A 52173-nucleotide genomic window follows, 5' to 3' on the forward strand; every position below is an offset into this window, starting at 1 on the left:
CCTGTCTCTTTGGTGAACTGCTCCAGCAGGCCCGGCGGCACATACTCGGTCCAGTTGTAGAAATAGAGCGTTTTGCTGTCATCAGCATGCGCAGCGCCCATTCCGAGCACCAGTGCCGCAGCGGCAAGCATTTTTTTCATTTCTGTGTCCCCTGAGATTTTGTTTTATCACGAGCAATAACCTGGCTGGCAATCACCAGAACCAGCGATAACACCAACAGAATAGTCGCCAGCGCGTTCACTTCGGGTGAAACACCGACTTTAACCATTGAGTAGATCTTCAACGGCAGAATTTCATAGCTCGGCCCGGTGACGAAGGAGGACACGACCACGTCGTCCATCGACAGGGTAAAGCTGAGCAGCCATCCTGCTGCCACGGCGGGCATCGCCAGCGGCAGAATGATTTTGCGCAGAATGGTCATCTCGCTGGCACCCAGATCTTTCGCCGCTTCCAGCATGCGTACGTCGAACCCTTTCAGACGCGCGTAGACGGTTACCACCACAAACGGCAGACAGAAGGTGATATGCGAGAACAGCAGCGACCAGAAACCGAGCTGGACGCCCAGCAGCATAAACAGCACCAGCAGTGAAATGGCCATCACGATATCCGGGGACATCATCACCACAAACAGCATACCGCTGACGAACGGCTTACCGCGAAAACGGTAGCGGTACAGCGCCACGGCGGTCAACGAGCCAATCAGCGTCGCGAAGGTGGCAGAGAATACCGCCATCGTCAGCGAGTGCTGAGCGGCCTGTAGCAGGCTGTCATTGTTCATCAGCAGGCCATACCATTTGGTGGTAAACCCTTGCCAGTTAATCCCGAAGCGCGAGCTGTTAAAGGAGTTCACGATCAAAATGATTATCGGTATATAAAGATACGCATAAATGGCGGTCATAAAACCACCGCGAAGCAGTCGACCGATCATTCCAGCTCCACCTTCTTATTCAACAGGCGTGAGGCACGCCAGTAAACCAGCAGCATCAGCCCCATCACCACCGTCAGCGTTATGCTGGTGGCCGAGCCGAACGGCCAGTCGCGAATGTTAAGGAACTGGCTCTTAATCACGTTACCGATCAGCAGGTTTTTCGCCCCGCCCATCAGGTCCGAGACGTAGAACAGCCCCATCGCAGGCAGCATGACCAGCAGACAGCCGGCGATAATACCCGGCATGGTCAGCGGAATAATGATGCGGACAAAGGTTTGTAACTTACTGGCGCCCAGGTCTTTCGCTGCTTCCAGCAGCGGTTTATCGAGCTTTTCAATGCTGGAGTAGAGCGGCATCACCATAAACGGCAGCAGGATATAGACCAGGCCGACAATCACCGCGCCCGGGGTGAACATGATGCGGATCGGCGTCTCGATCACCCCCAGCCACAGCAGAAACTCGTTCAGATAACCTTTGGTGCTGAGGAAGATTTTCAGCCCGTAGATGCGGATTAACGAGTTGGTCCAGAACGGCACAATCAGTAAAAACAGCAGCAGCGGCCGCACTTTTTGCGGCAGGCGGGCCAGGAACCAGGCGAACGGATACCCCAGTACCAGGCAGGCGAGGGTGGCAATCAGCGCCATATTGAGCGAGTGCAGCAGCACGTCAAAATAGAGCGGATCGAGCAGGCGCGCGTAGTTGTCCAGCGTAAAGACCATCGCCACGAAGTTCGCGTCGTCGCGGGTGAGGAAGCTGGTCACGATGATCATCAGGTTGGGAAGAAAGACAAACAACACAAGCCAACCGACGATCGTGGCAATCACCACATTCTGGAACTTACTTGTGTTCTTCATCAGCCAGTACAACCTCCCAGCTTTCTACCCAGTTGATGACCATTTTCTGATCCAGCGAGTGGTCGAAGTCCGGATCGTCCTCGTTAAAGAATTCGCTGACCATCACCATTTTGCCGTTTTCCAGTTCGACCACGGATTCGAGGGTCATCCCTTTGTAGTTACGTTCGCGAACGTAACCGATCAGACCTTCGACGTCAGCCGTGTCGTGGATCTCATCAACGCGGAGATCTTCCGGGCGCAGCAGGACGTTGAGCCTTTGCCCCTTTTCCACGGCAAAGTTAACCGTGATGTTGCATTCGCGGCCTTCCACGTTCGCGCGCACGCGCTGCTCGTCCAGACGCTCAATCACCGTGGCGTTGAAAATATTGATTTCACCAATGAAGCTGGCGACGAACAGGTTTTTCGGCTCTTCGTAAATTTCACGCGGGGTGCCATCCTGCTCAATCTTGCCGTCGCGCATCACCACGATACGGTCTGACATGGTCAGGGCTTCTTCCTGATCGTGCGTGACAAACACGAACGTAATGCCGAGCTTACGCTGAAGCGCTTTCAGCTCGTTCTGCATCTGCTTGCGCAGCTTGTAGTCCAGCGCGGAGAGGGATTCATCCAGCAGGAGCAGGCGAGGTTTGTTGACCACGGCGCGGGCAATGGCCACACGCTGCTGCTGACCACCGGAAAGTTGATGAGGCTTGCGCTGGGCGAATGCCTCCAACTGCACCATGCGCAGGGCTTCGGTAACCCGAGGCGGGATCTCGCTGGCCGGTGTTTTTTGCATCCGCAGGCCAAACGCCACGTTCTCAAACACGGTCATGTGCGGGAACAGGGCATAGCTCTGGAAGACGGTATTGACGTGGCGATCTTCGGCAGGAACCTGGGTAATGTCCTGGTTCTCAAGATGGATATGGCCGTTATCGACGCTTTCCAGCCCGGCGATAAGGCGCAGGACGGTGGTTTTGCCGCAGCCGGAGGGGCCGAGCAGCGTGAGAAACTCACCGTCATCGATGGTCAGATTAAGGTCGGAAATGACATCTTTGCCATCGAAACTTTTACGAATTCGTTCCAGTTGCACCAGCGGTGAAAGGGAACGGGGTTGTGTATTCAATTTTCGCGCTGTCCCATATAGACGCCTCAGGCAGCAGACTGAAGCGGGGTTTGTGTGTAACCACCTTGGTGACTCGTAATGAGGGCGGACATTCTACGGCAAACCCATTGAATCGCCAATCCTTCTCACTTATTCATAAGCTACATTTATTAACGCAGAACGATATAAACGTAAAAAGTTCTCGTTTGCGGGATAAAAGTGACCTGACGCAATATTTGCGTTTTGCTGCTTAATGATAATGTTGTCACAAAAAGTGAGGGTGACTGCATGGATAAACTACTTGAGCGTTTCTTACATTACGTTTCGCTGGATACCCAATCTAAGCCGGGGGTCCGACAGGTGCCAAGCACCGAAGGCCAGTGGAAGCTGCTAAATCTGCTGAAAGAGCAGATGGAGGCTATGGGGTTGGTTGACGTCACGCTCAGCGAAAAAGGGACCGTGATGGGAACGCTGCCGGCGAATATTGACGGCGATATCCCGGCAATTGGCTTTATTTCTCATGTCGATACCTCACCTGATTTTAGCGGTAAACACGTTAATCCGCAGATTGTTGAAAACTACCGCGGCGGTGATATAGCACTGGGCATTGGCGACGAAGTGCTGTCGCCAGTGATGTTCCCGGTACTGCATCAGCTGCTGGGGCAGACGTTAATCACCACCGACGGCAAAACCTTGCTGGGGGCCGATGACAAAGCGGGCATCGCCGAGATCATGACGGCGCTGGCGGTGCTGAAGGGCAAAAATATCCCGCATGGCGATATCCGCGTGGCCTTCACGCCGGATGAAGAGGTTGGAAAAGGCGCGAAACACTTTGACGTTGAGGCGTTTAACGCGCAATGGGCCTACACCGTTGACGGTGGCGGCGTGGGTGAACTTGAGTATGAAAACTTCAACGCGGCATCGGTAACGATCAAAATCGTCGGGAATAACGTGCACCCGGGCTCTGCGAAAGGAGTGATGGTGAATGCACTGTCGCTGGCTGCGCGTATTCATGCGGAAGTGCCCGCCGAAGAGAGCCCGGAGATGACGGAAGGGTATGAGGGTTTTTATCATCTGACCAGCATCAAGGGGACCGTGGACAGCGCGCAGATGCACTATATTGTCCGCGATTTCGACCGCAAAGCCTTTGAAGCGCGCAAGCGTAAGATGATGGAGATCGCGAAAAAAGTCGGCAAGGGGCTACATCCGGATTGCTATATTGAGCTCATCATCGAAGACAGCTATTACAATATGCGCGAGAAGGTGATGGAACATCCGCACATTCTTGATATCGCCCAGCAGGCGATGCGCGATTGTGACATCGAGCCGGTGATGAAACCGATCCGTGGTGGAACCGATGGTTCACAGCTGTCGTTTATGGGCCTGCCGTGCCCGAACCTGTTTACCGGTGGATATAACTACCACGGCAAGCATGAGTTCGTGACGCTGGAAGGGATGGAGAAAGCGGTGCAGGTGATTGTGCGGATAGCGGAGTTAACCGCGAAGCGGTAAGAAAATGCCCGGTGGCGCTTCGCTTACCGGGCCTACAGGTGCAATATGTAGGCCGGGTAAGGCGTAGCCGCCACCCGGCACATGAACAGGGAGTTCAAATGTCAAACTACCGCCGCTACTACATCCCCGGTGGGACTTGGTTTTTCACCGTCAATCTGCAAAACCGCCAGAGCGATTTACTTACTCGCCACATCGACAGCCTGCGTTCCGCTACCGCCACGGTTAAGCGTGCGAAGCCCTTTACCATTAACGCCTGGGTTATCCTGCCTGAACATATGCACTGTATCTGGACCCTGCCGGAAGGGGACAGCGACTTTTCAGCGCGCTGGCGCGACTTCAAAAAAACGTTTAGCCGCAACATTGAGCTGCGCCACGTCTGGCAACCGCGTTTCTGGGAGCACACCATTCGCAATGAGCAGGATTATCGGCGGCATATGGATTACGTCTACATCAATCCGCTGAAGCATGGCTATGTCGGGAAAGTCGTCGACTGGCCCTATTCAACGTTTCATCGGGACGTGCGGGAGGGGTTATATCCGGCAGACTGGGCGGGTGAGATTGAGGATTTTGCGGCGGGGGGGCGGAAGTAAAACAAAGCCGGGTGGCGGCTACGCCTTACCCGGCCTACATTTCGATCGTAGGCCCGGTAAGCGCAGCGCCACCGGGCATTAAAGCGGTTCAGTCCTCAAAAAACCAGTACCCGCTGTTAACCAGCGCGGCCAGCATGGCGAGGAAGGAGGGATCGTCCAGCGCGTCGCCAAAGGTATCCGCAGTCAGCACCATATGGCTGGCAATTGCTTCCAGCGCCGGGCGATGCGGAGAGTCCAGGCGCTCGCCGTTGACGAATACCTCTTCGCCAATGCGCAGTACACGTAATCCGCCCAGACGAACCAGCTTATCGCCCTGCTGGAGCGCATCATAAATTTCATCTGCCTGATAAGGCGGCTCTGGCGGTGCGACGTCCAGTTCGTGACGCGACTGGCTGATAAACTCGCCAAACCAGTGTCTGAAGTGCTCCGGTTCGTTGATCAGATCCAGCATCATCCCGCGCAGCTTATCCAGCTCCTCTGGCAGAATATCCGCCGGATGCTCACGCGCCGGAACGTCCGGATCGCTGTAACGGTAACTGCCCAGCTCACGCTGTAAAACATAGTCAGCAAATCCGCTGATCAACTCGCGCCCGCTTGGCGCGCGGAAACCAACCGAATAGTTCAGCGAGTTTTCCAGGGAATAACCTTCATGCGGGAAGCCCGGTGGGATATAAAGAATGTCACCTGGCTCCAGCTCTTCATCAATGATCCCTTCAAACGGATCAACCTGGAGCAGATCCGGGTGCGGGCAGTGCTGTTTCATTGGCACTTTTTCGCCCACGCGCCAGCGACGGCGACCGGTACCCTGAATGATAAACACGTCGTACTGATCCAGATGCGGACCCACGCCGCCACCGGGAACGGAGAAGGAGATCATCAGATCGTCCATTCGCCAGTCTGGCAGGGCGCGGAAGGGACGCATTAAGGCTGCGGTAGGTTCGTGCCAGTTGTTGACCGCCTGCACCAGTAAAGACCAGTTGTTTTCGCCCAGGTGATCGTAGCTTTCAAAGGGACCGTGGCTGACCTGCCATTTCCCGTCCTGGTGGCTTACCAGACGGCTGTCTACCTCGTTTTCCATCGCCAGACCAGCGAGTTCGTCAGGAGAAATAGGGTCGATAAAATTGCTGATCCCGCGTTTAAGAACGACCGGGCGTTTTTGCCAGTAACGTTCAATAAAGTCGGGCCAGTTAAGCGTTAATTGATAATCCATATTTATGTATTCCGCAGGCTCTTACTGAGTCGGATTATAACGGAAGCCCCGCTCCCTGGCTGCGAGATCCGCGTATTTTTCACATTCCGGGTCAACTATCGTTCGATACGGGATGCTGGCGGCCAAAAATGACTTCCATCCGGGCTCCGCCCAGCAAACTTTCACCGGTTTCAATCTTGCCCTCGTACTGATCGACTATTTCCCTGGCGACGGATAATCCGACGCCCTGGCCTGGCCGCAGCGTATCGGCGCGCTGGCCGCGATCGAACACTACTTCGCGTTTATTACGGGGAATGCCAGGACCATCATCCTCAACGATAATATGCAGTTCGTTATCCGTTACCCGCGCGGAGACCTCGACAAACTCCAGACAATATTTGCAGGCGTTATCGAGCAGGTTTCCCATCACTTCCATAAAGTCATTCTTCTCGCCAACAAAGCTAATTTCCGGTGAGATATCCAGACTGATGTTGACCCCTTTACGCTGGTACACCTTGTTCAGCGCCGAGGTGAGGTTATCCAGCAGCGGGGCTACCGGGTGCAGTTCACGGCTCAACAGGGCGCTTCCGGAGCGCATGCTCGCGCGGTGCAGGTAATAGCCGATCTGCTGTGAAATACGGCTGATTTGTTCCAGCATCACCGGCTCTGCATCATCCACGCTCATTTTCGAACTGCGCATGGAACGCAGGGTACTCTGCATCACCGCCAGCGGGGTTTTCAGGCTGTGCGTAAGGTCGGTGAGCGTCGTGCGATACTTGTCGTAGCGTTCACGTTCGCTTTTCAGCAGGCGGTTGAGGTTGCGCACCAGGCTGGTCAGTTCGCGCGTAGTTTCCGGGTTCAGCTTCTCGCGGTGATGTTCTTCCAGCTCGCGCACCTCTTTGGCAAGGGATTCAATCGGGCGGAGGCTCCACCATGCAGCAACCCACAGGAGAGGGATCACCAGCAGCAGGTTGGCAGCCAGAACATACACAAACCAGTTCCATACCATATATGAGCGTTTCAGCTCAACCGGGATGGTATCGATCACCACAATGGTTAACTGCGGCATGTTCAGGGTGGCGGGATAAAGGTTGATGGCCACAGAGTGGGTCATCTCCGTGTCGTCATCTTCGGCACGGATCTCATTAAGCTTGATCTGTAAGGCGCGATCGTCACGCAGCAGGCTGCTGGTGGAGTTGAGATCGGCTTCTATTTCATGAAAACCGTTGGTTTTCAGCCATTCCGGACGGATGCGCTTTTTCAGCCACGGGACATCGCGCTGGGCCCACAGCAATTTCCCTTTTTCATCGTAGATCAGCGCCAGCGTCGGGCTCTGCTGATTCAGGTTTTCCGGCATCTCGACGGTGATTCGGTTGTTCTCCCACTTCGCCAGGGTATAAAACAGGTTACTTTCGCCGCGAAGCAGGCGGAAGGTGGTTTTATCGAAGCTCACGCTATACCCGACCAGCGCCACCATCCCGTAAGAGAGCGACAGCACCAGCACGACGGCGGCGGTTGCCAGCAAAAAGCGAACCCGCAGCGAAAGGGGTAAAATGTGACGCAAAATCCCTTTCATTTAGCGTAATTCAAACAGGTAGCCCTGACCACGCACGGTGGTGATCACGTCATGCGGGTACTGCGCCTGAATTTTTTTACGCAGGCGGCCCATCAGCACGTCAATGGTGTGGCTTTCGCGCAGTTCGGCATCCGGATAGAGCTGAAGCATCAGGGAATCTTTGCTCACCACTTTACCGTTGTTACGGATCAGCGTTTCCATGATGGTGTATTCGAATGCGGTCAGCTTGATCACTTCATCATTAATAGAAAATTCGCGGCGGGAGAGATCCACCTGGAATGGCGGCAGAGAGATCACCTGCGACGCCAGCCCGCTGTTGCGGCGCAGAAGCGCCTGCATACGCGCGGCGACTTCTTCAATATGGAAGGGTTTGGTCACGTAGTCATCCGCGCCAGCGCTCAGGACTTCAACCTTGTCCTGCCAGCCTTCACGGGCAGTTAGCACCAGCACCGGCAGGGAAACGTCATGGCTACGCCAGCGGCGGATAAGGGACAATCCGTCTTCATCCGGTAGCCCTAAATCGACAATGGCGATGTCCGGCAGGTGTTCATTGAGATAATAATCGGCCTCTTTTGCGTCTTCAGCATCGTCCACCTGATGACCCATCTCCTGAAGTTGAACTTTCAGGTGATGACGTAGCAATGCGTTATCCTCAACAACCAGTACGCGCATCATCACTTCTCCCTTTATAAATGGTATGAATAGTTTAACGCTGATTATTCAGGTTGACACCAGCGCGATGAAATTAAATGATTTTTTTGCATGCTCCAGAACACAGGGGGCATGACGCCAGGCGCGGGTAATATAAACGGACTTGTTTTCGCAAGCTTCTGCAATCCGGATAAAACAGCCATCCGTTTATGAAATGTTGAAGGCGAGTCGCTTTTTTGACAGAAGGGTCACGCCAGTTTTGTAAAGATTGCCCTTTTTTTTGTAAGGATGTTCTCACTATGTCTGCCTTTGTCTACGCTTATTTTATGGTGCGAAATTAGATTTGCATAAGATGTGCCAGAAAAGCAGCATTTTTACACGACAAAACAGCAATATAGCGAGTAAAGAGGGTTTTATGGAATGGAAGGTTGTTGAGACTATTGCGAGCCCGGAAAGCGGAACTATCTTTTGCAAAGTTGAAACACAGTATGGTCTGAATTATATCCTGTGGTTAAAGGGAGATTATTACGTTCGTACAGGTGAAATCATCACCACCTCAAACCAGGGGATCCTGATTAACGATCGACGCCGTAGAGTATGGATAGCGCAGGCAATGCCCTTTACATCCATAGGCTGGATGGGGTTCAAACAGAAAAACGCGTGTCCAGGCAACCGGCAAGAGATGGATCGTCCGTGCACGGCTGAAACCCCGTGCCAGTTCAAACTGTGCCCGTTCGGCTTAAAACGGTATATTCCGGAAAGTTATTCCACGACGAAAATTAACAACCATCCTGACGGCAGGCTTTAATCCCGGCAAAACAGGTAATGTGACGTGAAAACATCAACTCGATGATGTAAAACAGCCCCCTTTCCGGATGGAAAGGGGGAAGGGCGATTACTTTAGCTCGTCAACCATAGTAATGGCGCGGCCAATATAGTTTGCCGGGGTCATCTCTTTCAGGCGCGCTTTTTCTTCTTCTGGCAGCGCCAGACCGTCGATAAACTGTTTCATACCTTCAGCATCAACGCGTTTACCGCGGGTCAGCTCTTTGAGTTTCTCGTACGGTTTTTCAATGCCGTAACGACGCATCACGGTCTGAATCGGCTCCGCCAGCACTTCCCAATTGTGATCCAGCTCGTCCAGCAGACGGTCGCGGTTAACTTCCAGTTTGCTCACACCTTTCAGGGTGGACTGGTAGGCGATCAGCGCGTAGCCAATACCTACGCCCAGGTTACGCAGCACCGTGGAGTCAGTCAGGTCGCGCTGCCAGCGGGATACCGGCAGCTTGCTCGCCATATGCTGCAACACGGCATTCGCCAGACCCAGGTTACCTTCGGAGTTTTCGAAGTCGATTGGGTTCACTTTGTGCGGCATGGTGGACGAACCGATTTCCCCGGCGATGGTTTTCTGCTTGAAGTGGTTCAGGGCGATGTAACCCCATACGTCACGATCGAAGTCGATCAGGATGGTGTTGAAGCGCGCAATGCAGTCAAACAGCTCGGCGATGTAGTCGTGCGGCTCAATCTGGGTGGTGTACGGGTTCCACTGGATCCCCAGAGAGGTCACAAATTCTTCGCTGAACTGGTGCCAGTCCACTTCCGGGTACGCGGCGATGTGGGCGTTGTAGTTACCCACCGCGCCGTTGATTTTGCCGAGGATCTCAACCTGCTCCAGCTGACGATACTGGCGTTCCATGCGGTACGCCACGTTCGCCATTTCTTTACCCATGGTAGATGGGGTTGCTGGCTGGCCGTGAGTACGGGACAGCAGCGGAATGTCGCGGTATTCCACGGACAGCGCTTTCACCGCATCAATGATTTTACGCCAGTAAGGGAGTACCACCTCTTTCCGCGCGGTAGAGAGCATCAGCGCGTGAGACAGGTTGTTAATATCCTCAGACGTACAGGCGAAGTGAATAAATTCAGATACCGCGTGCAGGGCAGGGACGCATGCCACTTTCTCTTTCAGGAAGTATTCAACTGCTTTCACGTCGTGGTTGGTGGTGCGTTCGATGGTTTTAATGCGCGCGGCATCTTCTTCGCTGAACTCAGCAACGATTTTATCAAGGTAATCGTTTGCCTTTGCGTCAAAAGCAGGAACTTCCTTGATTGCTGTCTGGGCGGCCAGCTTTTGCAGCCAGCGTACTTCAACCTGAACACGGAACTTCAGCAGGCCATATTCGCTGAAGATCCCGCGCAGCGCGCTGACTTTATCGCCGTAGCGTCCATCGACAGGGGATACGGCGGTCAGTGAGGATAATTCCATAATTCGCAACTCCGGGAGGTTAACAATGAGCAAGAATTTGTTTTGCCTGAGTCGTCAGGCGATGACGAGAAAACATTAACTGTAGGCGGCCACCGCCGACCTGTTGCCACAGCACGGCGGCACGGATGCCTGCCAGCAGCGAAGCGCGTACCTTCGCCTGTACCTGTGGGCTTTGCAATACGGCAGGCGAACCGGTGACCTGAATACGCGGGCCGAGCGGGCTAATCACGTCAACGTAGATACCGGCCATCGCGCTCAGCAGGGTCTCAGACTGGAGGTCAAAGTGGTCGAGCTGGCGCTGTAGCCCGGCGATGCGATCGCCCAGGGTATTCATTGCGCCTTTTGCCGCGTTCAGCTTACGTTCCAGCACCATCAGGCTTAAGGTGTAGCGGGTCAGTTCCGCATTCAACCCCTGACGGTTACTGGCGTTGAGCACGCCGAGCAGAGTTTCAAGACCGAGACGAAGATTGGTTTCACTGCCGCCAAAGACGCCCAGCGTGGAGCCTGGGTTGAGGTCGATAACGCTGTTAAGTGAAACGTGCAGGGCGTCAGCGTCGCAATGACCCTGATGCGCCAGCTGTTGCACCAGACGGGCTGACTGGCAAATTCCCGCCAGCGCCAGGGTGATGTCGTAATAGTTCTTCGCCACACGGTCTCCTTTATGTGTGCAAACGGTTTAAACAGCAGGCAGCGGCAGGCGCTGTTCAATGATCCCACCGCCGAGGCAAATTTCGCCGCTGTAGAAAACAGCAGACTGGCCAGGGGTAACGGCGGAAACCGGCTCGTCGAAACGCACGTCAATGCGATCGTCATCCAGTGCGGTTACGGTGCAAGGGATGTCCGTCTGGCGGTAGCGCGTTTTCACTGTGCAGCGCAGCGTGCCTTTCAGCGGCTCGCGATCGACCCAGTGCAGCTGTTGCGCGATCAGTCCAACGGACATCAGGCGCGGGTGGTCGTGACCCTGAGCCACAACCAGAATATTGTTTTCGACGTCTTTGTCGACCACGTACCACGGATCTTCGCTGCCCTCTTTGGTGCCGCCGATACCCAGACCTTTACGCTGGCCAAGAGTGTGGTACATCAGTCCCTGGTGCTGACCAATCTCATCACCGTCAACGGTGACGATTTTGCCCGGCTGTGCAGGCAGGTAGCGCCCCAGGAACTCGCGGAATTTACGCTCGCCGATAAAACAAATACCGGTGGAGTCTTTTTTCTTCGCGGTGATCAGATCCAGATCTTCAGCAATCTTACGCACTTCCGGCTTTTCCAGCTCGCCGACCGGGAACAGACTTTGGGCAATCTGTTCGTGGCTCAGCGTATAGAGGAAGTAGCTCTGATCTTTGTTGCCGTCCAGACCACGCAGCAGCTGGCTTTTGCCATTCACATCCGCGCGACGCACGTAGTGGCCGGTCGCAATGTAGTCTGCGCCCAGGTCTTCCGCAGCGAATTCCAGGAAGGCTTTGAATTTGATCTCTTTGTTGCACAGGATATCCGGGTTTGGCGTGCGGCCCGCTTTGTACTCTTCGAGGAAGAGTTCAAAAACATTGTCCCAGTATTCTGCGGCAAAGTTAACGGTGTGCAGTTCGATGCCGAGCTTATCGCACACGGCCTGCGCATCGGCGAGATCCGCAGCGGCAGTGCAGTATTCCTCGCCATCGTCTTCCTCCCAGTTCTTCATGAACAGGCCCTCCACCTTATAGCCCTGTTGCTGCAACAGGTAGGCGGAAACGGAGGAATCGACACCGCCGGACATGCCGACGATTACTTTTTTCTGGCTGTTATCTGACATGGAATACTCACGACATTGAACTTCAAGGCGGCGTATTCTATCACGCCCCCCCACCATTGACACCCTCTGTAAACGGCCAGTTAAATTCTGCAATGACATCCAGCGGCAGGCGCGCCGTAGACTGCCAGCAGCGGATGCTTTCCGCAACCAGTGGCGAGCGCAGGTTTGGCGCGTTCAGGATCTCGTCTGCGGTCACCCACAGGCAGCGATCGATATCGTCGTCGTGCGGTTCAGTGGCGCACGTTTCGTTAAGCTCAACGGCGAATAAAAAGCGCAGGAAAGGTGTCTGGTCAGGCGCTATCCACTGATGCATACGGATAAAGTGCTGCGGTTCGGCGCGGATACCCGTCTCTTCCCAGAGCTCGCGTTTCGCTGCCTGCAATAAGGTTTCATTGGCTTCAAGATGCCCGGCTGGCTGGTTCCACAGCGCTTTGCCGTTAATGGTCTCTTCCACCACCAGGAATTTCCCCTGCGCGTGGACCACGCAGGCGACCGTAACATGAGGTTTAAACATCAGTTCTCCTTAGGGGTAACATCCCGCCATTCCCCGTTTGCCAGCGAGTCCAGCGTATAGCTGCCCATGGCGTAGCGAATGAGTCGCAGGGTAGGGAAGCCTACATGTGCAGTCATGCGCCTGACCTGTCGGTTGCGGCCTTCATAAAGGGTGATTTTAAGCCAGCTGGTAGGAATGGATTTACGCTCACGAATCGGCGGGTTGCGCGGCCACAGCCACTCGGGTTCATTCACACGTTCAATACCAGCCGGCAGGGTGGGACCGTCGTTCAGCGTTACGCCGTTGCGCAGCTTTGCCAGCGACGCGTCGTCCGGCTCGCCTTCAACCTGCACATAGTAAATTTTTCCGGTACGTTTGCCCGGCTGAGTAAGCCTGGCCTGGAGCACGCCGTCATTGGTAAGGACCAGCAGCCCCTCGCTGTCGCGATCCAGACGTCCCGCTGCGTAGACTCCCTGTACGGGGATAAAGTCCTTCAGCGTGCTGCGCCCGGCCTCGTCGGTAAACTGCGGCAATACATCGTAGGGTTTATTGAACAGTATGACCCGCGTTGGCTGGGGTTCTGGCGTTCTTCTGGTGGCTTGTCGTGAGCTGAATCGCTCAACCCGGTGTTTTCTAAAAGAAGTTTTCGTCATGGTATTTTCAGGCGTTATCAATTGCCGCATTATAGCCTAATAACGAAGACCTTTCATGGCGTCGGACAATCAGGTACTATCGGAAGGCTCATTACAATTTATTAACATAAGATCAGTAACAACCAGAAGCGCTCGAAGGAGAGGTTAATGGAAAGCAAAGTAGTTGTTCCGGCGGAAGGTAAAAAGATCACCCTGCAAAACGGCAAGATTAACGTTCCTCACAACCCGATTATCCCGTTCATCGAAGGTGACGGTATCGGTGTAGACGTTACCCCGGCGATGCTGAAAGTGGTTGATGCCGCTGTTGAGAAAGCCTACAAAGGCGAGCGTAAAATTTCCTGGATGGAAATTTACACCGGTGAAAAATCCACTCAAGTTTATGGCCAGGACGTCTGGCTGCCAGCCGAAACGCTGGACCTGATCCGCGACTATCGCGTTGCTATCAAAGGCCCTCTGACCACGCCAGTTGGCGGCGGCATTCGCTCCCTGAACGTGGCGCTGCGTCAGGAACTGGATCTGTATGTGTGTCTGCGTCCGGTGCGTTACTACCAGGGCACCCCAAGCCCGGTTAAGCACCCGGAACTGACCGACATGGTTATCTTCCGTGAAAACTCTGAAGACATCTACGCGGGTATCGAATGGAAAGCGGACTCTGCTGACGCAGAAAAAGTGATTAAATTCCTGCGCGAAGAGATGGGCGTGAAGAAAATTCGCTTCCCTGAGCATTGCGGCATCGGCATCAAGCCGTGCTCCGAAGAAGGGACCAAGCGTCTGGTGCGTGCCGCCATCGAATACGCTATCACCAACGATCGTGACTCTGTGACCCTGGTGCACAAAGGCAATATCATGAAGTTCACCGAAGGCGCGTTCAAAGACTGGGGCTACCAGCTGGCGACCGAAGAGTTCGGCGGTGAACTGATCGACGGCGGCCCATGGCAGAAAATTAAGAACCCGAACACCGGTAAAGAGATCATCATTAAAGATGTGATTGCCGATGCGTTCCTGCAACAGATCCTGCTGCGTCCTGCTGAGTATGACGTGATCGCCTGTATGAACCTGAATGGTGACTACATCTCCGATGCGCTGGCAGCACAGGTGGGTGGTATCGGTATCGCCCCGGGCGCGAACATCGGTGACGAGTGCGCCCTGTTCGAAGCCACTCACGGTACTGCACCGAAATACGCAGGCCAGGATAAAGTCAATCCAGGCTCTATCATTCTGTCCGCAGAGATGATGCTGCGTCATATGGAATGGTTCGAAGCCGCAGACCTGATCGTTAAGGGTATGGAAGGCGCGATTAACGCGAAAACCGTCACCTATGACTTTGAACGTCTGATGGAAGGCGCTAAACTGCTGAAATGCTCAGAGTTTGGCGACGCGATTATCGCGAACATGTAATCCACTCGCTGGGTTAAATGACAACGGGAGCCTGAGGGTTCCCGTTTTTTATGCACACAAGACGGAAACAACGCTATGACCCATGATATCCCGCTCAAGTATTATGACATCGTCGACGAGTATGCGACTGAAACGGCGAAACCGGTAGAAGAGGCAGAGCGTACGCCGCTGGCACACTATTTCCAGCTGCTGCTCACTCGCTTATACAACAATGAGGAAATCAGTGAAGAGGCGCAGCGGGAGATGGCTGTCCAGGCGGAGATAGACGAAGCGCGCATTGACGATATTGCGAACTTCCTGAATCAGTGGGGCAATGAATAACGCGTCATCGCGCTGAGTCTGCCAGCAGCCTGGCAAGGTCGTGCCGGGTTAGCGACTTTGAAAAGTACCAGCCTTGTACGAGGGCATCGGGGTATCTCTGCGCGATGAACTGAAATTGTGTTTCGCTTTCAACCCCTTCAAAAACCAGGGTTTTGTTCAGTTTAGCGAGCGCGTCGCTGAAGATCACCAGGATATCCTGTTTATAGTGCTCGCTGATGCCGTCCACTAACGACTTATCTACCTTGATTTCGTCATATTTGAGATTTGTGAGCCTGGCAAGATTAGAGTTTTGCACGCCAAAATCGTCTATTGAAATTTTGACGCCTGCCGATTTAAGCTCCTCACAAAACTCTTCAAGGATGGCCGAGGTGGAAACGCCATTCTCGGATAACTCAACTTTGATTAACGATAAAGGAATCGTGTTCTCTGAGCATGCATGACGTAATACCGACAGGAATTTGCCGTCTTCAATTTCCGTCCGGCCAACGTTCAGTGAAATCATTAACTGATGTTCAGCGGCCAGCGCGGCAATTTCCGCCAGGGATTTCTTTATCATGTTCTGATAATAAACGTTATACAGGCCAATTTTTTTAATTAACGGGATAAACAGCTCAGGAGAAACCTCTTTGTGATTGTTATCCTGCCATCTTGATAACACTTCAACCCCAACGATTTTCTTATCAGCAACCCGAATAACGGGCTGAAAATGAACGCTGATGGTATTCGCTTTTACCGCTTTGACCAGCGTTCGTTCCAGAGAACGTCGGTCTTCATAAAGTCGAAGAGAAAACAGCGTCAGGGATACCCAGATAAAGTATAAAAACAAGCACAGAAGCACCATCACTACGTGGGAGAGCGAAGCCAGTCCTTCATCATGGTGTGTGACGGTAACGCACAAATCCCAGCGTGTACTGCACTCTGTCACAGCCAGCGTAAATAACAGAGACTGTAAGCGGCTGAAGTTTTCTGATGGCGGCGTAACGGTGAAAAAGGTGCGGCCGAAATCTTTAGTGGAAGAACGAAGCGAATAGTTGGCGGTAACGGGGGCAAATTTATCGTAGGCTGAACGGGAGGTGAAGATAATAAGGTGGTTATAGATTGTCGCATTGCCGACAAAGAAATCTTTCTGCGAAAACTGCGCCAGGCTGAATCCGTTCTGGGTATTATGCAGCTCAGAGGGAAGGGCGATGGGATTTGCCAGCTTGCCCCAAAACGCGGTGCAGGTGATTTTCCCCTTTTCAATAAACCCTACATCGGCGAAATAGAGACTTCGCATCTTTAATTTTCGGTAGACGTTCAGACTGGCGCTATCGCATCCCTGCGCGGAGGTATTTTTAAGCGTACTGGCGATATTTTGCGTTAACTCTTCAGAATAGCTTAAGAGCGTGTGAGAGATCTCCCTCTGCCGGTTCTTTTGCTGCTCAGCGATAATGGCGTTAACCGCATACAGCGACAGGACGACCATAAAGGTTGAGATGATAGCAACGGCAATGGCCTTCTTCATTTTCCTGCTGTCCCGCCACGTCCTGAGGTGCAGGGATCTTATCACAGGTCATAAAAGCTACAAGTATGAGAGTTGAGCCGGCACGGAATCGGAAGGAAATCCACCCTGCCAGGCTCCTTTCAACTCAGAACCACTCAAACCGTGTTGAGAGCAGTAACAGTAGCGTACTGGCAGAAACAAGATTAAGGCAGATGACGAACTTGCTCGATACGTTCATGTTATCAACGCTTTTTGGTTATTCAGAAGCCACAGAGAATAGCGTTTCACCTCCACAGAAAAAACGCCAGATTTTGGTGGGTTGAGGCAAAAAAAAGCCCACTAAAAAGTGGGCAAGAAATACTGGAAGCAATGTGAGCAATGTCGTACTGAATACCTGAGTTATTTGCTCAACTATTCAGTAATGAGAAAGATAATCTTTCTCAGTAGAAGATGCAACCCCAGGATGAGTGTGGATCGACATTTTTTACTGCTCATATTTTACTCAAACGAGCCGTGTGATTCTTATCACAAATTTCCTTTCTCAGATCCTGTGCTATCCTTTTCTGTGTCGTTGATTTAATGACAAAAACCATACAGAGAGGAAAGCTATGGGAATTTTATCCTGGATTATCTTTGGGCTGATTGCGGGGATCCTGGCGAAGTGGATTATGCCGGGCAAAGATGGCGGCGGTTTCATCGTCACGATCATTCTGGGGATTGTGGGTGCAGTCGTCGGCGGCTGGATCAGTACCCTGTTCGGCTTTGGCAGAGTTGATGGCTTCAACTTCGGCAGCTTTGTCGTCGCGGTGATTGGCGCGCTGGTTGTTCTGTTTATCTACAGAAAAATCAAAAGCTAAATCTGACCTGTGTTAAAAAAGGCTGCCTGACGGCGGCCTTTTTACTTTGGGCGTTACCACCAGCCTAACTGCGTACCGGCGACGGCCACGATGGCGACAATCAGCATGATGATGGTCGTTTTTCTCATTTATGCCCCCGGCGCGGCGTAACCGCCAAGGAAAAACCAGCCTAAAAACACCACCGCTGTGATAAAAATAACCACCGGAAAGAGGATCCCTATTCTCATGCCATCACCTGTTTGAGTTTGTATAAGGCCGTAGAGTGTACGGTTTTAATCTAACGCGACAAAGCCTGTTTTGCTTTTTCCTTTTTTATCCTGATACATCGCGAGGTCCGCGGTGCGCAGGGCGCTATCTTCATCCGTGCTGTGAGGATCGACAATAACGACGCCAAGGCTTGCACCGGGATAAAGAATGGTGGCATTGCCTAACCCGTATTCGCCCGCAATAAGACCATTGAGGCGGGTTTTGATTGCGTTGATCTCTGTACTGGCGTCGCCATCATCGCTGTGACTCAGGCTGGCAACCAGAAATTCATCGCCGCCGAGCCGGCCAATAATCTCATCCTGCGTTTGCTCGTGAGTCAGTCGCTTGCCGACCTGTACGAGGAAGCGATCGCCCGCCTCATGCCCGTACTGGTCATTGATTCGCTTGAAATCATCGAGGTCAATAAAGGCAATCATGACGTTGCGGCTAAGATGGCGCGCCAGTGAGAACAGGGTGGTAAGGTTTTCAAAAATGGCGCGACGATTCGGCAGGCCGGTAAGGGCGTCGGTGTAAGAGTGGGCAATGAGCGCCGCATTTGCTTCGCGAAGCTGAAGCACAAGCGACTCTTTCTGAATGTACTGACCAATTAACCCGGCAAAGAGCCTGATCACCTGCTCGCCACGCTCGCTGAACTGTTTCTGTGCGGTGCTGGCAGCGCAAAGCGTGCCGTACAGAGAACCGTCAGCCAGGTGAACCGGCACGCTCATATAGGTTGTAATACCCAGTGCTTTTGCCGCTTCACACTCCGGCCAGCGGTCGGGCACCTCGTTACTGAACAAGGTGTCGCTATCCATGGCGCGCTTACAGAGCGTTTCGTCCCAGGGCACGCTGAACCCTTCCGGGATTTGCATTTGCTTGCTGTTACGGGCATATAAAATGTGCTGCAAACGCGCGTTAATATCGATTTTGGTCAGGTAGGTTGATTCCATATCCGTCACAATTTCCAGCATTTCCAGTAGCTGACGCACCAGACTGTCGAGAGATTGTTCAGTGGAGAGGGTTTCTGAAACACGGGCAAGAATGATATCTGACATGAGGCAGGTTGACTCCCATGCAGAAGACCTCTGTATCTGCATGTTATGCTGAAAATTTAGACTCCGGTCATAGTAAAACATGAACAGGATTAATTTTATAGATTCTTCTAAAAGCGGATGAGGGAGATGCTAAAAAAAAGCCCCGATGTTGAGATCGGGGCAAAACATCTTGATTACGGAATGATGTTCTCTGGTCAGTGTGAGAACAGGTATCACTATAAGGGGGAATCGTGCAGGTTTAATGGAGAAATCATGGAGAAAATGGCGATGACCCGTTACTCTGACGTTTTTACACCCTGAAGGATCATGATAATGAAATATCTTCTCCTGGCGCTTGTTGTACCGCTGGCCGCCTGCTCAACAAAGACCACCCCTTCTGATGCGCCTCAACCGCCGCACGCTATTGGTATGGCAAACCCGGCGTCAGTGTACTGTCTGGAGAAAGGGGGAGAGCAAATCCCTGTTCAAAGCCCGCAGGGTGTACGTACCGAGTGCAAATTACCAGGCGGGGAAGTGATCGATGAATGGGATCTCTACCGCCGCGATCACCCGCAACCAACCAGATGACAAGGGCAATAAAACTGCGATACACTTCTCTTTAGGATTATTCTTAGCCAGTTTCTGGCAGTACGTTTGCGAGAAGAAGTATGTTTCAGTTAAAACCGGGCAGCATGGCGATGATCGTGGGTGCGCGTACGGCGGCAGGCCGTCGAAATATCGGTAAATCCGTGGAGCTGTTTGGCCTTTGTCAGCCGGGCCAGCGTTTTGTAAACCCGGTTAACGGCGTCATGACGCAATTACCTGATACATCAGCACGTGCGCTGTGGCTGGTCACCGGTGATGTTTACGCCTTTGATAACCAGCACGGTTTTGCATTTGTTCGCCCGGAACATTTGATGCCGCTTACTCCCGACGAGATGCCACACAACGTGGATGAGCTGGCGATCGGTTAATCACAGTTTACGTAGCCAGTCCGCCAGTACCCGCGCGTGATTCTGCTCCCTGTTTTTCGCCCCGTAGAGTAGCGTCACGGTCTGCTGTCGGGCGAGGGCCGCCAGGCGTTTGCCTTCATCCTGATGCTGCGCCAGCTCTTTACGATAGGCTTCACTGAACGCAGTGAAATCTATCGTTTCACTGTGAAAAGCTTTTCGCAGTTCGCTGGACGGCGTTAGCGATTTACACCACTCATCACAGGCGAGGTCGGTCTTTTTTATTCCTCGCGGCCAGAGTCTGTCTACCAGCACCCGGTAACCATCGTCTGACGTTGCCTGTTCATATACGCGCTTACATTGAATCATCCGTTTTCCTCCTGCCGTGCGACGTTCGGCAAGAACACTATAGCACCCGGCTTTTATCCACCCAATTTAAGGTATTGTGATAATTGCAAAAGATCGGTAGTCTGAGGCTCCTTATGTTATCTGAAAATCCTCCGGCATAAGGAATCTCTCATGGAACTCTCCCCGGTTAAAACGACGCTGCGCATTGCGCTGGTTGGTGATTTCAATCCTGATGTTATTGCGCACCAGGCGATCCCGCTGGCGATTGACGACGCCGCTGCGGTTCTGGATCTCACCGCTGATTATGACTGGCTCGCCACGCCTGAGCTGACCAGCCCCGAAGACCTCGTCGGGTATGATGCCATCTGGCTGGTACCGGCAAGCCCGTATAAAAACACCGAGGCGGCGTTTATTGCGGCGCGTTACGCGCGTGAGAATAGCATCCCCTTTCTCGGCACCTGCGGCGGGTTCCAGCATGCGCTGATTGAGTATGCGCGTAATGTACTGGGCTGGCACGATGCAGGCCATGCCGAAACCGATACCGAGGGAAGGATGGTGATTGCGCCGCTGACCTGCTCGCTGGTAGAAAAAACCGACGCGATAGAGCTGCGGAATAACACGCTGATTGCCAAAGCGTATGGCAAGCCGGAAATTCAGGAGGGGTATCACTGCAATTACGGTGTCTCGTCTGAGTTTGCCAGCCAGCTTGAGCGGGGCGACATGCGCGTAACGGGCTGGGACGAGCAGGGCGAGATCCGCGCGGCAGAGCTGATAACCCATCCTTTCTTTGTCATCACCCTGTTCCAGCATGAGCGGGCTGCGCTTCAAGGGCGACCTGTCGTGCTGGTACAGGCCATGCTGCGGGCGGCGCAGGGATAAAAAAAGCAGACCGTCAGGTCTGCCTTGAATGTCAGCGGGGTGTGATCTCCCGGTCACGCCCGGCCAGCATGCCGCACAGGGCCATCACTACCGCAGCCAGCGCACAGGCCAGCAGCGGAATGCGCCAGTCTCCGGCGGTATCGTGAATTTTCCCCATCAGCGGTGGGCCACAGGCCGCCAGAAGATAGCCAATCGACTGTGCCATGCCGGAGAGCGCCGCGGCCTGATGTGCCGAGCTGGCCCGCAGTCCGATAAACGTCAGGCCGAGGATCATGGTGGCGCCGGATCCAAAGCCAAACACCAGCGTCCAGACGACGGCCAGCCCCGGCGCGAACCAGAACCCGGCCGCACTGACAGCGCACATCAGAGCGACAAGCCCGGCTATGCCACGCTGATCGTTAAGACGGTGCAGGATCAGCGGAATGGCGAGACCGGGAACAGCGGTTGCCAGCTGGAGAAGCCCGTGCATGGAGCCAGCCTGCGTTTCGCTGTAGCCGTGGCTAAGCAAAATCGCGGGTAACCAGCCGATAATGACATAGTAAATCAGCGAGTTAATGCCCAGAAAAAGTGTCACCTGCCAGGCGAGTGCCGAGCGCCAGATAGCCCGGTTGTGCAACGCGCCCGCGCCGGTCAGGGTGGCGGCCGGCCTCTGGCGCCATTGCGGTAACCACAGCAGCAGCGCCACCAGCGGGAAGAATATCAGCATCAACAGCGCTCCGTGCCAGCCACCACTCCCCAGCGACAGCGGGACGATCAGCGCCGATCCTGCGGCAGCGGCGGCCCCCATCGTCAGCGAATACGCCCCCGTGAGTTTTGCGACATGGCCCGGAAAATCACGTTTGATTAAGCCAGGTAACAGGACATTGCCCAGCGCAATCCCACAGCCCACGATCGACGTACCGATAAACAGCAGCGCGGCCGACGGCAGCGAACGTACGCCAATCCCGATGCAAATCAGCAGCAGAGCGATAAAAAGGCTGCGCTCCATGCCCAGGTGCCGGGCGACGCCTGCGGCAAGGGGAGAGATAAAGGCGAAGGCAAGCAGGGGCAGCGTTGTGAGCAGGCCGGTTTGCGCCGTGCTTAAGCCATAGTCCTGTCGGATGGTGTCGAGCAGGGGGGCGACACCGGTAAAGGTGACGCGCAGCGTCGTGGCGATCATCAGGATGCCTGCAACCAGCAGCGCACCCTGTTTCCCGGAAGGTTGAATAGCAGTAGTCATTATTGTCTCTTACGTTCAGGCGAGCGCATACCATACCGATTTAAGTTGTGGTTGAAATCAGGCTAAAATGACAGTTTATCGCTAATATCGGACAACTTTATGTACGGACTGGGGCTCGACGGCTACGATCCCGATAGCCAGCACGACGCGGCGGTGGCCTTTCGCATCCGCGTGGTGGCACAGGAACAATTTATTCCGCTGCATCAGCACCGCAAAGGGCAGCTGATTATGGCGCTGGGTGGAGCGATCACCTGTGAAGTGGAGAGCGCGATGCTGATGGTGCCGCCCCAGTATGCGGTGTGGATCCCAGGACAAACGCCGCACAGCAACAAGGCGACGCCCGGCGCGCAGCTCTGCCTGCTGTTTATTGAACCCGGTGCGCTCGAATTGCCGACGCGTACCTGTACGCTGAAAATATCGCCCCTGGTGCGGGAGCTGGTGCTGGCGCTTGCGGACAGGTCACGGGAAGAGTTGCCTCTTCCCGCTACCGGAAGGCTGGTAGACGTCCTGTTTGATGAACTGCCCCTGCAACCGCAGGAGCATCTACAGCTGCCGGTATCTCCGCATCCAAAAATTCGCCTGATGAGTGAGACCATGGCAAACGAACCTGCCGCCTGGCAGACGCTGGCGCAGTGGGCAAGCCACTTTGCCATGAGCGAACGCAATCTGGCGCGGCTGGTGGTGAAAGAGACCGGCTTAAGCTTTCGCCGCTGGCGGCACCAGCTCCAGCTGATTGTCGCATTGCAGTTTTTGATCGGCGGGAAGTCGGTCCAGCAGGCGGCGCAGGCGCTGGGGTATGACTCCACCACCGCCTTCATCACCATGTTTAAGAAAGGACTGGGACAGACGCCGGCCCGCTATATCGCCAGCCTGACTACGACTTCCCGATAAACAGCGAAACCAGACCGGCAGCAATCAGCGGACCAACCGGCACGCCACGAAACAGCGCCACGCCTAACACGGTGCCCACCAGCAGCCCGGCCACCAGCGAAGGCTGGCTGCTCATCAGCGTCACGCCGCGACCGCCAAGCCACGAGACAAAAACGCCCACCGCAATCGCCACCAGCGATTTCCAGTTTACAAAGGAGTGCAGCAGCGTTGAGGCCGGTAGCGTTCCGCTGGCAATCGGGGCCATCACGCCGATGGTCAAAATAATGATCCCGATGGTAAGCCCCTGTTTTTCTATCCACGGGAAGAAGGTGTTCAACGGTGTGACGCGAACGATGATCAGGACCAGAATGGAAATCGCGACGGTGGTGTTGTGGCTGACAAAACCCAGTGCAGCCAGGGCCAGAAGTATGAGCAGTGTAGGGTCGAACATGACGGGATCCTTGCCAAAAATAGTAAGCCTGCTTACTTTACGCGCAAACGCGTCGGCAGGCAGGCTTTACTGAAAAAATTGTCTATTTTTGGGCACTTGCCTGACGTCAGTCCACCAGCTGCTGGATAAGCGGACTCCCTTCGCGGATAAACACCGGGATGGTTTCCAGCGCCGCAGGCACCCGGATATGCTCCCCACCGGCGTAGCGCTCACCGTTGAGAGCGACCCAGCTATTGCCCGTCGGCAACCAGACATCGCGCTCACGCTGGCCGGCCTGCATAACCGGTGCCACCAGAAGATCTTCGCCAAACAGATACTGATCTTCACACGCCCAGCTCTGCTTGTCCTGCGGATAGTGCCAGAACAGCGGACGCATGAGCGGGTCTCCGTGCAGATGAGCCTGCTGGTACAACGCGTCAATATACGGGCGCAGGGTTTCGCGCACGGTAAGCCAGTGCTGCATGATGGCGTAATTCTCTTCTCCGTAACTCCACAGCTCATTAGGCGAACCGCTGTTACACTGAGGAATGCCGTCACGGTAGCGCTCCGGAGGCTGGATCTGCGGTTCGCGATAGCCGTGCATGCGCAGAACCGGTGTAAACACCGCCCACTGGAACCAACGGATCAGTAATTCGTGGAACGCCGGGTCGTTAACGTTCCCTCCCTGGAAGCCGCCGATATCGGTCGTCCACCATGGGATCCCCGCCAGCCCCATATTCAGTCCCGCGGCGAGTTGATTGCGAAAAGCATGGAATGAGGAGTGGACATCACCCGACCACGCCAGCACGCCGAATCGCTGGCTGCCTGCCCAGGCGCAGCGTACAAGGTTAACAATGTCGGTTTCACCGTTTGCCTGGAGCCCATCGTAAAAGCCCTGCGCAAAATCACGCGGGTAGCGATTGCCCACTTCCAGTACCGGACCGGCGTGGTAGCGATAGTTGTCAAAATCATAGGCGCGGTATTCCGGTTCCGCTTCGTCCAGCCAGAACAGCTTAATGCCCATGTCGTAGTAATTTTTCTTCACCGTATCCCAGACGAATTTCCGCGCCTCAGGATGGGTCGCATCAAAGAAGGTGGTATTGCCCATAAAGTCGAGGTTGACCTGCACGCCACGTTCACTGCTGACCAGCCAGCCTTTGGCTTTCATCAGCGGATAGAGAGGGCTGCGCGCCTCTACCGTTGGCCACACCGACACCATCAGCGCAATACCCATTTCGCGTAGCTCGTCGACCATCCCTTCAGGGTCGGGCCAGTCTACGGGGTCGAAGCACCAGGTGCCCTGATTCGGCCAGTGGAAAAAGTCGATGACCATTACCGACAGCGGCAGATTACGGCGGCGATACTCCCGCGCAACCTCAAGCACCTCCTGCTGGGTGCGGTAGCGTAATTTGCACTGCCACAGCCCGCTGATAAACGCCGGGGCGGCGGGCGGAGTTCCGGTGGCTTTTACATACTGGCGGGTGATATCCGCCACCGTGTCAGCGGCGGTGATCCAGTAGTCCATTTCTCCCGTCACGCGGGCGCGCCATTCCGTCTGATTTTTTGCAAAGCTGGCTTCACCAATCGCCGGATTGTTCCACAGCAGGCCATAGCCAAGGCTGGACTGCATAAAGGGCACGCTGGCCTGGGAGTTGCGCTGCGCCAGTTCCAGCGTACAGCCTTTCAGATCCAGCCACGGCTGTTGATACTGACCCATGCCATAGATGCGTTCATCCGGACGCGATTCAAACCGGACGGTGAGCTGATATTTTCCCCCCATTAGCGGCTTAAATTCACGGCCATCCAGCTTCAGGGCGCTGACATATTTATCCTGACTCTTCTCGCTGGCACCGATACCCACCGTTGAACGCTGGAGCCACATCTCTTCCAGCAGCAGTTCGCCGCGCTGATTGTAGAAGGCCAGCTGACCTTTAAGGTTCAGCGTCGCGGTAATATTGCCGTTGCGCAGCGTCAGGCTTTCCGCTTCGGCGATAATCTCAGCCTGGCAAGGGGCGGCGGGCAACAGTGCCTGTAAGGCGTCCTCAAAAGCCGGGGAGCAGGTGGCCCTGACGCGCAGGCTGTTTTCTCCCCACGGTTCAATACGCAGGATCTGGCGTTCAAAACGCCATTCGATGCTGTTGGAATGTTGAATCAGCTCACTCATGGATAACGCGTCCTTCTAAACAGGGTGTTTGGCGAGATGGATGGATTGCATTGTGCTGTCGTCGAGCTTATACCAGCGCAGCGTGGCAAACGCGCAGAGTGACAAGACGCCAGGCACGACGGTGAAGAGGGCGATGATGCAGTACATGGCCGTGTTGGTCTGCTCCGGGGCATTGGCAACATAACCGCTTAAGCCCAGCGTCCAGCCAACAATCGCGCCGCTGATCGCCATCCCCAACTTGAGTACGGCGAGGAAAGTGGAGAAGATCACGCCGTCCATGCGTTTGCCCTGTTTCCATTCGCCGTAATCGGCGACGTCCGCCATCATTACCCACATCAGCGTGGTGGTGGCCTGGTAAAGGGTGGAGACGATAAACGTCATGGGCACCAGAATAAGCACCGACTTAGGCGCAAAGAACAGAGCGATGCTGAGTACCCCCGCCAGTACGGAACAGTATCCAAACATCTGCACTTTGCTGACGTTCTGCGTCAGACGTTTGGCCAGCGCGCTGCCTGCGGCTTTCCCGAGAATATGCGCCCCGAGCATCCACATAAAATAGCTTGCGCTACCGAGATAATAAGTGACGAAATACATCATTGCGCCAAGGCGAATAACGCCAAAACCAATGTTGGTTAATACCAGGACGGCGACAATCCGCCATTGGTCGTTTCGTAATAAATCCCGCAGTTCCGCAAGATAATTATTGTGGGTAGCGGGAGCCTTAATACGTTCACGCGTATTGGCGAAGCAGATCCAGAACATGACGACCGCGACGGTCGCCATAATGGCCATTGCCCAGCGGTAGCCCAGTAATTTATCGTCGCCACCTAAAAACTCTGCCAGCGGCATCATAAAGAATGTCGACAGCGCGCCACCCAAAGTGGCAAGGAAAAAGCGATAAGACTGGAGGGAAATTCGCGCATCGTTGTCGGGCGTAATCACCGCGCCCATGGAACAATAGGGAATATTGATTGCGGTATACATCAGCATCATCAGGGTATAACTGACGGTAGCGAAAATCATTTTACCGTGCAGATCGAGGGACGCCGGCACGGCGTAGGTCAGCAGACAACTTGCGCCAAAGGGCAGCGCCAGCCACAGCATCCAGGGACGGAATTTGCCCCAGCGCGTGCGCGTCCTGTCAGCGATATAGCCCATCGCCGGGTCTATTATGGCATCGGCGGTTCTCGCCAGAAGAAACATGGTGCCCACGAATGCGGCAGGTAGCCCCACCACGTCCGTATAGTAAAACGTCAGAAAAATAATGACGTTATCCAGCCCAATATGGCTCGCCATATCGCCTAACCCATAACTGATCTTTTCTTTACGGGTAATTATCTCGGTCATTGTATTCACCTTGCCAGTGTAAGGTTTATTTTTGAGGTGCTCCGTAAACAGGGTTAACCAGGATGAAAAGGTTAACAATTGCGAGATCTGGCATCGGGGTTACGTAAATTTCTTTTCGTGATACCGGTAACAAATAAAGTATTTAAACAGTGACTTTATACGGAGGAGGATAGTTAACAGCGAATCGTTTCAGCGAAAAAATCGTCTTTTAGCGGACGCGTCATTGTCATTTAGCTGTCATTGTGGGGGAGTAAAAAAGAGGTAAATGGGCAAAGCAGAGGGCATCATGAACGATCCTGTGTTTGTCGAAACGCTAATTATTTCCTCATCATTTTTTATCATCGCGATTATTTTGATTGCTTCCGTGCTGCTGCTGGAAAACGGCTGACCGTTAGCCAGCCGCTGTATTTATTGTTTACGGAACGTCACCAGTTCAGGACGGGCGATACGCAGATAGTCCTGGGTATCCATTATCACCGATTTTTCCAGCAGGCCGGCGTTAAAGGCGATTTCATCGAAGCGCTCAAACAGCAGCGGATCGGCGACCAGCGTCAGATCCGGATGAAAGCTGAAGGGGGGAATGGCGCCGAAAACGCAGCCGGTAAGCGCATCCACTTCTGCCGGACTGGCGAGAGAGGCCTTTAGCCCACCGAAATGGCTGGCCAGCAGGCTCAGATCGGCCTGCCGATCGGCGGCAAGGATTGCCAGAATATGTTTCTTAACGCCGTTGCCTTTTACCTTGCAGACCAGTGCTTTTGCACCCTGCCGGAGATCGGTCCCGCGAATTTCACTGACCGCTTCGCATTTCCCAACGGCCTCATGCGCCACCACGCGAAAGCGCGCCTCCTGCTCGGTTAATAAGCTGATTAGGCGCTGATGGGTCGTCGTCCCGGTCACGTCATCAGACATAACGATTTCACCTGTGATTTGCCAATACGTAGCTTGCTACATTAGCACGGGACGGAGAGGGCTGAAAGAAAACAGCCAGCGGGAGCGCTGGCTGTTGGGTCATGCGTTGCTGGTGGATGACTGTTTCTGGAGCAATTCGCTAAAATCTAAGTGACTGAATTTAATTCGTAAAACTCTTTCCCCAAAACATCCCCAAAATAATTCCCCAAAACTCCCTGTTTAAATCACAACTTTTTTCCATTCTAGACCACGATCATCTCCATACATTACGCTCATTGCTTCGGTTTTATGCCCTAAAAGAGTTTTGACATCTATACCCTGAGCTTTGTATGTTCTTGATGAAAGCGAGCGCTGTTCATGAAATGGCGGGAGGGCTGTGCAATCCTTAGGCCAGGTAATATTTGCTTTATCTCTTGCCTCCTTAAAATATCTTGATATTGTTTTTTCGGGAACGTGAGATCCCGCTTTACCGTATGCGTGATGCTTAACATGGTGGATCAGGTAAGGGCTCACTACTCTATCGCGACACTTACTAATAACATCAGCCAGAGACAACCCGATTGCATCGCACTTTAAATTTAAGGGGATAGCTAACTTCATTCCGGTTTTATTTTGGGTAACATGAAGGTGATTATCCCAAATGTCACTAAACTTCATCTCGACTATGTCACCTATCCTTTGCCCGGTGACTAAAGCCAAAAGCATAGAATTTTGAGCGCAAGGCGGCAAAGAGCCTGCGCTTTCAAAAATCAATTTCCATTGTTCAATGCTAAGCCTGCTTCGTTTCACTTTGGCTATTGGATTTTTTACAGCCAAAGCTGGGTTGTAGCCAGGATCAACCTCGCCAGCATGCTGCGCCTCTTTAAACACGTCGTTTAGCACGCTTCTTATCAGTTGGCCCATTCTGTGCTTTCCCTCTGCCTTATATTCATCAATAATTTTTGCAATGAGTCTTGTATCAACATCCTTCAGGCGAAGGTTTGGCACTCTATCTGCGAGAATCTGAGAACATAATCGTCTGGATTTTACAGTAGGGTTTTTTATCTCACCGTCACGCAACCTTTCCATCTGAATTTCGATGTATTTTTTAATCCACTCAGAAACACGTATACCTTGATCCTTTTTCCCTGAGCTCTTCATTGCCATATCAATCAGAGCATAAGATTGCTGAGTTTCTTGTTCTGCGGTTATACGGTTCATCTCGATTGCAGCAGCTTTTGCCGCTTCATCATCTGTTCCGAATCCAATAAATGAACCTGTTACAGGGTGGCGATATTGCCAATAAATTTTTGAGGTACGCTTATCTAACTTACAGTAAAGGTTGGGTATTTTGACATTATGTTTTCTGGGGCGAGCTGCCATTTATTGCTTTCTCCACTAACTGGCGGGCCTTGTCTGATAATGATGACGAAATATCAACACTGCCAACCATGCCAACAAAACGAGCATCTTCATCTATAACCCAGCGTCGACCTTGCTTTAAAGCTGGCGGATAAGTCTGTTTGGTCTTTGCTATTTTGTTTAATGCTGAGTTGCTTAATGGATATTTGAATCCATTAGGACCAGATGCCCACTCATGAAGTGTTACTAACTGCCCCATGCGTTTCTCTCCACTTAACCGGCTGCACCCGGTGTTTATTTCTGCAATTTATCCTTTGAAGTGGTCAACAAAAACTGGCCACCGCGTTAGAGTTTTTCCAGTATCGGTTTTCTGATTCGTTTGGCGTTAACCCACCATTATATTCGTGCGGTCTTAGTGCGCTGTAATATCCAACGATATAGTCCGTTATTGCGTGAGCTGCATCGCTGAAGCTTACATAGCCCGTCGCCGGCACCCATTCGTTCTTCAGACTCCTGAAGAAGCGCTCCATTGGGCTGTTATCCCAGCAGTTTCCACGCCGACTCATACTCTGCCTGATCCGGTATCGCCACAGTAACTGCCGGAACTGCCTGCTCGTATAATGGCTGCCTTGATCGCTGTGGAACATCACCCCGACGGGCTTACCACGGGTTTCCCATGCCATTTCCAGTGCTTTCATGGTGAGCCTGCTGTCCGGCGAGAACGACATGGCCCAGCCCACTGGCTTTCTTGCGAACAGGTCGAGAACAACGGCGAGGTACGCCCAGCGCTTACCCGTCCAGATATAGGTCACATCACCGCACCACACCTGATTTGGTTCCGTTACGGCGAACTGTCGCTCAAGATGATTCGGGATAGCAACGTGCTCATGACCGCCACGCTTATACCGGTGAGTCGGCTGCTGGCAACTGACCAGCCCCAGCTCTTTCATGAGTCTGCCAGCAAGCCAGCGCCCCATTTGGTAACCTCTCTGGGTTGCCATTGTGGCGATGCTTCTTGCTCCGGCAGAGCCGTGGCTGATGCCATGCAGTTCAAGTACCTGACTGCGTAATACAGCCCGTCTGCCGTCTGGCTTTTCAGGACGGTTTTTCCAGTATTTGTAGCTGCTGCGATGAACCCCGAACACATGGCAGAGAGTGGCCACAGGATAACGCGCCCTGAGTTTCCCGATTATCGAGAACTGTTCAGGGAGTCTGACATCAAGAGCGCGGTAGCCTTTTTTAATATTTCATTTTCCATTTCAATACGTTGTAGCTTTTTCCTGAGCTCACGGATTTCAATTTGTTCCGGGGTAATGGGGGAGGCTTTTGGTGTTTTGCCCTGCCGTTCATCACGTAATTGTTTCACCCATCGCGTCATTGTGGAAAGGCCGACATCCATAGCGCTGGCTGCATCTGCCACGGTGTAGTTCTGGTCAACGACCAGTTGAGCGGATTCGCGTTTAAACTCTGCGCTGAAATTTCTTTTTTTCATTATGACACCTGTGTTGTTCTGAGGTGAGCATATCACCTCTGTTCAGGTGGCCAAATTCAGTAAACCACTTCACTTCATGCTCTTAACTGTTACCGTAAGCAGATCGATATCAGTCACTTTGCCATGAATTATTTCAGCTATCCGCTCAACAATAGCGCGGTAGTTTGTTTGTTCGGCTTTACCATAAAGCAGCGATGCCAGAGCAATCTTCATCGCCTTCAGCGCCATGGCCGCATCTTCGTTTACTGCGCCGGGCACAGCGTCGCGCTCCTCTTCAAGCTCCGCGATAGTCTTCAGGAGCCATTCTTTGGTAAGTTCGCTCATTGGTTAGTCCTCCCCCCATTCGTCGCAGTAAGCATCAACAGGCGTTTTCCCGGCATCGTAATCATCACGCCATGCTTCAGCATCGGCGGCACTACCTCCGCGCAGGTCTGCATAGTCCATCAGTTGCTCATGCCATTCCTCAAATGTGGACGTTTTGTTTGTTGAACTAAAATCTGCCATATCACTCTCCTTTACCGATGCCAGCGAGCCAGTTACGAATGCCGATGTACTCAGCGTTCCTGAATCCGCTTTTTACGTAGATGAACGGCAACCGCAAGTTATGCCCGTTGCATGCCAGATAATCTTTGCATCCTTGCTCGGTGAAGCAGCAGGTAACAAAGTCATCAATGTCTTTTACTGCGATCCGCCGCCATTTGTCTGGCGTTTCGCGACAGTTATCATGGAGCAGTTCAAGACGTATTCTTTTCCATTCGGTCGCCTCGCACCCTTCCTCATCAACCCAAACGATACGGTCGCAGTCGTAATCTTCATCAACTACGATTTCGCGCTTCTGGAATACGCAGAACATCGGCTCGGATGTAATGCGGTTGTCCTGCGTTCTGATGTTTTCACCGATGATGTTGAATGAATCCGGTGCTCTGCGCGCCTCCAGCTCAGCAATCCGCCTCTCTGCGGCTTCCAGCTCATCCAGCAGCGCCAGTACGGTGGCGGGGTTAGCTGCGGCGATGAAGCGCTTATTGGATCGATTATCTGGTCCTGAGCATGATGAAATGTAGTAATTGGCGTTCAGACCGGCATCAGCAATTACCCCATGGTAGTCATCAGTACACCACTCTCCCGGCGTTGCGTTTTCTGCTGCCGTACGCAGCGACTGTTTGTCGATGTTGCTCATTGGGCGGCTCCTTCTGTGCGATAAATCATGATTGTCAGATCGCCTTTAGTCGCCAGGCGCACCGTTGTTCCTGGTTCGATGCTGGACAGGTCAAACGCATCGTAAAATTCGTTTACTGCCTTCTGTCTACGAGATAGCTTTCTACGCTTATCCCACTGCTTTAGCGCAATGGAGATAAACCACTGGCCTGTTTTGAACATGATGAATAACCACCCCATCAGAGCGAGGCCAGTGTTTAGAATGTCCAGAATGCTCATGACTGCACTCCTTTGCGAAGCTGGGCGGCGAAGTCACCGCAAATAGTTGCCGCTGCATCAAGGCCGACCTGTTCGTCCTGATAGCAATTAACAATTGCATTGCTAATTTTCAGGCAAACTTCATCTACTGCGGCGGCCCGCACTTCAGCCAGGAAAGCTTGGTACGCAGGAATCTGCATCACAGCCAGCGATCGAATTATCTTCTGAACTTCTGCCGGGCACTGCTCATAGTGATCGTCTGTGATGAACACTACCTCGTTGTGGATTGCTTCGACTGCACGCAACTCCGCAGCCAGCGCCGAGCACTTGGCTTCAAGTTCTTCATAATTCAGTTTCATGCTGGCGCTCCTGAACGTTGTGAAGCTATGGCTTTATGCTCGTCGATAATTTCCATGGCTTCTGCATGCGCCAACCCTTCGAGAGAGATGATGCCCGTGTCACTTATCCCGGCCTGGCTTATCAACTCAACAAGGCGGCGCGCTTTCTTAACGCTAATCTCCGGCGCTATAACGCTGCGGGTGACTTTCTTTTTCCCCCTGGCGGCAGCAGAAGCTTTATCCTTCTGAAGAACCTCACCGGCCTTTTCGCCAAACTCTTTTACTCGGTCAACGGCCACATCTACAGACACGGTCCCGGACTTAACTTCTTTCTGAACGTCGTGATTGGCTGTGCTAAGAAGCAGAAGCTTTTCGACCGTAGGGACAGACTTGTTGACCAGTTTTGCTATCTCGCTGGTGGTCTGGTTGAAGGCGTTATGAAGCTCCTGAATAACAGCAGCCTGTTCCATATCGGATAGCGGAAGCTGGTTGTTACTGGTCATGATGCGCGCCAGGCGCTGAACATCGTTACCGTTGAACGGCATGATATGGATGCGGTCTACTGGCTTACCAGCTTCTGCACAGCGCGCATAGCAGCGACGCCGACGGTGGCCTTCAACAACCCACACTCCACCTTCATCACGGGCTATAACTTCCAGCGGGGGAACGGAGCCACCGTTCATCAGATAGTTGAAGAGGTCATCATCTGCCTGGCGGGTACGTTCATCATCTTCGCGTTTGTTGAAACCTTCCCGCACATGGATTTGGTCGAGGCTGATGAACATCCCGGTATCGGTGCGCTTGATGGTCCCGTCACGGGTCATTTGCTTGAATGAGTTAGCCATCAGAGAGCCACCTCGCTATTTTGGGAAATGACGACGGTAGACAACTCACGTAGTTCTCGCTGGGCTTCCAGTAAATGCATATTTGTTCTGATCTTCGTGTGGCGTTCAACAATGCGGTCACACTCTTTGGCCCAGCTTGCGACATCTTCACGCAACGTGGCGTTCTGAACAGCCAGTTCCTTACGCTGAGCCATCGCTTCACAAAGCGCGACGCTGGTATAGTCCAGGCGGTTAGCCAGTTCTTTCATAATGCCGCAATAAGCTGGCGTGAAGTGGTTTACTGAATTTGGCCACCTGAACAGAGGTGATATGCTCACCTCAGAACAACACAGGTGTCATAATGAAAAAAAGAAATTTCAGCGCAGAGTTTAAACGCGAATCCGCTCAACTGGTCGTTGACCAGAACTACACCGTGGCAGATGCAGCCAGCGCTATGGATGTCGGCCTTTCCACAATGACGCGATGGGTGAAACAATTACGTGATGAACGGCAGGGCAAAACACCAAAAGCCTCCCCCATTACCCCGGAACAAATTGAAATCCGTGAGCTCAGGAAAAAGCTACAACGTATTGAAATGGAAAATGAAATATTAAAAAAGGCTACCGCGCTCTTGATGTCAGACTCCCTGAACAGTTCTCGATAATCGGGAAACTCAGGGCGCGTTATCCTGTGGCCACTCTCTGCCATGTGTTCGGGGTTCATCGCAGCAGCTACAAATACTGGAAAAACCGTCCTGAAAAGCCAGACGGCAGACGGGCTGTATTACGCAGTCAGGTACTTGAACTGCATGGCATCAGCCACGGCTCTGCCGGAGCAAGAAGCATCGCCACAATGGCAACCCAGAGAGGTTACCAAATGGGGCGCTGGCTTGCTGGCAGACTCATGAAAGAGCTGGGGCTGGTCAGTTGCCAGCAGCCGACTCACCGGTATAAGCGTGGCGGTCATGAGCACGTTGCTATCCCGAATCATCTTGAGCGACAGTTCGCCGTAACGGAACCAAATCAGGTGTGGTGCGGTGATGTGACCTATATCTGGACGGGTAAGCGCTGGGCGTACCTCGCCGTTGTTCTCGACCTGTTCGCAAGAAAGCCAGTGGGCTGGGCCATGTCGTTCTCGCCGGACAGCAGGCTCACCATGAAAGCACTGGAAATGGCATGGGAAACCCGTGGTAAGCCCGTCGGGGTGATGTTCCACAGCGATCAAGGCAGCCATTATACGAGCAGGCAGTTCCGGCAGTTACTGTGGCGATACCGGATCAGGCAGAGTATGAGTCGGCGTGGAAACTGCTGGGATAACAGCCCAATGGAGCGCTTCTTCAGGAGTCTGAAGAACGAATGGGTGCCGGCGACGGGCTATGTAAGCTTCAGCGATGCAGCTCACGCAATAACGGACTATATCGTTGGATATTACAGCGCACTAAGACCGCACGAATATAATGGTGGGTTAACGCCAAACGAATCAGAAAACCGATACTGGAAAAACTCTAACGCGGTGGCCAGTTTTTGTTGACCACTTCAGCGGAAGGAGAGGGGCTGCCTTACGCGCTGCGTCAATCAGCTGCTCGCGGGTCATGCGTGGTTGTAACTCGGTGACGTTCTGTGTGTTAGTCATGGATAGTTTCTCCGTGTTATACGCGCTCTGCACAGCGCTGAATTTTGGTTGCACGAATCCCGGCACTTGAATGCTGCCAAATTCGTATTTACTCATTAGGTATTAAAAATATTCGCGATTATCAGAACGAACGCGTTCGAGAATAATTTTTGCTTCATCCAAGGTTGGTGCAAGCAAGGCTTTCTCTATCGCTCTGGCAAAACTAATCGCATCGCATTCGTAGCTGTCTGCCCGTGATTCCCAATCAGATGCCTCTTCTTCAGCAGAAGAAATACGGTCATCGTATTCATATTCCAGCTCATGGCGAACCTCAGCGCGAAGACTTTCACGAATAATGTCTGACGCTTCTTCAAGTGGAAGAATGACCAGTAAATTTTCGGGCTGATAAGTACCATATTTAACAGCCAAATCGTTTGCAGACATGCTACCTCCAGAAAAAGCGCCCGCCGCTGAGCGGGCAAATAGCATTTTTCCAATCCAACCAGAACAGGCTCATCGTCTCCTGTTGGTTGAGATGGCGTTATTACCATCACCAAGCACCCTGAGGATGCTTGAGGCTGGCAGCCACAATCGACACTGCAATGTCGAAACGTTACTTCTCCACAATTGAGAGCGCGTTCTCCTGAGTTGATTTAACGACTACGGCCTCTCAAGTTGAACGCTGAACGCGCTTTCAGTTGTGTAAAAGGGGCGGTCGACATTAAGGACATTCAAAACTGCCGACCGCCAAGACTACACACAGCAATCAAAACTTTGCCTGTCTTTTCACCACATCAGGCTCGGTGGATCTGGCTATTCCCCAACAACCAGAGTTCAGTTAATCTGGATATCCCCAGCAACCACATGAGTACTTTTCAATGAAAAATTATTCAGATTATGAAGAGCGGCACATGTCTCCTTTTAAGAGACCTGAGCCACCAAAACCCAACGACGAAGACTGAGGTACCGCATGAACCGCGACGATATAATTTTTGATATTCATTATTCGCACTATCTGGAAAAGATGTTTGCCACCCTTACAGGGCGGATTGACCGAATAATTACGTTCATAATTATTTTGTCCGGGTGCGGCGTATTTGTTTCCGTGACTGGCTATTTTATTGTCGGCGCATTGATAGCTGCGTTGTCGATCTGCCAGGTTGTATTTCAGTTCTCCCGGGCGTCAGGTGTTGCGGCAGAGCATGCAAGAAAATACCTGGCATTGATCACAGATGAGCCAGCACTATCGAATGAGGAATTGTTGTCCCGCTTTAAACTTTTGCAGGATTCCGATTCGGAGCCATGGGGATCGCTTAAACCAGCCGCGCATAAACGCGCTTCAATAGTGCTTGGTCGCATTGACAATTCCCGTGCTCTCACTAGCAAAGAGGCTTTTCTCGCGAGGCTTGGGGGAGATCTTCCAGTATAGGATTTCAAGATGATTGAAAGAGCTGGTGGACATAAGCCAACACAACCACGGCCACCTGTCCAACCAAGTCCCCGCCCGCAGGGTTAGGGATATCCAGATTGTTAAAGAGCAAAGCGTCCTATGGGCGCTTTTTTATTTTCTGAATGCATCCTCGTCTCTTCCGAGGTGTCACACCTGATCGCCACGCTGGTGAAACGTCTCTGGCTGTCGTACACAACTGGCTTGCACATTCCGGCTACCCGCTGGATCGGGATACTGCCTAAGGAATCCCCGGACCGCTGCGGCACATGTGCCATATGCCGTACTACTTACTTCCACACCAACACAGGTAACTGTCAGTACCAGTGGCGTGATTCAAATGTAGGATATCTTACTTTGGTGTGTCAACGTTAAAAGTAGGAAAACTTACATTCAGGATGAAAAAAAACCGACACGAATGTCGGTCTTAAGAGGGGAAAGATATTAGAGGTCAGTTACTACTTGTTTTACCACACCGACAATTTTGCAGTTACCATTGACTTCCATTACGCGGTAGTTAGGGTTTAACGGTACCAGGTATTTTAATGGCCCATCAATAACAAACTTTTTGAGAGTGGCCTCAGCAGAACCAACAATCTGAGCGACAACAATTTTGCCATTAACTTCTTGTGGGCTGCCATAATCGGGGTCCACCACAACAAAGGAGCCTTCAGGAATACTTGGTGCTCCATTCGGGTTTGTCATAGAGTCGCCACGAACACGTAATGCAAAACCTTCATCAGATAAGTTGGCAGTGGTGAATATCCATTCGGAAATATCGTCCTCAGTAATGGGAGCACCACTTTCTGTCCATTCCCCAGCTTGAACCCAAGATAGGATAGGAATTTTCTTTACTCCGAATTTCTCAGTCGGCTTGTAAAGAATTTCGTCACAGTCTGGATCACCTTGTCCGGTAATAATCCACTGAGGGTTAGTTTTTAAGGCAGCCGCCAGCCCCTGTAGGTTAGATCCTCCAGGTTCATAATCACCAGACTCCCATCCTGTGACTGTTACTCGGTTTACACCAACCAACTTGGCGAGAACAGCCTGGGTGAGCTTTAGCTCTTTGCGTCTTGCGCGGATGCGTTCATTCATTTTCATGTAGGCAATCCTACCATTTTATGATGTAGGAATCCTTGACCTTTAAATGTAAGATATCCTACTATCATTATGTGTGTTTCCCTTACATTTAAGGCAAAAATGAAAAAAGATGATGTGGTTTCTTACTTCGGCAGCGTGGGGAACGTAGCCAAGGCTTTAGGGATTTCCCATGCATCAGTATCTGGGTGGGGTGAAGTAATCCCAAAGGGCAGGGCATTTGAGATTCAGGCACTGACTGCTGAAAAGTTGAAAGTTGATCCAACCCTTTACGCTAAGCCTAATCAAAACGCTGCTTAATTTTAACTACCAAAGGAAAAACAACATGGTAGAGCCAAGCCTGAAAGAAGTAGTTAAAGCGATGTGCAAAGCGTATCCAGGAGGCCGTGAGGCTATGGCCGGTGCTCTTGGCATGTCAGTAACTCAGTTCAACAACAACCTGTATGAGAAGAACGGCTGCCGTTTCTTCGAAGTGAACGAGCTGGAGGCGATGGAAGACATCTCGAATACGTCCCTCCTGGCGGATTACTTTGCCCGTCGCCGTGGCGCGCTGCTGGTGGACGTTCCTCAACTTGAAGACCTTGATCGTGTCGACCTGTTTGATCGTGCCATGAGAACGTCAGCAGCGCGTGGACGTGTTGATACCGTGATCCAGAGAGCTCTCGAAGATGGAGTAATCGAACGTCATGAAGCTGAAGAAATCAATGAATATCACCGCCGTCATCTGGCAGCGCGTGAAGAAGAGATCCGCGCGATTGTCGCGCTATTTAGCCGTAAGAAAAGCCAAAAAAAGTGACGCCCGCGAGTGTGCAGCTCCGGGCGTCGTGGCGTGTCGTATTCAGTGGAGAAACTAACGCATGAACAGTTTAAACCGATTGAGACCAGCGAAGCAATTCAGATGCCTTCCACTGGTGGGAAAAGATTCCTCGTTCGGCTATGTGGAGAGATTAAACAACCAGGCGGATCAGAACAACTACCAGCCTGTGAACGCGATGGTAGAAGCATTTGCACTGATGAACGAGAAGGGGCGTGAGGAATGGCTGAAGTTGACCGGCGATTCAGAGACCACAGAGGCATCACCGTCCACGTCATCAGATGGGAGCCCGAGACCCGACGCGTTATATACCTTCGCGAAGGGTACGATCATGAGTGCTTCAGCCCTCTTGAGCAATTCCAGCGTAAATTTACAGAGTTAAAGGACGACCATGAGCACTAAATTAACCGGTTACGTTTGGGACGCTTGCGCTTCTTCAGGCATGAAGCTGTCCAGCGTTGCCATCATGGCGCGTCTGGCAGACTTCAGCAGTGATGAAGGGGTTAGCTGGCCTTCTATTGCTACCATCGCGCGCCAGATTGGTGCTGGTGAGAGCACGGTACGCACAGCTATTTCTCAGCTGGAAAAAGACGGTTGGTTAACCCGCCAGCAGCGTCGTAAAGGCAACCGCAATGCATCGAATGTTTACCAGCTCAATGTTTCGAAATTACAGGCAGCTGCCTTTTCTCACCTGTCAGAATCTGACGCGTCAAAATCTGATGCATCAAAATCCTACCCGTCAAAATTTGATGCGTCGAAAAACAGTAATAATGGCAGTTTTCACCCGTCAGAATCTGGTGGGGATCCGTCAGTAAAATCAACTACTGATCCATCAGATAAAAAACCTAATTGTCAGGTTGCGTCGCAACCCGACACTGCATGTGTCAATCAGGTTGATTTGATAACTGGTCAGGCAGTCTTAATCCTCAACCATCTCAATGACGTTACTGGTAAGACATTCCGCAAGGGGAAAAGCTCCCTGGATAATATTCGCGCCAGACTTCGTGAGAACTTCACACACGATGAGTTGCTGTTGGTTATTGATTACAAGCACGAGCAGTGGAAAGACACGAAATACTACGAACACATGCAGCCAACAACTTTGTTCAGGCCGACCAAGTTCGAAGGATATTTGCAGAACGCGTTGCGCTGGAATAGCAAAGGCCGACCTAAGCGTGAGGACTGGGACGCTGTCCGCAAACAAGATCCATTGAAATTCGGTCAGCCAGACAAAGTCATCCCGGCAGGTTTCAGAGGAGCGAACTCATGAGCCTTCTGAAAGATATTCAAATTTTCATCGCTGAAAACCCTGGGTTAACTAACAAACAGATTGCAGCTTCAATGCCTCAATACCGCCTTCATGCTGTTCAGCGCGGTGTATGCCATCTGGTCAAACTGAATCGCGCAACCCGCCTGCATAACGGCAAGTGCTACCAGTATTTTGCCAAAGCACCGGGTGGGGAGGTTGGCGAGGGGCGTTCTGCACTGAAAATCAACCGGGCTGATAAACCAGCTGTACCAGAACAGGAAGAAGCTCTGAATCCGGCTGTGACCACAATGATGGATAAGGCTCAAGGCCTGTTTGAAAAAGGGCTCTACCAGCGTGCGGCCACAGTACTGATGGATGCCTTCAATCGCTCTAAGAACGAAGAGCAGCGGATGAAGATACTGATTGAGCGTCAGCGTTGCCTGAGCATGGCGCCGAAAGTGAAAGCACCCTCTGATGCATGGTGTCTGGCTGGCCGAGCGAGGAATGTCTGATGAAATACTCACTGATTTACGCTGACCCAGCCTGGCTTTATGACAACAAAGCCAGTAACGGTGCAGCAGAAGATCACTACGACACGATGAAACTGATCGACATGAAGCGCTTACCGGTTTGGGACCTGGCTTCCGATGATGCAGTTCTGGCTATGTGGTTTACCGGAACCCATACCCGAGAGGCTATCGAGCTGGCTGAAGCGTGGGGCTTTAAGGTCCGCACGATGAAGGGCTTTACCTGGGTAAAGTTCAACCCACTGGCAGAGAAGCATATCAACAAAGCACTTCAGGCAGGCCGTGTGGAAGATTTTTACGACTTCCTCGACCTGCTGAACGCACAGACACGCATGAACGGCGGTAACTACACCCGAGCCAATACCGAAGACTTGTTGATCGCCACCAGGGGGAATGGACTTGAACGCAAGTGCGCCAGCATCAAGCAGGTTATTTACAGCCCACTCGGTGAGCACAGCCAGAAGCCAGCAGAGGCGCGTTTCCGTCTGGAGAAGCTTTACGGTGACGTCCCACGCATCGAACTATTCAGCCGTTGCGGTGCGCCTGGCTGGGACCACTGGGGAAATCAATCTGAATCACCAGCCGTTGAGCTTATACCGGCAGTTGCCGTTCCCATGAAAAAACAACAGGAGCGCGCCGCATGAAAAAGCTATCTACCGAGCATGAGAACGCTGTGCGTGATGTAGCCCGTCAATGCAACGATGCCATCAAAAAAGCCCTAAAGCAGAAGCCAAAGCCAAGCTGGAATGTCGTAGTGCCTCCGATCCTGAAGGAGTACCACGAGAAGGTTAAACCGATGGGCGTAAGCCTGGTGATGTTCAACAGCGTAATCGGACGCCTGAACGGGCGTTATGGAGTCGAGTCATGATCGAATTAACGCCGCGTCAGAATGAAGTGTTCGAAGCTATCAAGGTTCATATCGAAAAGGCTGGCTTCCCACCTACGATGCTGGAGCTTGCCGGATTAATTGGCTGCGCATCACCGAACGCTGCTGTAGCGCACGTGAAGTCACTTAAGAAAAAGGGTTACATCACTGTTGCTCCTGGCGCAGCCAGGGGCATTACCGTCGTCAAAACGGAATGGGATGCAGATCCAGTGACGATCATCAAAGACCTGCTATCCGGTGGAGATAAGGCCAGAGATAACGCTGTTGAATGGCTGAAAAAACAGGGAGAGAGTTTATGAAACTGGTGCTCCCGTTCCCACCGAGCGTAAACACATACTGGCGAGCCCCAAACAAGGGGCCGTTAAAAGGCCGCCATCTTATCAGCGAGAAGGGCAGGGCATACCAGAGCGCGGCATGTGCAGCGATCATTGAGCAACTGCGTTGCTTACCACAACCATCATCATCACCAGCTGCGGTGGAGATCCTTCTCTTTCCGCCAGATGCCCGCCGCCGCGACATCGACAACTACAACAAGGCTCTGTTTGATGCGCTTACGCATGCTGGCATTTGGGAGGATGACAGCCAGGTGCAGAGAATGCTGGTGGAGTGGGGGCCGAAGGTACCGGGTGGACGTGTAGAAATATCCATCAAGAAACATGAACCTCTGGCGGGTGCAGCCGCCTGATAAGTGGAGAAGAGCATGAATCAGATGAACATCACCGTAACGTGTCCGACAAACCATGCCGCCGCGATAGGTCAGCAGATAACGATGTCCAGTCGTGAAATTGCGAAGCTGGTCGATTCCCGTCACAGCAATGTCTGCGTAACCATCGAGCGACTGATGAAATCCGGCGTTATTGGGGGGTATGCTGCAATGCAGTACACCCATCCTCAGAACCAGCAGACTTACCATTACTACGAAGTTAACAAGCGAGACAGCTATGTGATCGTCGCGCAGCTGTGCCCGGAGTTTACTGCCCGTCTGGTTGATCGCTGGCAGGAACTGGAGAGCGGGGCCGGGATGGTTGTTCCCCAAACACTCCCTGAAGCGCTCCGGCTCGCCGCTGATCTTGCTGAACAGAAGCAACGTCTGAGTGAAGAACTGGCAATTGCCGCACCAAAGGCTGAATTTGTTGATCGCTACGTCAAAGCCACCGGGTCAATGACATTCCGGCAGGTTGCCAAGCTCCTTAACGCCAAAGAACCCGAGTTCGCGATGTTCCTCATTGAGAACGGCATCATGTACCGCCTGAACCGCGTGCTTACTCCGAAGAGTAAACACATCGAAGCAGGCCGATTTGAAGTTAAGACCGGGACCACCAACCAGACCAACTATGCGTTCAATCAGTCTCGTTTCACGGCGAAAGGGGTGCGCTGGATAGGTGGACTTTGGGCAGAGTATGTCGCTAAGGGGCAAATTGCGTGAGAGCCATACTAACGCCTGAAATTGCGCCGATGTCCGGGGTGGTTCTGTTCCGCCCTGGTAACGAACTGCTCTGGCTATTCCGTCAGGGAAGGGTAGTTATTGAGCCACCATCCGAAGCCATCCAGCATCTGCCATCTGGATTAATCCCTGAAGCCCACCAGCCCCTGACTGACGATGCCAACATGCAGGCTATTTTCATTAACGAGAGGGTCATTCAGCGAGCTGGTGGATTGAGTAGCCTTGATGCCTGGCTGGAGAGAAAATTTGAATGTCAGTGGCCTCACACTGACTGGCATGCCAGTGACTTTACGGTAATGCGCCACGCTCCGGGGAGCATTCGTGTTTGTTGGTCATGTGATAACCATTTACGTGAGCAAACCACTGAAAGACTGGCAGGAATTGCCATGCAGAACCTGGTAAAATGGCTGCTGGAAAGGGTAAATATTGATTTAGGTTTCAGCCCTGACCACACTCTTTCGCTTCCTGAGTTCTGCTGGTGGATGGTACGTAATGATCTGGCTGACCTTGTTCCTGAATCAGTGGCGAGTAAAGCACTCAGAATCAAGCCAGAACAGCACAGTTCAGTGATGAGGGAAAGCGACATTGTCCCGTCATTACCGGCTACGCAAATCTTTCAGGAGAAGGCAAAAAAGATAGTGGCGGTGAAGGTCGATCCTGAAACGCCGGAATCTTTCATGCTGAGGCCAAAGCGCCGACGCTGGGAAAACGAGAAATACACCCGCTGGGTGAAGTCGCAGCAGTGCTGTTGCTGTAATAACCCGGCAGACGACCCCCACCACCTGATAGGACACGGGCAGGGTGGAATGGGTACTAAGGCGCATGACCTGTTTGTGATACCGCTGTGCAGAGCGCATCACGACGAGTTACACGCTGATCCTGTGGCATTTGAAGCGAAATACGGCGACCAGTTAACGCTGCTGTTTCGGTTTTTAGATCGTGCGCTGGCAATCGGCGTATTAGCATGAAAAGTGGAGAAAACATGCGTGATATTCAGAAGGTATTAGAGCGTTGGGGAGGTTGGGCCGCGAGCGATAGTTCTGGTGTGGATTACTCACCAATCGCAGCTGGTTTCAAAGGGCTTCTTCCTCAAACAAGTAAATCCCGCCTTTCTTGCACTGACGATGACGCCCTGATTATAGAAGGGTGTTTGGCTCGGCTTCAAAAACGAAAACCATATGAGCATTCGCTCTTGGTTGCTCATTATCTATATGGCATCTCAAAACGGAAAATCGCGAAAGCGAGAAAGAAGGATGAGAAGCTAATACGCATAGAGATCCAGATGGCAGAAGGGTTTATTGACGGTTGCCTTAGCATGCTCGATATACGTTTAGAATGTGAGTAGATACAACAACGGCTCTTTGAGAGCCGTTGCTTTTAGAAACTGTTTTTTATAACCGAACCTGTGGTGCAACTTAAAAAGTTACTGTAGCCATTTACCCCGTTATTACTGACTTTTTGAGCAGTAGAAGGGGTACTTGCTGGCTTAGGCGCAGCAGTATTTATATGCCTATTCGTATAGACTACAAAGTTTCCTGTAGATGATTTGTTATCCATGTCGAGCCCACCCTTCTGAGATAAGGTTATGATTTATGCCGAACTGACCTGGGGCGCCTGGAACTTGAAAACGCTGTAACATCCCCTCAGTGCGGAATTGATATGAAAACGTATCTGGAGCCTCTAAAATGCTCCTGACAGATACGTATGATGCTTGGTTCACTGTTCCTAAGATAGCATTTAGGTCAAAAGGTTCACCCAGATGCATCTCAGTTTTGAAATCTTCATAAATTGCTTTAATCAGGCCGTAAAGATGCTCATCTGGTTTTTCCACAGTAAGGCCCAGATCGTTTACTGCCTCGATTCTATTTATAGTGTAGTCATGGCTACCAGAATCACTACAAAGGAAACTTACAATTTTCTCAATACTTTCACTATCAGTGAGTTGATGAGAAAGTAGTTTTCTTGCGAGCATTTGAATCTGCGCTTTAGCTCGATAGACTTTACCAAGCACCAGTGGGTGAACCTTTTCACTTAATGCAAGGAGGATCTTTGCAAGTGAGGCGTCATCTTTGATACTCAAATCATGCTTAACTACTTCAAGATAACCATTGATTTCTTCAACGCTGACTGGAAGTTGAAGTTGCTGCCCATTGATAATGGTCGAAGGGTTAAGTGGTGTGTTCACACTCGGATCGATTGGCCCCAGGGTTGCCTGCTTAGTCATAACCAAGTTGTTAGCACCAAGACACATTATCGTCCCAGAACTATGACATTTGGATGGGATTATGATTTCGAGCTCTTTGCAAAACTGACGAAGCAGGTTTACAAGGCTCCATGCTGTCAAAGTATCCCCGCCTCGTGTGTAAAGCACAAGACTAATTTTTTGAACATCACCGATCACATCTAAATGATTGACGAACAAATCGAATACATCAGCACTGATTTGAGCTTCTTGGTTTGGTCTGTCACCTGTGACATAGCATAATACTTTTGAATTACGTGCTTGTTCCAGTTGCGCGTACAGAGCTTTACGCTGCTCAAACATTCAGATGTCCTTATGTTAAGAATTTTCAAACCAAGAGGTAACGTTCATTCAAAACTTACCACACAAGTGTATAGATGCTATCGGCAAAAAAAGCACATAAATTAGCGCATTTACGAAATTCATTGAGAATTTGCAATCGCACAGTGTGGATAACTTGTGTGCAAAGTGGCGTTGATTTTACTCATTCGCTTTAAAAAAACCATCGTTTTCCTCACGCGGTCCGCATTTTATGTATTACTGTGTTAAGAGTGGTTTCTACGCCACGGACTTAAAACGATTCCAAAACCCTGCTACGACAGGGTTTTGTCATGTAAGAGGCTGCCTAAAGGCGGCCTTTTTCATATCCGCGCCACGCTCGGCGCAATTCAACCACAGAGCCTTTCAGGGGTGAGCCATAGGGAACGGTCGGTGTGACTGTCTCTGTGGGCTGATCATTCCTGAGCGCTGGCTCACCCGCTAAAAGGAAAGTCACTATGTTTGGTATCTTCAAAAAGAAAGCACGTAAAGCTGTTGTTGAAGTTAAGAAAATGGAAAACCGCGACGCGGTTGAAGCTACGGTGTGGGGTGCTTACTCCATTGCGTATGCCGACGGTACATGCGACGCGAAAGAAATCGCCACTCTGGAAAAAACCATTTCAGCATTGCCTGCTTTCGCACCGTTCGCTGGTGAGATCGCACAGATGAGTAGCAATATCCGTGCTCGCTATGAAGCTTCGCCGCGCTCTGCTAATGCACAGGCGCTGCGCGAACTGGCTGACGTTGCCGGTACAAACGATGCTGTTGATGTTCTTTGCCTGTGCCTTGATGTCGCTGACAACGACGGCATCGGGGAAGAAGAAGAGAAGCAGCTCAAGAAAATCGCTCAGGCGCTGCAACTTCCACTGGACCAGTACCTGTGATCGGGAAATTGCGCTGGGTAGCCGCCGGGGTATTGATGTTCCTGGTGGTTGCCATCGACTTCACCAGCAAAATGATGTCCATCCTTGCTGATGGCGTGCTGGTAGCCGGGGTAATTGCTTTACTCTGGCCCCTGTTTAAATCCAGTAAATAACACTTTGCAAAAGGTCATTTCTGATGGCCTTTGACAGAGTGAATTTTTTCTTCGGTGCTGTAGTAAACTGGCATTCGATAATGCTCTCGATACTGATAACACTTGGTGGGGATACACCAACTTCGCAGAGACAACTGCATGACCCATGACCAGCAACCCAATGCTGGTCTTTTTTTTCCGCCATTAGCTCAACTGGAAAGAGCACGGAGCTTCTACCTCTGTGGTTCGGGGTTCGAATCCTCGATGGCGGACCAGTGTCCAATTCGTTAAGCGAGGAAGTTTCTCAACTCTGATTTATGCGCTATTTTTTTATTGTGGTGAATCCCCCTATGCGGAGGGGCGTTCCAGCAGTTACCTGAAAAGGAAACCTCTCAGACGCGGGAATGTTTGCTGGAGTAATTCTCACCGGGAGGCACCCGGCACCACGATAACAATAATATAGAATTGATAATTCCTTGAGAGCCTGCTTTAAACAGCAGGTTTTTTTTGCTCGTTTCCCGAAGTTACGGCTACGCTAAAGAAGAAGGGGATATATCCGCTGGCAGGTGGTTCTCCTGAACCATCAGTGAATCGGCCTCGATACCCGGACGTCACTACCTGTCTTTCGGATGATCTCCTTTCTACCTTCTTGTGATAATCATCACTTTAGCCTGCTCTAGCGAGCGGGCTTTTTTTATTCCCCTCAAATTTCCTGAGAGGGATCACAGCAATAAGAGGGGGCTTAATGTCCGATCCATTAACCGGCACCGGCGCTGTTCTCGGCGGCGGCCTGCTGGGTTCAGTCCTGTACGGCGTCTTTACTCATACAGATTTTGGTGTGGTGTTCGGGGCGTTTGGTGGTGCGGTGTTCTACGTCGCGACAGCCACAAACCTGTCCCGCGCCCGACTGGCAGCATATTTCCTGACGTCGTTTATCGTTGGGGTGCTCGGGGCAGGACTTATTGGCTCACTGCTAAATGCAGCTTCGCACTATGAAAAACCGCTGGATGCACTGGGTGCAGTGATTCTGTCTGCCCTGTGTATAAAAATCCTCACTTATCTTAACAACCAGGACCTGAACAACGTGTTCAAGTTTTTCTCGCGGCTACGTGGGGGAGGGGGAAATGGTAATTGACCCGTCAGCAGTCTTTAATGCGTTTATTTGTGCGGCCATCGTCATCGTGCTGATGTTTTACCAGCGACATGGCGCCCGGCATCGCCCCTTTATTTCTGTCCTGGCGTATATAACCGTGCTGGTTTACGCCGCGATCCCCTTGCAGTTCATCTTCGGCCTTTATCGTGATTCCAGTTGGCTGGTGGTGGTCGCAAACATTCTTATCTTCGCCGCCATCCTGAAGGTTCGTGGAAATATGGCGCGGCTGGTTGATCATCTGAGGCACTAATGAACCAATCACAATTTCAGAAGGCGGCTGGTATCAGCGCCGGATTAGCTGCGCGCTGGTTTCCGCATATCGACGCCGCCATGAAGGAATACGGCATCACCGCACCGCTTGACCAGGCCATGTTTATTGCCCAGATGGGGCATGAAAGCTCCAGATTTACCCGTGTGGTGGAAAATCTTAATTATGCGGCAGAAAACTTAGTGCCGACGTTCGGCAGCCACCGCATCACTCAACAGCAGGCCGCCGCACTTGGCAGAACTGCAACGCAACCGGCAAACCAGAAAGCGATCGCCAATCTGGTATACGGTGGTGAGTGGGGAAAAGAACACCTTGGCAATCAGGTCGCTGGTGATGGCTGGAAATATCGCGGTCGTGGGCTGAAACAGATTACCGGCCTGAGCAACTATCGCAGTTGTGGCCAGGCGTTGAAACTGGACCTTGTTACTCAACCGGAGCTGCTTGAAAAGGATGAATACGCCGCGCGCTCTGCCGCATGGTTCTATGCCTCCCGCGGTTGCCTTCTTCATTCCGGCGACGTTGAGCGCGTGACACTGTTAATCAATGGCGGCAGAAACGGACTGGATAAACGCCGCGCGCTGTTTAACCTGGCGAAATCCGTTCTGGTGTGAGGTGAATGTGGGGATCGAAACGATAATCGGGCTGTTCGCGTTGGTGGTTTCAGCTATAGCTGGAGCTTTTGGCCTGGGCCATATTCGCGGCACCAGCAAAGCGGAAGCGAAAGCCGATAAGCAACGCACCGAAGAGAACACCGCCGCCACTGAAGCAGTAGCGAAGCGCCGGGTTGAAGCAACGAAAGAGGCCAGCAATGTACAGCAGACTGTTAACCATATGCCTGGCGACGATGTTGATCGCGAGCTGCGGGACAACTGGACCCGTAAGGGTTGAGGTAGTGGACACGGCTTGCGACTGGGTTAAACCTATCTACGGAACTGCTCACGACTGGTATGTGCTGGACCGCCAGACGAAGAAAGACATCCTGGCGCATAACAAAGCGTGGCAGGCTAACTGCCAGAAACAAACCAGCGCCTCGCAATAGCGGGGCTTTTTACTATCCGAGGAAACCCCATGACCGTTCGCGCTAAATTCCGCTGCCACTTTATTCAGAAAGCAGATGGCGATTCACACCGTACAATTCACATGAGCCCCGTGACCGCTGACACAGAAGAAAACAAGTCATGGTCAAAGTACACGCCTGGCGGCCAATTGCAGCTGGTTGTCTCGAACCCGGCTGCATTCGAACAGTTTGAGCAGGGCAAAGAGTACTTCATCGATATTCAACCAGCGCAGTAACCATTACAAAGCTCATCTGCGGGTGGGCTTGATAATGGTTATCCCCTCAAGCGGATAAGCTGACAAATATCCCGTGTAGGGGATAGTCATTACAGCAGGCATTCACTGAGTGCCTGTGATAAAGCTTTCAGATACAATCACCTCAAAAAAGTGGGGTGAGTATGAATTCTGATTATATCTCTTACGAAGCGTTAATTTCAGCCCGTGAAACTGCATACTGGGCAAAAGTATCTGCATACGGGGCTTGGTTTTCAGGAGTGGCTACTTTTTTAGCTGTTATCACTTCGCTGTTCATTGCTTTAATCAATCGAAGGGCTTTTATTGGAGGAAAGGTTAAATTCGGGCGTATCATGTCTGATGATGATGACCGGAGGCTGATAGCAATAACAGTTGTTAACCGTTCATTGCATTCGATAAAAATCAAAGCCATTTACTGGTATGTTGGCGGAGAAATTGAGCTTCAACAGCTATTTAGGAATAAAGAGTCTGATCGACTTCCTACTCGTTTAGAAAACGGAGATGAAGCTAATTATCGAATTATTATTGATGCTGATGAAGATTGGTTCAAAAGAATGGCCGTGCGGTTGAAAAAGCTAAATTTTCATCCAAATAAAATCCGTTGCGTTATAACACTTTCAACTGGTGAGCGATTTCGCTTAAAGGTGGATAAACGGCTAAAAGAAAAAATCCTTCAATACATGTAATTGATCAAAAACGGGTCGCGAAAGCGACCTTTTTTATGCGCATCGCACGCGCACATCAAAGAAAGTCTTTCAGCTGTGAGCCTGGGCAAACCGTTAACTTTCGGCGGCTTTGCCGTGCGACAGGCTCACGCCTAAAAGGAAATAAATCATGGGTCAGAAAATCATTACGTTGTCCGGCGCTGCGACGGATGTTCTTTATGCGCTGTTTTTTCGTGGTGCGTTGACTGGTGGAGATCTGCCATCTAAATCTGGCGCAGCTGAGCTTCGAGAACTGGGGTTTGCTGAAAGTCGCCATACCGCTACAAAATATCACGAGAAAAACTTCTTCACGTTCCTGACTGCTGAAGGGCAGGAGTTTGCCATTAAGCATCTGGCAAATACTCGCTTTGGTGTTCCCGCTGGTGGTTATATCGGCTGCCCTATAGATGAGCCAAGAGACGGCATCAATAGCTACTGCCCAATTGAAGACTTTAAATGGGGCTGGTTTGTCGATAAATCAGGGCAAGCCTACATCCATAAGGCGCTGATCGGTGATGGCGTATTGTCTACGGGTTATAACGTGAAATTGAACGTGAACGTCACCGACAAGGGTAAGCAGCACGAAGCTGGCATGGCACTCGATGTTGACGATGGTAAAAGCCGCGTGAAGATTTTGGCTGAAAAGTTTGCGGTTGCCGCCAATCACCAAAACGCGTTAGAGACCGCCTTACAGCAGTCCATCAAAAAGGTTGTGGACGAAACTATTCAACAAGCTATGCAGCCAGGCGGTGCGATCTGGACTTCCTTACGGCGTGGAATCTGACGGGAGGTTTTATGCAGGTCACTATTGATGGTGTCCCATACGCTCCCGCCAGCGTCGTTTCATCCCGGATCGGCATTGCCATTTCGACACATCAGCGCGCAGACGTTTTAAAACGTTCACTCGAACAGCATCTGAGGCACCTGCCAGCCGGCGCGCTGGTGGTGGTAGTCGATGATGGTTCAAAACCTGCCGCAGTAGTGCCTGACGGCGTGCAGCTGCGTCGCCATGAAACATCACTCGGCATTGTTGCTTCGAAGAACGCCAGTTTAACCGCGCTGATGGACGCCGGGTGTGAGCATCTTTTCCTTTGGGACGATGACGCCTGGCCCATCGCTGATAACTGGCACTTGCCTTACATCGAATCACCCGAGCCACACCTGGCTTATCAGTTTCTTGATCTGGCAGGGACGAATAAGCTGAAGGATATGGCGGTTCTGTATCGGGATGATAAGCACATCGCTTACTCCGGACAGCGTGGCGTAATGCTTTACTACCACCGCAGCGCCATAGAGAAAGTTGGTGGTTTCGATCCGGTATACGGTCGCGGTATGTACGAACACAGTGACCTCGCCCTGCGCATTCACAATGCTGGCCTGACGACATGGGCTTACGGTGATGTGGTCGGTTCAGAAAAGCTGATCCATTCTCTCGATGAGCATGAAGCCGTAGAGCGTTCGGTACCGCGTCCCGACCGACAGGCGCTGGTGGAACGTAACGTGAAGATCCATAACGAACGGCGTGATGCCGGGTTTACTGGTTACGTTGAATACCGCCAGCAGCGCGACGTGGTTATCACAACGCTTCTCACCAGTCAGCCTGACCCGCAGCGCGGCACAAAAATGGCGCCCTCGCCTGACATGCTGAGCAAATGGGCGGCCTCGCTTCGCCAGTGTGGTCGTATAGCGCTGGTGGATGAATTACTGACGGCCCCGGCGGATGTTGAGCTGTATCGCGTACCTGACGTGAAGATGAATGTCTACTTCCGGCGATGGCTGCACATCTGGCAGCACCTGCGAGATCACCCTGAATACCGGTTCGTCTGGTGTACCGATGGTACCGATGTCGAAATGCTTCGCGCGCCGTGGGAAGAAATGGAGGTAGGGAAGGTGTACGTCGGCTCCGAACCAAAAACCTACGCTGACGCATGGGCAAAGCAGAATCACCCGGAACGCATCTACCAGGAGTTTATCGAACAGCACCGCAACGATGTGATGCTTAACGCCGGGCTGCTGGGCGGGACGCGCGCTGATGTAATGGCGTTCGCGCACGGCATCATCCGGTTGTACTACCGGATTGAGAGCTACCGATTCTGGAAGACAGAGCAGGCTGATGCAGCGGTGGGGGATATGATCGCTTTTGGCATTGTCGCTAAGTCTTTTGGCGATCGCATTGTCACCGGCCCGCGCATCCACACAGTGTTTAAGTCTGAAGGTATCGGTAAGGAGTACGCCTGGTGGCGCCATAAATAGTGGAGAGAAGTTCAAAGCGAGACACGGATTGAAGGTGCTCATTAATGGCAAATTCAATCCGTGAAACGTTTAACAAAAAGTAAGAAAATCTTTAATTATTGTCATCGCTACTCTTTTGGAAGTGCTGAACAGCCTGGTTATACATTGAGAGGAGATTAGATATATCCCCTCCTGAATAAACAGGAACTCTTTGGGCTCTAATCATTTCAATCAGTAATGCATAAGCTGATTCTTCTGGGGCGTTTTGAGGATTGATAAGTCCAGACATATTTACTCCTTGTATTAATGAGCCTTCAGCCTATCCGCACTTTAATTCGTTGAAAATCCTGATATACAGACAGTAGCCGCCATCGTGCGGCTTTTTTTATGGGCGAAGGAAATTATCTAT

74 protein-coding genes and 1 tRNA gene (2 of these 75 running past the window's edge) are annotated in these 52173 nt (G+C 52.0%); 38 read left to right on the forward strand and 37 right to left on the reverse strand.

Translation table 11 applies throughout. The features are described from left to right. The 4 genes in view from potD to potA are tightly spaced (each overlapping or abutting the next) and all read right to left on the reverse strand, a layout consistent with a single transcriptional unit that may run on beyond the window. A protein-coding gene (potD, locus tag O1724_RS09215) for a spermidine/putrescine ABC transporter substrate-binding protein PotD (protein WP_022650796.1) crosses the window boundary here: on the reverse strand, positions 1 to 140 show its 5' end (the start). Its footprint begins 895 nt before the window's first position; 140 of the gene's 1035 nt are visible here — the first part of the coding sequence; its start codon is at positions 138 to 140; its stop codon lies beyond the left edge, outside the window. Next, complete coding sequence (gene potC, locus O1724_RS09220) at positions 137 to 928, reverse strand: spermidine/putrescine ABC transporter permease PotC (protein WP_015570805.1); 792 nt, start codon at positions 926 to 928, stop codon at positions 137 to 139. Before potC ends, potD begins: the two co-directional genes overlap by 4 nt. Further along, positions 925 to 1782, reverse strand: coding sequence for a spermidine/putrescine ABC transporter permease PotB (gene potB / locus O1724_RS09225; RefSeq protein WP_017693625.1), 858 nt, complete (start codon positions 1780 to 1782; stop codon positions 925 to 927). Before potB ends, potC begins: the two co-directional genes overlap by 4 nt. Next, complete coding sequence (gene potA / locus O1724_RS09230) at positions 1766 to 2914, reverse strand: spermidine/putrescine ABC transporter ATP-binding protein PotA (RefSeq protein ID WP_176691006.1); 1149 nt, start codon at positions 2912 to 2914, stop codon at positions 1766 to 1768. The genes potB and potA overlap by 17 nt, the downstream gene beginning before the upstream one ends. Before the next feature lie 237 nt (positions 2915 to 3151). Between potA and pepT the strand changes: the two genes are divergently transcribed. Both pepT and O1724_RS09240 read left to right on the forward strand, forming a co-directional pair. Then, on the forward strand, positions 3152 to 4375 hold the full coding sequence (pepT, locus tag O1724_RS09235) for a peptidase T (protein ID WP_023315823.1): 1224 nt from the start codon (positions 3152 to 3154) through the stop codon (positions 4373 to 4375). A 98-nt stretch (positions 4376 to 4473) separates the two neighbouring features. Beyond that, a complete protein-coding gene (locus tag O1724_RS09240; protein ID WP_126296678.1) occupies positions 4474 to 4965 on the forward strand; it encodes an REP-associated tyrosine transposase in 492 nt (163 codons plus the stop codon). A gap of 88 nt (positions 4966 to 5053) precedes the next feature. Here the strand turns inward: O1724_RS09240 and O1724_RS09245 are convergent, their stop codons facing one another. From O1724_RS09245 to phoP, 3 genes are all read right to left on the reverse strand, one after another. After that, entirely contained in the window at positions 5054 to 6175 is a 1122-nt protein-coding gene (locus O1724_RS09245) for a ribosomal protein uL16 3-hydroxylase (protein WP_126296677.1), read from the reverse strand. A 91-nt stretch (positions 6176 to 6266) separates the two neighbouring features. Beyond that, positions 6267 to 7730 (reverse strand): two-component system sensor histidine kinase PhoQ, encoded by a 1464-nt coding sequence (phoQ, locus tag O1724_RS09250; RefSeq protein ID WP_015570801.1) that lies wholly within the window; start codon positions 7728 to 7730, stop codon positions 6267 to 6269. Beyond that, positions 7731 to 8402 carry a two-component system response regulator PhoP gene (gene phoP, locus O1724_RS09255; protein WP_026094318.1) on the reverse strand — a complete coding sequence of 224 codons (672 nt, stop codon included), beginning with the start codon at positions 8400 to 8402 and terminating at the stop codon, positions 7731 to 7733. It abuts the gene before it with no gap. Between the two features lie 394 nt (positions 8403 to 8796). On the opposite strand from phoP, the gene O1724_RS09260 reads away from it, so the two are divergent. Further along, complete coding sequence (locus O1724_RS09260) at positions 8797 to 9189, forward strand: hypothetical protein (protein WP_022650801.1); 393 nt, start codon at positions 8797 to 8799, stop codon at positions 9187 to 9189. Between the two features lie 87 nt (positions 9190 to 9276). Here O1724_RS09260 and purB read toward each other — a convergent pair whose 3' ends face one another. Genes purB through rluE form a run of 5 tightly spaced genes read right to left on the reverse strand, consistent with a single transcriptional unit; the run spans position 9277 to position 13612 of the window. After that, on the reverse strand, positions 9277 to 10647 hold the full coding sequence (gene purB / locus O1724_RS09265) for an adenylosuccinate lyase (RefSeq protein WP_022650802.1): 1371 nt from the start codon (positions 10645 to 10647) through the stop codon (positions 9277 to 9279). A gap of 19 nt (positions 10648 to 10666) precedes the next feature. Next, positions 10667 to 11296, reverse strand: coding sequence for a high frequency lysogenization protein HflD (hflD, locus tag O1724_RS09270; RefSeq protein WP_006809213.1), 630 nt, complete (start codon positions 11294 to 11296; stop codon positions 10667 to 10669). 27 nt (positions 11297 to 11323) lie between these two features. After that, positions 11324 to 12436, reverse strand: a complete 1113-nt coding sequence (mnmA, locus tag O1724_RS09275; protein WP_032103856.1) for a tRNA 2-thiouridine(34) synthase MnmA — start codon at positions 12434 to 12436, stop codon at positions 11324 to 11326. Between the two features lie 40 nt (positions 12437 to 12476). Then, positions 12477 to 12950 (reverse strand): NUDIX hydrolase, encoded by a 474-nt coding sequence (locus O1724_RS09280; RefSeq protein ID WP_045330560.1) that lies wholly within the window; start codon positions 12948 to 12950, stop codon positions 12477 to 12479. After that, positions 12950 to 13612: a 23S rRNA pseudouridine(2457) synthase RluE gene (rluE, locus tag O1724_RS09285; protein ID WP_022650805.1), complete on the reverse strand. Its 663-nt coding sequence runs from the start codon at positions 13610 to 13612 to the stop codon at positions 12950 to 12952. The genes O1724_RS09280 and rluE overlap by 1 nt, the downstream gene beginning before the upstream one ends. A 117-nt stretch (positions 13613 to 13729) precedes the next feature. On the opposite strand from rluE, the gene icd reads away from it, so the two are divergent. Then, entirely contained in the window at positions 13730 to 14980 is a 1251-nt protein-coding gene (icd, locus tag O1724_RS09290) for an NADP-dependent isocitrate dehydrogenase (protein WP_003857898.1), read from the forward strand. 75 nt (positions 14981 to 15055) lie between these two features. After that, a complete protein-coding gene (locus O1724_RS09295) occupies positions 15056 to 15301 on the forward strand; it encodes a YmjA family protein (RefSeq protein ID WP_022650806.1) in 246 nt (81 codons plus the stop codon). 4 nt (positions 15302 to 15305) lie between these two features. On the opposite strand, the gene O1724_RS09300 is transcribed toward O1724_RS09295, so the two are convergent. Together O1724_RS09300 and yncL are read right to left on the reverse strand one after the other, a co-directional pair. Next, the gene (locus O1724_RS09300) at positions 15306 to 16805 is read right to left on the reverse strand and encodes an EAL domain-containing protein (RefSeq protein WP_126296676.1); all 1500 of its coding nucleotides are present in this window, start codon (positions 16803 to 16805) and stop codon (positions 15306 to 15308) included. A 124-nt stretch (positions 16806 to 16929) separates the two neighbouring features. Then, on the reverse strand, positions 16930 to 17022 hold the full coding sequence (gene yncL / locus O1724_RS09305) for a stress response membrane protein YncL (RefSeq protein WP_071524166.1): 93 nt from the start codon (positions 17020 to 17022) through the stop codon (positions 16930 to 16932). A 370-nt stretch (positions 17023 to 17392) separates the two neighbouring features. Here yncL and O1724_RS09310 point away from each other — a divergent pair, with 370 nt between their 5' ends. Beyond that, positions 17393 to 17641, forward strand: coding sequence for a GlsB/YeaQ/YmgE family stress response membrane protein (locus O1724_RS09310; protein ID WP_003857896.1), 249 nt, complete (start codon positions 17393 to 17395; stop codon positions 17639 to 17641). A gap of 53 nt (positions 17642 to 17694) precedes the next feature. Here O1724_RS09310 and yoaJ read toward each other — a convergent pair whose 3' ends face one another. From yoaJ to O1724_RS09325, 3 genes are read right to left on the reverse strand one after another with little or no spacing between them, the layout of a single operon-like run. Beyond that, positions 17695 to 17769 (reverse strand): protein YoaJ, encoded by a 75-nt coding sequence (yoaJ, locus tag O1724_RS09315; protein ID WP_015570794.1) that lies wholly within the window; start codon positions 17767 to 17769, stop codon positions 17695 to 17697. Beyond that, complete coding sequence (locus O1724_RS09320; protein ID WP_015570793.1) at positions 17770 to 17868, reverse strand: YoaK family small membrane protein; 99 nt, start codon at positions 17866 to 17868, stop codon at positions 17770 to 17772. 45 nt (positions 17869 to 17913) lie between these two features. Continuing rightward, complete coding sequence (locus tag O1724_RS09325; protein ID WP_023315855.1) at positions 17914 to 18942, reverse strand: sensor domain-containing diguanylate cyclase; 1029 nt, start codon at positions 18940 to 18942, stop codon at positions 17914 to 17916. 312 nt (positions 18943 to 19254) lie between these two features. Here O1724_RS09325 and O1724_RS09330 point away from each other — a divergent pair, with 312 nt between their 5' ends. Both O1724_RS09330 and O1724_RS09335 read left to right on the forward strand, forming a co-directional pair. Beyond that, on the forward strand, positions 19255 to 19509 hold the full coding sequence (locus O1724_RS09330) for a putative hemolysin (protein WP_023315857.1): 255 nt from the start codon (positions 19255 to 19257) through the stop codon (positions 19507 to 19509). 80 nt (positions 19510 to 19589) lie between these two features. Continuing rightward, on the forward strand, positions 19590 to 19895 hold the full coding sequence (locus O1724_RS09335) for a hypothetical protein (RefSeq protein ID WP_022650810.1): 306 nt from the start codon (positions 19590 to 19592) through the stop codon (positions 19893 to 19895). On the opposite strand, the gene O1724_RS09340 is transcribed toward O1724_RS09335, so the two are convergent. Next, complete coding sequence (locus O1724_RS09340) at positions 19896 to 20240, reverse strand: DUF488 domain-containing protein (RefSeq protein WP_003857886.1); 345 nt, start codon at positions 20238 to 20240, stop codon at positions 19896 to 19898. Positions 20241 to 20390: 150 nt separating this feature from the next. On the opposite strand from O1724_RS09340, the gene O1724_RS09345 reads away from it, so the two are divergent. Next, entirely contained in the window at positions 20391 to 21098 is a 708-nt protein-coding gene (locus O1724_RS09345) for a CTP synthase C-terminal region-related (seleno)protein (RefSeq protein WP_022650811.1), read from the forward strand. Between the two features lie 31 nt (positions 21099 to 21129). On the opposite strand, the gene O1724_RS09350 is transcribed toward O1724_RS09345, so the two are convergent. Continuing rightward, positions 21130 to 22317: a CynX/NimT family MFS transporter gene (locus O1724_RS09350; protein ID WP_126296675.1), complete on the reverse strand. Its 1188-nt coding sequence runs from the start codon at positions 22315 to 22317 to the stop codon at positions 21130 to 21132. A gap of 99 nt (positions 22318 to 22416) precedes the next feature. Here O1724_RS09350 and O1724_RS09355 point away from each other — a divergent pair, with 99 nt between their 5' ends. Beyond that, positions 22417 to 23208: an AraC family transcriptional regulator gene (locus O1724_RS09355; protein WP_022650813.1), complete on the forward strand. Its 792-nt coding sequence runs from the start codon at positions 22417 to 22419 to the stop codon at positions 23206 to 23208. On the opposite strand, the gene O1724_RS09360 is transcribed toward O1724_RS09355, so the two are convergent. The 3 genes from O1724_RS09360 to O1724_RS09370 all read right to left on the reverse strand — a co-directional run bounded on the left by O1724_RS09360 (position 23192) and on the right by O1724_RS09370 (position 27128). Then, positions 23192 to 23638 carry a DUF441 domain-containing protein gene (locus O1724_RS09360; protein WP_003857881.1) on the reverse strand — a complete coding sequence of 149 codons (447 nt, stop codon included), beginning with the start codon at positions 23636 to 23638 and terminating at the stop codon, positions 23192 to 23194. The genes O1724_RS09355 and O1724_RS09360 overlap by 17 nt on opposite strands. Positions 23639 to 23744: 106 nt before the next feature. Beyond that, complete coding sequence (locus tag O1724_RS09365; protein WP_126296674.1) at positions 23745 to 25781, reverse strand: glycoside hydrolase family 31 protein; 2037 nt, start codon at positions 25779 to 25781, stop codon at positions 23745 to 23747. 15 nt (positions 25782 to 25796) lie between these two features. Then, on the reverse strand, positions 25797 to 27128 hold the full coding sequence (locus tag O1724_RS09370; RefSeq protein WP_044596273.1) for a glycoside-pentoside-hexuronide (GPH):cation symporter: 1332 nt from the start codon (positions 27126 to 27128) through the stop codon (positions 25797 to 25799). Between the two features lie 286 nt (positions 27129 to 27414). Here O1724_RS09370 and yoaI point away from each other — a divergent pair, with 286 nt between their 5' ends. Beyond that, positions 27415 to 27516: a small membrane protein YoaI gene (gene yoaI, locus O1724_RS09375; protein WP_234833954.1), complete on the forward strand. Its 102-nt coding sequence runs from the start codon at positions 27415 to 27417 to the stop codon at positions 27514 to 27516. 20 nt (positions 27517 to 27536) lie between these two features. Here the strand turns inward: yoaI and O1724_RS09380 are convergent, their stop codons facing one another. The 11 genes from O1724_RS09380 to O1724_RS09430 all read right to left on the reverse strand — a co-directional run bounded on the left by O1724_RS09380 (position 27537) and on the right by O1724_RS09430 (position 33714). After that, positions 27537 to 28037: a YbaK/prolyl-tRNA synthetase associated domain-containing protein gene (locus O1724_RS09380; protein ID WP_022650816.1), complete on the reverse strand. Its 501-nt coding sequence runs from the start codon at positions 28035 to 28037 to the stop codon at positions 27537 to 27539. Between the two features lie 219 nt (positions 28038 to 28256). Further along, positions 28257 to 29399, reverse strand: coding sequence for a phage integrase Arm DNA-binding domain-containing protein (locus tag O1724_RS09385; protein ID WP_126296673.1), 1143 nt, complete (start codon positions 29397 to 29399; stop codon positions 28257 to 28259). Next, positions 29374 to 29637 (reverse strand): excisionase, encoded by a 264-nt coding sequence (locus tag O1724_RS09390; RefSeq protein WP_022650818.1) that lies wholly within the window; start codon positions 29635 to 29637, stop codon positions 29374 to 29376. The genes O1724_RS09385 and O1724_RS09390 overlap by 26 nt, the downstream gene beginning before the upstream one ends. A 64-nt stretch (positions 29638 to 29701) precedes the next feature. Beyond that, positions 29702 to 30870 (reverse strand): IS3-like element ISEc52 family transposase gene (locus tag O1724_RS09395; RefSeq protein ID WP_108454466.1). Its coding sequence is split into 2 segments (ribosomal slippage): positions 29702 to 30621 and positions 30621 to 30870, totalling 1170 coding nucleotides; the frame shifts between segments, so codons are not numbered across the junction. 69 nt (positions 30871 to 30939) lie between these two features. Beyond that, on the reverse strand, positions 30940 to 31194 hold the full coding sequence (locus O1724_RS09400) for a hypothetical protein (protein ID WP_126296672.1): 255 nt from the start codon (positions 31192 to 31194) through the stop codon (positions 30940 to 30942). A gap of 3 nt (positions 31195 to 31197) precedes the next feature. Beyond that, a complete protein-coding gene (locus O1724_RS09405) occupies positions 31198 to 31374 on the reverse strand; it encodes a hypothetical protein (protein WP_165851954.1) in 177 nt (58 codons plus the stop codon). 1 nt (position 31375) lies between these two features. Then, entirely contained in the window at positions 31376 to 32047 is a 672-nt protein-coding gene (locus O1724_RS09410; protein WP_126296671.1) for an ead/Ea22-like family protein, read from the reverse strand. After that, positions 32044 to 32304 carry a DUF4752 family protein gene (locus O1724_RS09415; RefSeq protein WP_126296670.1) on the reverse strand — a complete coding sequence of 87 codons (261 nt, stop codon included), beginning with the start codon at positions 32302 to 32304 and terminating at the stop codon, positions 32044 to 32046. Before O1724_RS09415 ends, O1724_RS09410 begins: the two co-directional genes overlap by 4 nt. Next, positions 32301 to 32642, reverse strand: a complete 342-nt coding sequence (locus O1724_RS09420) for a hypothetical protein (RefSeq protein ID WP_234833952.1) — start codon at positions 32640 to 32642, stop codon at positions 32301 to 32303. The genes O1724_RS09415 and O1724_RS09420 overlap by 4 nt, the downstream gene beginning before the upstream one ends. Then, the gene (locus O1724_RS09425; RefSeq protein ID WP_126296669.1) at positions 32639 to 33466 is read right to left on the reverse strand and encodes a chromosome partitioning protein ParB; all 828 of its coding nucleotides are present in this window, start codon (positions 33464 to 33466) and stop codon (positions 32639 to 32641) included. Before O1724_RS09425 ends, O1724_RS09420 begins: the two co-directional genes overlap by 4 nt. Next, on the reverse strand, positions 33466 to 33714 hold the full coding sequence (locus tag O1724_RS09430; RefSeq protein ID WP_479983967.1) for a hypothetical protein: 249 nt from the start codon (positions 33712 to 33714) through the stop codon (positions 33466 to 33468). The genes O1724_RS09425 and O1724_RS09430 overlap by 1 nt, the downstream gene beginning before the upstream one ends. A gap of 92 nt (positions 33715 to 33806) precedes the next feature. Between O1724_RS09430 and O1724_RS09435 the strand changes: the two genes are divergently transcribed. Then, positions 33807 to 34975, forward strand: a protein-coding gene (locus tag O1724_RS09435; RefSeq protein WP_108454466.1) for an IS3-like element ISEc52 family transposase whose coding sequence is annotated in 2 segments (ribosomal slippage) — positions 33807 to 34056 and positions 34056 to 34975 — 1170 coding nt in all. Because the reading frame shifts where the segments join, the coding sequence is not laid out codon by codon here. 204 nt (positions 34976 to 35179) lie between these two features. On the opposite strand, the gene O1724_RS09440 is transcribed toward O1724_RS09435, so the two are convergent. After that, entirely contained in the window at positions 35180 to 35500 is a 321-nt protein-coding gene (locus tag O1724_RS09440) for a hypothetical protein (protein ID WP_022648915.1), read from the reverse strand. Positions 35501 to 36026: 526 nt separating this feature from the next. Between O1724_RS09440 and O1724_RS09445 the strand changes: the two genes are divergently transcribed. Further along, entirely contained in the window at positions 36027 to 36485 is a 459-nt protein-coding gene (locus O1724_RS09445) for a hypothetical protein (RefSeq protein ID WP_022648914.1), read from the forward strand. Between the two features lie 462 nt (positions 36486 to 36947). Here the strand turns inward: O1724_RS09445 and O1724_RS09450 are convergent, their stop codons facing one another. Next, on the reverse strand, positions 36948 to 37604 hold the full coding sequence (locus O1724_RS09450; protein ID WP_032634713.1) for a LexA family protein: 657 nt from the start codon (positions 37602 to 37604) through the stop codon (positions 36948 to 36950). A 99-nt stretch (positions 37605 to 37703) separates the two neighbouring features. Here O1724_RS09450 and O1724_RS09455 point away from each other — a divergent pair, with 99 nt between their 5' ends. The 12 genes from O1724_RS09455 to O1724_RS09510 all read left to right on the forward strand — a co-directional run bounded on the left by O1724_RS09455 (position 37704) and on the right by O1724_RS09510 (position 43866). Beyond that, positions 37704 to 37901 (forward strand): Cro/CI family transcriptional regulator, encoded by a 198-nt coding sequence (locus tag O1724_RS09455; protein ID WP_032634882.1) that lies wholly within the window; start codon positions 37704 to 37706, stop codon positions 37899 to 37901. A 25-nt stretch (positions 37902 to 37926) separates the two neighbouring features. After that, positions 37927 to 38397 (forward strand): YmfL family putative regulatory protein, encoded by a 471-nt coding sequence (locus tag O1724_RS09460; protein WP_032634711.1) that lies wholly within the window; start codon positions 37927 to 37929, stop codon positions 38395 to 38397. Positions 38398 to 38637: 240 nt separating this feature from the next. Next, positions 38638 to 38817, forward strand: coding sequence for a DUF4222 domain-containing protein (locus O1724_RS09465; RefSeq protein WP_063945205.1), 180 nt, complete (start codon positions 38638 to 38640; stop codon positions 38815 to 38817). Beyond that, positions 38807 to 39685 (forward strand): conserved phage C-terminal domain-containing protein, encoded by an 879-nt coding sequence (locus tag O1724_RS09470; protein ID WP_479983968.1) that lies wholly within the window; start codon positions 38807 to 38809, stop codon positions 39683 to 39685. Before O1724_RS09465 ends, O1724_RS09470 begins: the two co-directional genes overlap by 11 nt. Next, on the forward strand, positions 39682 to 40176 hold the full coding sequence (locus tag O1724_RS09475) for a hypothetical protein (RefSeq protein WP_126296668.1): 495 nt from the start codon (positions 39682 to 39684) through the stop codon (positions 40174 to 40176). Before O1724_RS09470 ends, O1724_RS09475 begins: the two co-directional genes overlap by 4 nt. Next, positions 40176 to 40835 carry an MT-A70 family methyltransferase gene (locus tag O1724_RS09480; RefSeq protein ID WP_126296667.1) on the forward strand — a complete coding sequence of 220 codons (660 nt, stop codon included), beginning with the start codon at positions 40176 to 40178 and terminating at the stop codon, positions 40833 to 40835. Before O1724_RS09475 ends, O1724_RS09480 begins: the two co-directional genes overlap by 1 nt. Further along, positions 40832 to 41059, forward strand: a complete 228-nt coding sequence (locus tag O1724_RS09485; RefSeq protein ID WP_022650831.1) for a hypothetical protein — start codon at positions 40832 to 40834, stop codon at positions 41057 to 41059. Before O1724_RS09480 ends, O1724_RS09485 begins: the two co-directional genes overlap by 4 nt. Further along, a complete protein-coding gene (locus tag O1724_RS09490) occupies positions 41056 to 41376 on the forward strand; it encodes a LexA family protein (protein ID WP_126296666.1) in 321 nt (106 codons plus the stop codon). The genes O1724_RS09485 and O1724_RS09490 overlap by 4 nt, the downstream gene beginning before the upstream one ends. Next, positions 41373 to 41762: a RusA family crossover junction endodeoxyribonuclease gene (locus O1724_RS09495; RefSeq protein ID WP_126296665.1), complete on the forward strand. Its 390-nt coding sequence runs from the start codon at positions 41373 to 41375 to the stop codon at positions 41760 to 41762. Before O1724_RS09490 ends, O1724_RS09495 begins: the two co-directional genes overlap by 4 nt. Positions 41763 to 41786: 24 nt before the next feature. Continuing rightward, on the forward strand, positions 41787 to 42503 hold the full coding sequence (locus O1724_RS09500; protein ID WP_338154853.1) for a phage antirepressor KilAC domain-containing protein: 717 nt from the start codon (positions 41787 to 41789) through the stop codon (positions 42501 to 42503). Continuing rightward, complete coding sequence (locus O1724_RS09505) at positions 42500 to 43489, forward strand: DUF968 domain-containing protein (protein ID WP_126296663.1); 990 nt, start codon at positions 42500 to 42502, stop codon at positions 43487 to 43489. Before O1724_RS09500 ends, O1724_RS09505 begins: the two co-directional genes overlap by 4 nt. A gap of 14 nt (positions 43490 to 43503) precedes the next feature. Then, positions 43504 to 43866, forward strand: a complete 363-nt coding sequence (locus O1724_RS09510; RefSeq protein ID WP_059573519.1) for an antiterminator Q family protein — start codon at positions 43504 to 43506, stop codon at positions 43864 to 43866. 204 nt (positions 43867 to 44070) lie between these two features. On the opposite strand, the gene O1724_RS09515 is transcribed toward O1724_RS09510, so the two are convergent. Next, positions 44071 to 45066 carry an SDH family Clp fold serine proteinase gene (locus tag O1724_RS09515; RefSeq protein WP_126296662.1) on the reverse strand — a complete coding sequence of 332 codons (996 nt, stop codon included), beginning with the start codon at positions 45064 to 45066 and terminating at the stop codon, positions 44071 to 44073. 473 nt (positions 45067 to 45539) lie between these two features. Here O1724_RS09515 and O1724_RS09520 point away from each other — a divergent pair, with 473 nt between their 5' ends. The 12 genes from O1724_RS09520 to O1724_RS09575 all read left to right on the forward strand — a co-directional run bounded on the left by O1724_RS09520 (position 45540) and on the right by O1724_RS09575 (position 51785). Next, positions 45540 to 45965: a tellurite resistance TerB family protein gene (locus tag O1724_RS09520; protein ID WP_015570939.1), complete on the forward strand. Its 426-nt coding sequence runs from the start codon at positions 45540 to 45542 to the stop codon at positions 45963 to 45965. Then, on the forward strand, positions 45962 to 46117 hold the full coding sequence (locus tag O1724_RS09525; protein ID WP_017384388.1) for a DUF3927 family protein: 156 nt from the start codon (positions 45962 to 45964) through the stop codon (positions 46115 to 46117). Before O1724_RS09520 ends, O1724_RS09525 begins: the two co-directional genes overlap by 4 nt. A gap of 177 nt (positions 46118 to 46294) precedes the next feature. Beyond that, positions 46295 to 46371 (forward strand) — tRNA-Arg (locus tag O1724_RS09530). 470 nt (positions 46372 to 46841) lie between these two features. After that, on the forward strand, positions 46842 to 47231 hold the full coding sequence (locus tag O1724_RS09535; RefSeq protein WP_017384387.1) for a phage holin family protein: 390 nt from the start codon (positions 46842 to 46844) through the stop codon (positions 47229 to 47231). Then, positions 47221 to 47499 carry a phage holin family protein gene (locus O1724_RS09540; protein WP_126296661.1) on the forward strand — a complete coding sequence of 93 codons (279 nt, stop codon included), beginning with the start codon at positions 47221 to 47223 and terminating at the stop codon, positions 47497 to 47499. Before O1724_RS09535 ends, O1724_RS09540 begins: the two co-directional genes overlap by 11 nt. Continuing rightward, the gene (locus O1724_RS09545; RefSeq protein ID WP_126296660.1) at positions 47499 to 48128 is read left to right on the forward strand and encodes a glycoside hydrolase family 19 protein; all 630 of its coding nucleotides are present in this window, start codon (positions 47499 to 47501) and stop codon (positions 48126 to 48128) included. The genes O1724_RS09540 and O1724_RS09545 overlap by 1 nt, the downstream gene beginning before the upstream one ends. Positions 48129 to 48135: 7 nt before the next feature. Further along, positions 48136 to 48405 carry a hypothetical protein gene (locus O1724_RS09550; protein ID WP_126296720.1) on the forward strand — a complete coding sequence of 90 codons (270 nt, stop codon included), beginning with the start codon at positions 48136 to 48138 and terminating at the stop codon, positions 48403 to 48405. A gap of 4 nt (positions 48406 to 48409) precedes the next feature. After that, positions 48410 to 48556 (forward strand): hypothetical protein, encoded by a 147-nt coding sequence (locus O1724_RS09555; RefSeq protein WP_234833951.1) that lies wholly within the window; start codon positions 48410 to 48412, stop codon positions 48554 to 48556. 29 nt (positions 48557 to 48585) lie between these two features. Beyond that, positions 48586 to 48810: a hypothetical protein gene (locus O1724_RS09560; protein WP_045345419.1), complete on the forward strand. Its 225-nt coding sequence runs from the start codon at positions 48586 to 48588 to the stop codon at positions 48808 to 48810. Positions 48811 to 48971: 161 nt separating this feature from the next. Next, the gene (locus O1724_RS09565) at positions 48972 to 49514 is read left to right on the forward strand and encodes a hypothetical protein (protein WP_058691149.1); all 543 of its coding nucleotides are present in this window, start codon (positions 48972 to 48974) and stop codon (positions 49512 to 49514) included. Positions 49515 to 49662: 148 nt separating this feature from the next. After that, complete coding sequence (locus tag O1724_RS09570) at positions 49663 to 50316, forward strand: phage tail tip fiber protein (RefSeq protein ID WP_126296659.1); 654 nt, start codon at positions 49663 to 49665, stop codon at positions 50314 to 50316. 11 nt (positions 50317 to 50327) lie between these two features. Continuing rightward, positions 50328 to 51785, forward strand: a complete 1458-nt coding sequence (locus O1724_RS09575; RefSeq protein ID WP_126296658.1) for a glycosyltransferase family 2 protein — start codon at positions 50328 to 50330, stop codon at positions 51783 to 51785. 91 nt (positions 51786 to 51876) lie between these two features. On the opposite strand, the gene O1724_RS09580 is transcribed toward O1724_RS09575, so the two are convergent. Beyond that, complete coding sequence (locus tag O1724_RS09580; protein ID WP_045895685.1) at positions 51877 to 52053, reverse strand: hypothetical protein; 177 nt, start codon at positions 52051 to 52053, stop codon at positions 51877 to 51879. A gap of 118 nt (positions 52054 to 52171) precedes the next feature. On the opposite strand from O1724_RS09580, the gene O1724_RS09585 reads away from it, so the two are divergent. Continuing rightward, positions 52172 to 52173, forward strand: partial view of an HNH endonuclease signature motif containing protein gene (locus O1724_RS09585; protein ID WP_049019491.1) — a 2-nt sliver only. 568 nt of this gene lie beyond the right edge of the window; a 2-nt sliver of its 570-nt coding sequence is all that appears in the window; only part of the start codon is in view: it crosses the right edge, with 2 bases visible at positions 52172 to 52173; the stop codon falls past the right edge of the window.

This window comes from Enterobacter cloacae complex sp. HYC074_NIDB (assembly GCF_056673345.1).

Excerpts from the sequence above, each read along its gene's own strand:
- potC (WP_015570805.1), bottom strand. The coding sequence starts at position 928 with ATGATCGGTCGACTGCTTCGCGGTGGTTTTATGACCGCCATTTATGCG.
- potB (WP_017693625.1), bottom strand. The coding sequence starts at position 1,782 with ATGAAGAACACAAGTAAGTTCCAGAATGTGGTGATTGCCACGATCGTC.
- pepT (WP_023315823.1), top strand. The coding sequence starts at position 3,152 with ATGGATAAACTACTTGAGCGTTTCTTACATTACGTTTCGCTGGATACC.
- O1724_RS09240 (WP_126296678.1), top strand. The coding sequence starts at position 4,474 with ATGTCAAACTACCGCCGCTACTACATCCCCGGTGGGACTTGGTTTTTC.
- O1724_RS09245 (WP_126296677.1), bottom strand. The coding sequence starts at position 6,175 with ATGGATTATCAATTAACGCTTAACTGGCCCGACTTTATTGAACGTTAC.
- phoQ (WP_015570801.1), bottom strand. The coding sequence starts at position 7,730 with ATGAAAGGGATTTTGCGTCACATTTTACCCCTTTCGCTGCGGGTTCGC.
- phoP (WP_026094318.1), bottom strand. The coding sequence starts at position 8,402 with ATGCGCGTACTGGTTGTTGAGGATAACGCATTGCTACGTCATCACCTG.
- O1724_RS09260 (WP_022650801.1), top strand. The coding sequence starts at position 8,797 with ATGGAATGGAAGGTTGTTGAGACTATTGCGAGCCCGGAAAGCGGAACT.
- purB (WP_022650802.1), bottom strand. The coding sequence starts at position 10,647 with ATGGAATTATCCTCACTGACCGCCGTATCCCCTGTCGATGGACGCTAC.
- mnmA (WP_032103856.1), bottom strand. The coding sequence starts at position 12,436 with ATGTCAGATAACAGCCAGAAAAAAGTAATCGTCGGCATGTCCGGCGGT.
- O1724_RS09280 (WP_045330560.1), bottom strand. The coding sequence starts at position 12,950 with ATGTTTAAACCTCATGTTACGGTCGCCTGCGTGGTCCACGCGCAGGGG.
- rluE (WP_022650805.1), bottom strand. The coding sequence starts at position 13,612 with ATGCGGCAATTGATAACGCCTGAAAATACCATGACGAAAACTTCTTTT.
- icd (WP_003857898.1), top strand. The coding sequence starts at position 13,730 with ATGGAAAGCAAAGTAGTTGTTCCGGCGGAAGGTAAAAAGATCACCCTG.
- O1724_RS09295 (WP_022650806.1), top strand. The coding sequence starts at position 15,056 with ATGACCCATGATATCCCGCTCAAGTATTATGACATCGTCGACGAGTAT.
- O1724_RS09300 (WP_126296676.1), bottom strand. The coding sequence starts at position 16,805 with ATGAAGAAGGCCATTGCCGTTGCTATCATCTCAACCTTTATGGTCGTC.
- yncL (WP_071524166.1), bottom strand. The coding sequence starts at position 17,022 with ATGAACGTATCGAGCAAGTTCGTCATCTGCCTTAATCTTGTTTCTGCC.
- O1724_RS09310 (WP_003857896.1), top strand. The coding sequence starts at position 17,393 with ATGGGAATTTTATCCTGGATTATCTTTGGGCTGATTGCGGGGATCCTG.
- O1724_RS09320 (WP_015570793.1), bottom strand. The coding sequence starts at position 17,868 with ATGAGAATAGGGATCCTCTTTCCGGTGGTTATTTTTATCACAGCGGTG.
- O1724_RS09325 (WP_023315855.1), bottom strand. The coding sequence starts at position 18,942 with ATGTCAGATATCATTCTTGCCCGTGTTTCAGAAACCCTCTCCACTGAA.
- O1724_RS09330 (WP_023315857.1), top strand. The coding sequence starts at position 19,255 with ATGAAATATCTTCTCCTGGCGCTTGTTGTACCGCTGGCCGCCTGCTCA.
- O1724_RS09335 (WP_022650810.1), top strand. The coding sequence starts at position 19,590 with ATGTTTCAGTTAAAACCGGGCAGCATGGCGATGATCGTGGGTGCGCGT.
- O1724_RS09340 (WP_003857886.1), bottom strand. The coding sequence starts at position 20,240 with ATGATTCAATGTAAGCGCGTATATGAACAGGCAACGTCAGACGATGGT.
- O1724_RS09345 (WP_022650811.1), top strand. The coding sequence starts at position 20,391 with ATGGAACTCTCCCCGGTTAAAACGACGCTGCGCATTGCGCTGGTTGGT.
- O1724_RS09350 (WP_126296675.1), bottom strand. The coding sequence starts at position 22,317 with ATGACTACTGCTATTCAACCTTCCGGGAAACAGGGTGCGCTGCTGGTT.
- O1724_RS09355 (WP_022650813.1), top strand. The coding sequence starts at position 22,417 with ATGTACGGACTGGGGCTCGACGGCTACGATCCCGATAGCCAGCACGAC.
- O1724_RS09360 (WP_003857881.1), bottom strand. The coding sequence starts at position 23,638 with ATGTTCGACCCTACACTGCTCATACTTCTGGCCCTGGCTGCACTGGGT.
- O1724_RS09365 (WP_126296674.1), bottom strand. The coding sequence starts at position 25,781 with ATGAGTGAGCTGATTCAACATTCCAACAGCATCGAATGGCGTTTTGAA.
- O1724_RS09370 (WP_044596273.1), bottom strand. The coding sequence starts at position 27,128 with ATGACCGAGATAATTACCCGTAAAGAAAAGATCAGTTATGGGTTAGGC.
- yoaI (WP_234833954.1), top strand. The coding sequence starts at position 27,415 with ATGAACGATCCTGTGTTTGTCGAAACGCTAATTATTTCCTCATCATTT.
- O1724_RS09380 (WP_022650816.1), bottom strand. The coding sequence starts at position 28,037 with ATGTCTGATGACGTGACCGGGACGACGACCCATCAGCGCCTAATCAGC.
- O1724_RS09385 (WP_126296673.1), bottom strand. The coding sequence starts at position 29,399 with ATGGCAGCTCGCCCCAGAAAACATAATGTCAAAATACCCAACCTTTAC.
- O1724_RS09390 (WP_022650818.1), bottom strand. The coding sequence starts at position 29,637 with ATGGGGCAGTTAGTAACACTTCATGAGTGGGCATCTGGTCCTAATGGA.
- O1724_RS09400 (WP_126296672.1), bottom strand. The coding sequence starts at position 31,194 with ATGAGCGAACTTACCAAAGAATGGCTCCTGAAGACTATCGCGGAGCTT.
- O1724_RS09405 (WP_165851954.1), bottom strand. The coding sequence starts at position 31,374 with ATGGCAGATTTTAGTTCAACAAACAAAACGTCCACATTTGAGGAATGG.
- O1724_RS09410 (WP_126296671.1), bottom strand. The coding sequence starts at position 32,047 with ATGAGCAACATCGACAAACAGTCGCTGCGTACGGCAGCAGAAAACGCA.
- O1724_RS09415 (WP_126296670.1), bottom strand. The coding sequence starts at position 32,304 with ATGAGCATTCTGGACATTCTAAACACTGGCCTCGCTCTGATGGGGTGG.
- O1724_RS09420 (WP_234833952.1), bottom strand. The coding sequence starts at position 32,642 with ATGAAACTGAATTATGAAGAACTTGAAGCCAAGTGCTCGGCGCTGGCT.
- O1724_RS09425 (WP_126296669.1), bottom strand. The coding sequence starts at position 33,466 with ATGGCTAACTCATTCAAGCAAATGACCCGTGACGGGACCATCAAGCGC.
- O1724_RS09430 (WP_479983967.1), bottom strand. The coding sequence starts at position 33,714 with ATGAAAGAACTGGCTAACCGCCTGGACTATACCAGCGTCGCGCTTTGT.
- O1724_RS09440 (WP_022648915.1), bottom strand. The coding sequence starts at position 35,500 with ATGTCTGCAAACGATTTGGCTGTTAAATATGGTACTTATCAGCCCGAA.
- O1724_RS09445 (WP_022648914.1), top strand. The coding sequence starts at position 36,027 with ATGAACCGCGACGATATAATTTTTGATATTCATTATTCGCACTATCTG.
- O1724_RS09450 (WP_032634713.1), bottom strand. The coding sequence starts at position 37,604 with ATGAAAATGAATGAACGCATCCGCGCAAGACGCAAAGAGCTAAAGCTC.
- O1724_RS09455 (WP_032634882.1), top strand. The coding sequence starts at position 37,704 with ATGAAAAAAGATGATGTGGTTTCTTACTTCGGCAGCGTGGGGAACGTA.
- O1724_RS09460 (WP_032634711.1), top strand. The coding sequence starts at position 37,927 with ATGGTAGAGCCAAGCCTGAAAGAAGTAGTTAAAGCGATGTGCAAAGCG.
- O1724_RS09465 (WP_063945205.1), top strand. The coding sequence starts at position 38,638 with ATGGCTGAAGTTGACCGGCGATTCAGAGACCACAGAGGCATCACCGTC.
- O1724_RS09470 (WP_479983968.1), top strand. The coding sequence starts at position 38,807 with ATGAGCACTAAATTAACCGGTTACGTTTGGGACGCTTGCGCTTCTTCA.
- O1724_RS09475 (WP_126296668.1), top strand. The coding sequence starts at position 39,682 with ATGAGCCTTCTGAAAGATATTCAAATTTTCATCGCTGAAAACCCTGGG.
- O1724_RS09480 (WP_126296667.1), top strand. The coding sequence starts at position 40,176 with ATGAAATACTCACTGATTTACGCTGACCCAGCCTGGCTTTATGACAAC.
- O1724_RS09485 (WP_022650831.1), top strand. The coding sequence starts at position 40,832 with ATGAAAAAGCTATCTACCGAGCATGAGAACGCTGTGCGTGATGTAGCC.
- O1724_RS09490 (WP_126296666.1), top strand. The coding sequence starts at position 41,056 with ATGATCGAATTAACGCCGCGTCAGAATGAAGTGTTCGAAGCTATCAAG.
- O1724_RS09495 (WP_126296665.1), top strand. The coding sequence starts at position 41,373 with ATGAAACTGGTGCTCCCGTTCCCACCGAGCGTAAACACATACTGGCGA.
- O1724_RS09500 (WP_338154853.1), top strand. The coding sequence starts at position 41,787 with ATGAACATCACCGTAACGTGTCCGACAAACCATGCCGCCGCGATAGGT.
- O1724_RS09510 (WP_059573519.1), top strand. The coding sequence starts at position 43,504 with ATGCGTGATATTCAGAAGGTATTAGAGCGTTGGGGAGGTTGGGCCGCG.
- O1724_RS09515 (WP_126296662.1), bottom strand. The coding sequence starts at position 45,066 with ATGTTTGAGCAGCGTAAAGCTCTGTACGCGCAACTGGAACAAGCACGT.
- O1724_RS09520 (WP_015570939.1), top strand. The coding sequence starts at position 45,540 with ATGTTTGGTATCTTCAAAAAGAAAGCACGTAAAGCTGTTGTTGAAGTT.
- O1724_RS09535 (WP_017384387.1), top strand. The coding sequence starts at position 46,842 with ATGTCCGATCCATTAACCGGCACCGGCGCTGTTCTCGGCGGCGGCCTG.
- O1724_RS09540 (WP_126296661.1), top strand. The coding sequence starts at position 47,221 with ATGGTAATTGACCCGTCAGCAGTCTTTAATGCGTTTATTTGTGCGGCC.
- O1724_RS09545 (WP_126296660.1), top strand. The coding sequence starts at position 47,499 with ATGAACCAATCACAATTTCAGAAGGCGGCTGGTATCAGCGCCGGATTA.
- O1724_RS09560 (WP_045345419.1), top strand. The coding sequence starts at position 48,586 with ATGACCGTTCGCGCTAAATTCCGCTGCCACTTTATTCAGAAAGCAGAT.
- O1724_RS09565 (WP_058691149.1), top strand. The coding sequence starts at position 48,972 with ATGAATTCTGATTATATCTCTTACGAAGCGTTAATTTCAGCCCGTGAA.
- O1724_RS09570 (WP_126296659.1), top strand. The coding sequence starts at position 49,663 with ATGGGTCAGAAAATCATTACGTTGTCCGGCGCTGCGACGGATGTTCTT.
- O1724_RS09575 (WP_126296658.1), top strand. The coding sequence starts at position 50,328 with ATGCAGGTCACTATTGATGGTGTCCCATACGCTCCCGCCAGCGTCGTT.
- O1724_RS09580 (WP_045895685.1), bottom strand. The coding sequence starts at position 52,053 with ATGTCTGGACTTATCAATCCTCAAAACGCCCCAGAAGAATCAGCTTAT.